The 51,010-nt window shown below is 41.9% G+C and carries 44 protein-coding genes and 1 rRNA gene; 21 read left to right on the top strand and 24 right to left on the bottom strand.

The features are described from left to right. Both rrf and E0H89_RS14305 read left to right on the top strand, forming a co-directional pair. Nucleotides 1-110, top strand: a 5S ribosomal RNA gene (gene rrf / locus E0H89_RS14315); the annotation flags it as partial. A 1,431-nt stretch (nucleotides 111-1,541) separates the two neighbouring features. After that, complete coding sequence (locus E0H89_RS14305; protein WP_131217934.1) at nucleotides 1,542-2,903, top strand: MFS transporter; 1,362 nt, start codon at nucleotides 1,542-1,544, stop codon at nucleotides 2,901-2,903. A gap of 297 nt (nucleotides 2,904-3,200) precedes the next feature. Here E0H89_RS14305 and E0H89_RS14300 read toward each other — a convergent pair whose 3' ends face one another. Continuing rightward, nucleotides 3,201-3,893 carry a TIGR04219 family outer membrane beta-barrel protein gene (locus E0H89_RS14300; protein WP_131217933.1) on the bottom strand — a complete coding sequence of 231 codons (693 nt, stop codon included), beginning with the start codon at nucleotides 3,891-3,893 and terminating at the stop codon, nucleotides 3,201-3,203. Between the two features lie 146 nt (nucleotides 3,894-4,039). Between E0H89_RS14300 and E0H89_RS14295 the strand changes: the two genes are divergently transcribed. From E0H89_RS14295 to zupT, 4 genes are all read left to right on the top strand, one after another. Next, nucleotides 4,040-5,485 carry an aldehyde dehydrogenase family protein gene (locus E0H89_RS14295; RefSeq protein ID WP_131217932.1) on the top strand — a complete coding sequence of 482 codons (1,446 nt, stop codon included), beginning with the start codon at nucleotides 4,040-4,042 and terminating at the stop codon, nucleotides 5,483-5,485. A 413-nt stretch (nucleotides 5,486-5,898) separates the two neighbouring features. After that, nucleotides 5,899-7,377 carry a sodium-dependent transporter gene (locus E0H89_RS14290; protein ID WP_131217931.1) on the top strand — a complete coding sequence of 493 codons (1,479 nt, stop codon included), beginning with the start codon at nucleotides 5,899-5,901 and terminating at the stop codon, nucleotides 7,375-7,377. 10 nt (nucleotides 7,378-7,387) lie between these two features. After that, nucleotides 7,388-7,531 carry a methionine/alanine import family NSS transporter small subunit gene (locus tag E0H89_RS14285; protein ID WP_131217930.1) on the top strand — a complete coding sequence of 48 codons (144 nt, stop codon included), beginning with the start codon at nucleotides 7,388-7,390 and terminating at the stop codon, nucleotides 7,529-7,531. A gap of 96 nt (nucleotides 7,532-7,627) precedes the next feature. Further along, nucleotides 7,628-8,437 (top strand): zinc transporter ZupT, encoded by an 810-nt coding sequence (zupT, locus tag E0H89_RS14280; protein ID WP_131217929.1) that lies wholly within the window; start codon nucleotides 7,628-7,630, stop codon nucleotides 8,435-8,437. Nucleotides 8,438-8,504: 67 nt separating this feature from the next. On the opposite strand, the gene rsmB is transcribed toward zupT, so the two are convergent. Together rsmB and fmt are read right to left on the bottom strand one after the other, a co-directional pair. Beyond that, the gene (gene rsmB, locus E0H89_RS14275) at nucleotides 8,505-9,812 is read right to left on the bottom strand and encodes a 16S rRNA (cytosine(967)-C(5))-methyltransferase RsmB (RefSeq protein ID WP_131217928.1); all 1,308 of its coding nucleotides are present in this window, start codon (nucleotides 9,810-9,812) and stop codon (nucleotides 8,505-8,507) included. Continuing rightward, a complete protein-coding gene (gene fmt, locus E0H89_RS14270) occupies nucleotides 9,812-10,771 on the bottom strand; it encodes a methionyl-tRNA formyltransferase (protein ID WP_131217927.1) in 960 nt (319 codons plus the stop codon). The genes rsmB and fmt overlap by 1 nt, the downstream gene beginning before the upstream one ends. 429 nt (nucleotides 10,772-11,200) lie before the next feature. Here fmt and ilvD (E0H89_RS14265) point away from each other — a divergent pair, with 429 nt between their 5' ends. The 4 genes from ilvD (E0H89_RS14265) (at nucleotide 11,201) to E0H89_RS14250 (ending at nucleotide 16,727) form a co-directional block, all read left to right on the top strand. After that, nucleotides 11,201-13,030, top strand: a complete 1,830-nt coding sequence (ilvD, locus tag E0H89_RS14265) for a dihydroxy-acid dehydratase (RefSeq protein ID WP_131217926.1) — start codon at nucleotides 11,201-11,203, stop codon at nucleotides 13,028-13,030. 363 nt (nucleotides 13,031-13,393) lie between these two features. Further along, the gene (ilvD, locus tag E0H89_RS14260) at nucleotides 13,394-15,079 is read left to right on the top strand and encodes a dihydroxy-acid dehydratase (RefSeq protein WP_131217925.1); all 1,686 of its coding nucleotides are present in this window, start codon (nucleotides 13,394-13,396) and stop codon (nucleotides 15,077-15,079) included. Nucleotides 15,080-15,148: 69 nt separating this feature from the next. Then, nucleotides 15,149-16,459, top strand: a complete 1,311-nt coding sequence (locus tag E0H89_RS14255) for a hypothetical protein (RefSeq protein ID WP_131217924.1) — start codon at nucleotides 15,149-15,151, stop codon at nucleotides 16,457-16,459. Beyond that, entirely contained in the window at nucleotides 16,440-16,727 is a 288-nt protein-coding gene (locus E0H89_RS14250) for a chorismate mutase (RefSeq protein ID WP_131217923.1), read from the top strand. Before E0H89_RS14255 ends, E0H89_RS14250 begins: the two co-directional genes overlap by 20 nt. Before the next feature lie 78 nt (nucleotides 16,728-16,805). On the opposite strand, the gene E0H89_RS14245 is transcribed toward E0H89_RS14250, so the two are convergent. After that, nucleotides 16,806-17,297: a hypothetical protein gene (locus E0H89_RS14245; protein WP_131217922.1), complete on the bottom strand. Its 492-nt coding sequence runs from the start codon at nucleotides 17,295-17,297 to the stop codon at nucleotides 16,806-16,808. Between the two features lie 500 nt (nucleotides 17,298-17,797). Between E0H89_RS14245 and E0H89_RS14240 the strand changes: the two genes are divergently transcribed. Next, nucleotides 17,798-18,535 carry a sulfite exporter TauE/SafE family protein gene (locus tag E0H89_RS14240; RefSeq protein WP_131217921.1) on the top strand — a complete coding sequence of 246 codons (738 nt, stop codon included), beginning with the start codon at nucleotides 17,798-17,800 and terminating at the stop codon, nucleotides 18,533-18,535. 35 nt (nucleotides 18,536-18,570) lie between these two features. On the opposite strand, the gene E0H89_RS14235 is transcribed toward E0H89_RS14240, so the two are convergent. The 4 genes from E0H89_RS14235 to E0H89_RS14220 all read right to left on the bottom strand — a co-directional run bounded on the left by E0H89_RS14235 (nucleotide 18,571) and on the right by E0H89_RS14220 (nucleotide 24,650). Next, nucleotides 18,571-19,473, bottom strand: coding sequence for a LysR family transcriptional regulator (locus E0H89_RS14235; RefSeq protein ID WP_131217920.1), 903 nt, complete (start codon nucleotides 19,471-19,473; stop codon nucleotides 18,571-18,573). 104 nt (nucleotides 19,474-19,577) lie between these two features. Continuing rightward, complete coding sequence (locus tag E0H89_RS14230) at nucleotides 19,578-20,879, bottom strand: solute carrier family 23 protein (RefSeq protein ID WP_131217919.1); 1,302 nt, start codon at nucleotides 20,877-20,879, stop codon at nucleotides 19,578-19,580. Nucleotides 20,880-21,180: 301 nt separating this feature from the next. Next, nucleotides 21,181-23,865, bottom strand: a complete 2,685-nt coding sequence (gene ppc / locus E0H89_RS14225; protein WP_131217918.1) for a phosphoenolpyruvate carboxylase — start codon at nucleotides 23,863-23,865, stop codon at nucleotides 21,181-21,183. 161 nt (nucleotides 23,866-24,026) lie between these two features. Then, nucleotides 24,027-24,650: a TetR/AcrR family transcriptional regulator gene (locus tag E0H89_RS14220; protein ID WP_131217917.1), complete on the bottom strand. Its 624-nt coding sequence runs from the start codon at nucleotides 24,648-24,650 to the stop codon at nucleotides 24,027-24,029. 145 nt (nucleotides 24,651-24,795) lie between these two features. On the opposite strand from E0H89_RS14220, the gene E0H89_RS14215 reads away from it, so the two are divergent. The 4 genes from E0H89_RS14215 to dnaJ all read left to right on the top strand — a co-directional run bounded on the left by E0H89_RS14215 (nucleotide 24,796) and on the right by dnaJ (nucleotide 30,781). Further along, nucleotides 24,796-25,902: an efflux RND transporter periplasmic adaptor subunit gene (locus E0H89_RS14215; protein ID WP_131217916.1), complete on the top strand. Its 1,107-nt coding sequence runs from the start codon at nucleotides 24,796-24,798 to the stop codon at nucleotides 25,900-25,902. Next, entirely contained in the window at nucleotides 25,899-29,057 is a 3,159-nt protein-coding gene (locus E0H89_RS14210; protein ID WP_131217915.1) for an efflux RND transporter permease subunit, read from the top strand. Before E0H89_RS14215 ends, E0H89_RS14210 begins: the two co-directional genes overlap by 4 nt. A gap of 133 nt (nucleotides 29,058-29,190) precedes the next feature. Next, a complete protein-coding gene (locus E0H89_RS14205) occupies nucleotides 29,191-29,568 on the top strand; it encodes a hypothetical protein (RefSeq protein WP_131217914.1) in 378 nt (125 codons plus the stop codon). Nucleotides 29,569-29,674: 106 nt separating this feature from the next. Beyond that, on the top strand, nucleotides 29,675-30,781 hold the full coding sequence (dnaJ, locus tag E0H89_RS14200; RefSeq protein ID WP_131217913.1) for a molecular chaperone DnaJ: 1,107 nt from the start codon (nucleotides 29,675-29,677) through the stop codon (nucleotides 30,779-30,781). A gap of 74 nt (nucleotides 30,782-30,855) precedes the next feature. Here the strand turns inward: dnaJ and E0H89_RS14195 are convergent, their stop codons facing one another. After that, complete coding sequence (locus E0H89_RS14195) at nucleotides 30,856-31,104, bottom strand: hypothetical protein (RefSeq protein ID WP_131217912.1); 249 nt, start codon at nucleotides 31,102-31,104, stop codon at nucleotides 30,856-30,858. A gap of 282 nt (nucleotides 31,105-31,386) precedes the next feature. Between E0H89_RS14195 and dapB the strand changes: the two genes are divergently transcribed. After that, nucleotides 31,387-32,208, top strand: a complete 822-nt coding sequence (dapB, locus tag E0H89_RS14190; protein ID WP_131217911.1) for a 4-hydroxy-tetrahydrodipicolinate reductase — start codon at nucleotides 31,387-31,389, stop codon at nucleotides 32,206-32,208. A 58-nt stretch (nucleotides 32,209-32,266) separates the two neighbouring features. Further along, nucleotides 32,267-32,911 carry an START domain-containing protein gene (locus tag E0H89_RS14185; RefSeq protein ID WP_131217910.1) on the top strand — a complete coding sequence of 215 codons (645 nt, stop codon included), beginning with the start codon at nucleotides 32,267-32,269 and terminating at the stop codon, nucleotides 32,909-32,911. A gap of 63 nt (nucleotides 32,912-32,974) precedes the next feature. On the opposite strand, the gene E0H89_RS14180 is transcribed toward E0H89_RS14185, so the two are convergent. Next, a complete protein-coding gene (locus E0H89_RS14180) occupies nucleotides 32,975-34,150 on the bottom strand; it encodes an MFS transporter (RefSeq protein WP_131217909.1) in 1,176 nt (391 codons plus the stop codon). Nucleotides 34,151-34,154: 4 nt separating this feature from the next. Then, nucleotides 34,155-34,964, bottom strand: a complete 810-nt coding sequence (dkgB, locus tag E0H89_RS14175) for a 2,5-didehydrogluconate reductase DkgB (RefSeq protein ID WP_131217908.1) — start codon at nucleotides 34,962-34,964, stop codon at nucleotides 34,155-34,157. A gap of 116 nt (nucleotides 34,965-35,080) precedes the next feature. Between dkgB and E0H89_RS14170 the strand changes: the two genes are divergently transcribed. After that, complete coding sequence (locus E0H89_RS14170; RefSeq protein WP_131217907.1) at nucleotides 35,081-35,971, top strand: LysR family transcriptional regulator; 891 nt, start codon at nucleotides 35,081-35,083, stop codon at nucleotides 35,969-35,971. Between the two features lie 84 nt (nucleotides 35,972-36,055). On the opposite strand, the gene ahr is transcribed toward E0H89_RS14170, so the two are convergent. The 13 genes from ahr to E0H89_RS14105 form a co-directional block, all read right to left on the bottom strand. Continuing rightward, entirely contained in the window at nucleotides 36,056-37,078 is a 1,023-nt protein-coding gene (gene ahr, locus E0H89_RS14165) for an NADPH-dependent aldehyde reductase Ahr (protein WP_131217906.1), read from the bottom strand. A 31-nt stretch (nucleotides 37,079-37,109) separates the two neighbouring features. After that, nucleotides 37,110-37,682 (bottom strand): DNA-3-methyladenine glycosylase I, encoded by a 573-nt coding sequence (locus E0H89_RS14160; RefSeq protein WP_131217905.1) that lies wholly within the window; start codon nucleotides 37,680-37,682, stop codon nucleotides 37,110-37,112. 21 nt (nucleotides 37,683-37,703) lie between these two features. Beyond that, nucleotides 37,704-37,949 carry a hypothetical protein gene (locus E0H89_RS14155; RefSeq protein WP_131217904.1) on the bottom strand — a complete coding sequence of 82 codons (246 nt, stop codon included), beginning with the start codon at nucleotides 37,947-37,949 and terminating at the stop codon, nucleotides 37,704-37,706. A 17-nt stretch (nucleotides 37,950-37,966) separates the two neighbouring features. Continuing rightward, a complete protein-coding gene (locus E0H89_RS14150; RefSeq protein ID WP_131217903.1) occupies nucleotides 37,967-38,509 on the bottom strand; it encodes a M23 family metallopeptidase in 543 nt (180 codons plus the stop codon). Between the two features lie 62 nt (nucleotides 38,510-38,571). Continuing rightward, the gene (mutY, locus tag E0H89_RS14145) at nucleotides 38,572-39,606 is read right to left on the bottom strand and encodes an A/G-specific adenine glycosylase (RefSeq protein WP_131217902.1); all 1,035 of its coding nucleotides are present in this window, start codon (nucleotides 39,604-39,606) and stop codon (nucleotides 38,572-38,574) included. Between the two features lie 118 nt (nucleotides 39,607-39,724). Then, complete coding sequence (locus E0H89_RS14140) at nucleotides 39,725-40,087, bottom strand: HIT family protein (RefSeq protein ID WP_131217901.1); 363 nt, start codon at nucleotides 40,085-40,087, stop codon at nucleotides 39,725-39,727. Between the two features lie 73 nt (nucleotides 40,088-40,160). Further along, nucleotides 40,161-40,901, bottom strand: a complete 741-nt coding sequence (locus tag E0H89_RS14135) for a dienelactone hydrolase family protein (RefSeq protein WP_131217900.1) — start codon at nucleotides 40,899-40,901, stop codon at nucleotides 40,161-40,163. A gap of 352 nt (nucleotides 40,902-41,253) precedes the next feature. Continuing rightward, entirely contained in the window at nucleotides 41,254-41,955 is a 702-nt protein-coding gene (gene bamJ, locus E0H89_RS14130) for a BamJ family beta-barrel-assembly machinery protein (protein ID WP_131217899.1), read from the bottom strand. Nucleotides 41,956-42,004: 49 nt separating this feature from the next. Further along, entirely contained in the window at nucleotides 42,005-42,709 is a 705-nt protein-coding gene (bamJ, locus tag E0H89_RS14125; RefSeq protein ID WP_131217898.1) for a BamJ family beta-barrel-assembly machinery protein, read from the bottom strand. A gap of 232 nt (nucleotides 42,710-42,941) precedes the next feature. Beyond that, nucleotides 42,942-44,384 carry a capsule assembly Wzi family protein gene (locus E0H89_RS14120; protein ID WP_131217897.1) on the bottom strand — a complete coding sequence of 481 codons (1,443 nt, stop codon included), beginning with the start codon at nucleotides 44,382-44,384 and terminating at the stop codon, nucleotides 42,942-42,944. A 142-nt stretch (nucleotides 44,385-44,526) separates the two neighbouring features. Beyond that, nucleotides 44,527-46,713 carry a polysaccharide biosynthesis tyrosine autokinase gene (locus tag E0H89_RS14115; protein WP_131217896.1) on the bottom strand — a complete coding sequence of 729 codons (2,187 nt, stop codon included), beginning with the start codon at nucleotides 46,711-46,713 and terminating at the stop codon, nucleotides 44,527-44,529. Between the two features lie 18 nt (nucleotides 46,714-46,731). After that, the gene (locus E0H89_RS14110; protein ID WP_131217895.1) at nucleotides 46,732-47,160 is read right to left on the bottom strand and encodes a low molecular weight protein-tyrosine-phosphatase; all 429 of its coding nucleotides are present in this window, start codon (nucleotides 47,158-47,160) and stop codon (nucleotides 46,732-46,734) included. Nucleotide 47,161: 1 nt separating this feature from the next. Next, complete coding sequence (locus E0H89_RS14105) at nucleotides 47,162-48,265, bottom strand: polysaccharide biosynthesis/export family protein (RefSeq protein ID WP_502698414.1); 1,104 nt, start codon at nucleotides 48,263-48,265, stop codon at nucleotides 47,162-47,164. A gap of 297 nt (nucleotides 48,266-48,562) precedes the next feature. Here E0H89_RS14105 and tviB point away from each other — a divergent pair, with 297 nt between their 5' ends. The 3 genes from tviB to E0H89_RS16565 form a co-directional block, all read left to right on the top strand. After that, nucleotides 48,563-49,843 (top strand): Vi polysaccharide biosynthesis UDP-N-acetylglucosamine C-6 dehydrogenase TviB, encoded by a 1,281-nt coding sequence (tviB, locus tag E0H89_RS14100; protein ID WP_131217894.1) that lies wholly within the window; start codon nucleotides 48,563-48,565, stop codon nucleotides 49,841-49,843. A gap of 10 nt (nucleotides 49,844-49,853) precedes the next feature. After that, entirely contained in the window at nucleotides 49,854-50,714 is an 861-nt protein-coding gene (locus E0H89_RS14095) for a polysaccharide pyruvyl transferase family protein (RefSeq protein WP_131217893.1), read from the top strand. Beyond that, nucleotides 50,714-51,010: polysaccharide biosynthesis protein (locus E0H89_RS16565; RefSeq protein WP_205755864.1), on the top strand; the 297-nt coding region annotated here is incomplete at its 3' end. The genes E0H89_RS14095 and E0H89_RS16565, both read left to right, overlap by 1 nt.

Genomic DNA, 51,010 nt, shown 5'->3' with positions numbered 1-51,010 from the left:
CGACAATAGCAAGAGTGAACCACCTGATCCCTTCCCGAACTCAGAAGTGAAACCTCTTTGCGCTGATGGTAGTGTGGGGTTACCCATGTGAGAGTAAGTCATCGCCAGCTCATTATTCCAAAAGCCCCGCTCAATAGCGGGGCTTTTTTTATGCCTCAAAAATAATAACGAATATATAGTTGTGTCATCATATTTATAATAAAAATAATTGCTTATGCTTACTATACTAGTCTTTATCGATTACTTAGTATCTAGCTTCACAATTTTTGTGGACTAGTCATTGTGACTATTTAAAGGATTTTCAGGAATATCGTGAGACAAATAGATTTCTTAGCTTTACAAACTACAGAGATATTTATGGATGATTATTTGGCTCCTTTTGCCTGGTAATACGAGATGCTGTTAAAATAGCGAATATGGATAAGAAATTTATCGAGTTTTTTAAAATTTGAAGCGTGTAAGTTCCATATAGCTCCCTATATTGAGCTACCTTTAATTAAAGAAAAAAGAAATATAATTGAGGCAATAATAGTAGGTTCTAATCCAAAAATTGTTAGATGCCTGGCTTCAGTTTAAAACTCTTATTAAATTACCAAATGAGGCGTATAAAAATTTCACAGTTTAAGATACCTTTTAATAATTGGTAATTTAATTTGTGAAAGTTAGAAAATTTCTATGAAACTGAAATCATTTTCCCTATTCCCTGAGGATGATAAATAACTTTATCCTCCTGAACTTGGGTATTGGGCATCACTGGATGATATTGAACAGGTGAGTGAAATCTTAAAGCAGGGCATTGATCCTCATTCTACCTATGATGAGAGCTATAGCGATTTACATCCCGCGGCTAAAAATGCTCATTTGTACGTAATTAAATTACTTATCAGTTAAGGTCCAATTACCATCATCCTAGTACATACACTGCCTTAAAACACGCAGAAATGACAGGTAATCAAGAGATTATGGTTTATATAAAAAGCTTAGAAAGCCTGCATTAATACACTAAAAATTGAAGCCCTACATTATTAGGGTTTTTTACATATAAGTTGCTTCAGTATAGCTTCTATTATAACTACTCCTCTCGCTGCTAAAATTTCCTACTCTTTTGAGTCTGATAAATATTCTGTTTTCTTATGAACTTAAACATGAAATTTATCTGTATGGTTCTCTAGTGCCATATAAGTATTCTTTAATTCCAGTCCACATTTAAGGATTTATTCCAAAGTATACCTACTTATCCTTTTAAGGTTTTTAGCCGACAAACTCTGACAATTTTTCAATCAAATCATCTTTAGTCGAGTGAAAAATATTAATTTGTTAACATATTGTTTTTATTATTAAAAATAAGTGTGAACTATAGTTCACAGTAAAATATGTAACAAAAATAATTATTTATAACTTATTTTATCCTGACATTTTATTCCAAAAAAGATTTTATATACTTTCAAGGTATAGGTTTATGCCTTTCAAGTTGTGGACAAAATTCCGCCAGAAACCCATTGTAGATTGAAATTTAAGTCTCACATTGGAGGTGAGTACTCATGACAGCGACAACAATTAATGTAAATGCTGTAGTGGATCAAGCTAAGTTTAAGTCGTTTCATTTGAAACTTGTGCTCTGGTGCCTATTTATTGTCTTATTTGATGGCTATGATTTAGCAATTAATGGAGTCGTTTTACCATTACTCATGCAAGAGTGGGGGATGAGTGCCGTGCAGGCAGGCATGTTGGCGAGTACTGCTTTGGCAGGCATGATGTTTGGTGCGATGGGCTTTGGCATGCTGGCGGATAAAATTGGCCGCAAAAAAGTGATTTTAATTTGCGTTTCATTGTTCAGTCTATTTACTTTTTTAGGCGGATTTGCCACTAATCCAACAGAATTTGGAATATTACGCTTTGTTGCAGGCTTAGGCATTGGCGGTGTATTGCCAAATTTAGTGGCCTTAACCTCAGAATATGCACCACAGCGTGTGCGCAGTACTTTAGTCACCACCATGTTTAGCGGTTATGCTGTAGGCGGGATTATGGCAGCACTATGCGGTTCATGGTTTACCGCAGATTATGGTTGGCAAATCATGTTCTATATTGCAGTTATTCCTTTATTGTTTGTTCCATTTTTTTGGAAATTCCTGCCGGAATCTTTAATATTTTTGGTTAAAGCAAACAAGCAAGATCAGGCACGTAATTTTTTACAAAAAGTTGAGCCAGCAGTACGAGTATCCGCCAATGCGCAATTAGTTTTAGCGTCGAATGATCAAAACGGAAGTACCTCAGTAAAAGAATTGTTCACAGAAAATCGTGCTGTAGGAACATTTCTGTTTTGGCTTGCATTCTTTATGTGCTTATTGATGCTTTATGCATTAGGCAGCTGGTTGCCAAAACTGATGATGGCAGCCGGTTATTCTTTAGGCAGCAGCTTAATGTTCTTACTGGCATTGAATATTGGAGCCGTGATTGGAACAATTAGTGGAGGAGTTTTAGCGGACCGTTTTGATTTTAAACCGGTACTGATCAGTATGTTAGTTGTAGGCGTACTTTCTTTAGTTGGACTCGGCTTCAATTCTCCGCAGCCTGTTATTTATTTACTGGTAAGTCTGGCTGGCGCATCTTCAATTGGCAGCAGCATTTTGCTGTACAGTTATGTAGCACAGTATTATCCGGTTGCAGTCCGTTCAACCGGTATTGGCTGGGCATCGGCAGTGGGTCGTACCGGAGCGATTGTGGGTCCAATCGTGATCGGCATGCTTTTGGGTATGGAACTACCACATAAATGGAATTTTATCGCTGTGGCTATTCCTGGAATAATCGGTGCCATGGCCATATTTTTTATCCGTCCAGCAAAAACGGCCGAAATTAAAGCTGAACCAACAGTGGCGGTATCTGCACAACCTATCCGTTCTTAAATCAGTCCATCTAAACTAGATAGAGTTTTATAAAACTTAAGCCTCCTTCGGGAGGCTTTTCTGTATGGATGAATTGAAGGCATGAAAAAAGCCCCATCATCCTGATAGGGCTTTTTCGTATTGGTTACTTAGGTATAACTCCTGTCGTACCTCACATCCTGATGCTCAAACTTATTATTGTTGTTTTTAGTTTTGGAAACGTCCTGTTTCCTGCTGAGTTAAATATAGGGTGAATCAAATGGCTTGAACAGCTGGCATTTTCTGCAGTTGATGTAAGCTAAAGCGTACAACAGTGTTTTAGAAATGTGCTTCTAGACCAATATAAGGTCCTTTGAATTTTAATTTGGCTTCCTGGTCTGAGCCTTCTTCAAGCTGGATATCCAAAATACGATAACCGGCTTTAGCGCCCACATCGACCAGCATACTCTCAACAAAGTTGTATTTTAATTCAGCTTGAACATCAGTAATTTTCTCATCATCCAATGCTGCAAAACTGGCTTCAGCTCGTGCACTGAGTCCGGTAAAGGGCAGTTTTATGCCTGCTTCTCCATAAATCATCGGTACTGTGCTACTGACTTCTTGAGTCTGGGTCACATTTTGGCGAATATCACCTTCTAGACGTTTGGCACCGAAGCCGACATCAGCCGAAACTATATTATCGAGTATTTCGTAATACAGAATAAAGTCTGAATAATCCAGATCAACCTGATGGTTTTTTACCCCTGTAAAACTTTGATCGCTTTCGGCTTGTAGATGGGTATGCTTAATTTTTGCATTCGGCAAAAAGGGTACAGGATGCTCTAGGGCCACGGAAAATGACATCGCATGATCATCTTCTAGTTGTGGGGATGGAGGGACAGATGCTGGATTGCTTAAATCAGCACTGTAATTCCAGTAATCTATACCGGCTTTAATGCCAATAAAATCGGCTTGTGCAGAGCTGTATGTGCCAAGTCCAAGGATGAAGCAAAATAATTTGAGTGATTGCATGGATATCCTAAAGATGTGATTTATTATTTTTAGAAAATAATGTTGTTACTTAAATATAAGGAACTACTGCCCAACTCAGCGCATCATATAGTGAATAAAAGAAAATTGCATTGCTGTTATTTCTAGACAACTAGAGGAAATTTTACATGGTCGATAAAGCTGTAAACGTGATGGACTATCCCCTGTATGTGGCAGGTAAAGCAGTTAAAACCGAGCAATGGCTTGACGTCAAAAATAAATATACACATGAGCTTTATGCACGGGTGGCTTTAGCGAATGAAAAGACCATCGAAAAAGCGATTCAATCTGTAGTAAAAGCAGAAAAAGACATGGCGGCTTTAGAGCCTTTTCAAAAACAAAAAATTTTACTGCATTGTGTAAAACGCTTTAATGAAATGCAAGCAGAGCTAACCGAAATTCTGATTGCAGAAGGCGGAAAACCACGTAAAGCAGCCGCCGCGGAAGTGGAACGTTTAATCAATACTTTTCAAATTGCAGCCGATGCGGTCACCCAACTGGATGATGGACGCATGATTCCTCTGGCGGTAACAGCGGCAGCATCGGGTTATCAAGGCATGATGAAATATGCACCAATTGGTGCAGTCTCATTAATTAGTCCGTTTAATTTTCCACTGAATCTAACCGCGCATAAAATTGCCCCTGCAATTGCAGCTGGTTGCCCATTTGTGCTTAAACCGGCCAGCTTAACCCCTATTTCTGCATTGAAGATTGCTGAAGTTCTTGCCGAGACAGATTTACCCACAGGTGCATTTTCAATTTTACCTTGTCCGCGTGAACATGCCGATGTACTGGTCACCGATGACCGTTTTAAACTGCTCAGTTTTACCGGTTCTGATGTGGTCGGTTGGGACATGAAGGCCCGTGCAGGGCGTAAGAAAGTAATCTTGGAGCTGGGCGGTAATGCCGCAGTCATGATTGATGAGGATACTGAAATTAGTGATGCTTTGGTGGATCGTTTGATTGGCGGTGCGTATAATCAAGCGGGGCAGGTGTGCATTAGTGTGCAACGTATTGTGGTACATGCAGATATATATGCTGAACTGAAGAAAAAACTGCTGGCCAAACTGAAAAAAATCAAAGCGGCTGATCCTGAGCTGGATAGCACGCTGGTTGGTCCGATGATTAAAGAATCAGAAGCCCTCCGTCTAAAAAAATGGGTCGATAAAGCCGTGAAAAAAGGCGCAAAATTGCTTACTGGCGGAGAGCTGAATGGAATGATGTTTGAACCCACTTTGTTGGAAAATGTCGATACTTCCCTAGAAATTTATAAAGATGAAGCATTTGGACCGGTGGCGATTATTGAAAAATATAAGACTTTCGAGCAAGGTATAGACCGAATCAATAGCAGTCGTTTTGGTTTGCAAGCAGGGGTGTATACCCAGAACCTGAATAAAATGCTGTATGCCTGGGATCATTTGCATGTCGGTGGCGTGATTATTAATGATGTTCCCTCTTTCCGGGTGGATAACATGCCCTATGGTGGAGTCAAAGATTCAGGTCTGGGGCGTGAAGGTGTGGCATATGCAATTCGTGAGATGCAGGAAGAGCGTATTTTAGCGATTAAAAAATAAGAAAATTGAGGTAATCAGGGGATAGAAATACCCTGATTACTTTTAGTAAAACCCAAATGAAACATCCTTCGTTTTGAGAAAAGGAACAGATTAAGTTACACATAGGGCCAGATCAGCTATATTTTGATCAATTAATAATTTATAGATTATAAAATTAAATAATTTCCGCAAAAACTACACAAAACCGTCAGAAAAATGGGTATTGTTCACTCATTGAAAGGCAAAAACCAGCAAAAGACTTTAAGCAAGATTTTGCGATGACGGCCTGTTTGCAACTTAGAACAGAATGCTCAAAAGGCGTAGAACTAACTTCAAACATAAAAAGATTAATTTTTTTGAATGGTACTTTTTTTGCTCGCGAGATAACCCAAAAACAAGCAGCAGCTAAAGATGCCTAAAGGTTTAGGTGTTTTATGACAGATTCTCGTGAAAACTGGACATCACGATCGGGCTTTATTATTGCAGCAGTTGGATCGGCTGTCGGTTTAGGTAATATTTGGCGCTTTCCCTACATTGCTTATGAAAATGGCGGTGGCGCATTCTTAATTCCTTATTTAATTGCCTTAATTACTGCCGGTTTACCGCTTTTATTTTTAGATTATGCAGTAGGGCATAAAAATAATAGTTCGCCTCCTAAAGCTTACCGAAAACTATTCCGTGGGGGTGAAACCCTCGGATGGTGGCAAGTGTGCGTGTGTATCATCATTGGTTTGTACTATGCCAGTGTTTTGACCTGGGCAGGCAGTTATGTCTACTTTTCTATCGGTCAAATGTGGGGCAGTGACCCAGAAGCTTTCTTCTTTAAAACCTATTTGCAGACTTCGGATGCAACCGGTTTCGACCCGCGTTTTGTCAGCCATATTTTTTGGCCATTGGCAGGAATTTGGGCGCTTACCTTAATTATTTTATATGGTGGGGTGAAAAAAGGTGTAGAGCTTTCCAACAAGATTTTCATGCCTTTATTGTTTGTTCTATTTACCCTTTTAGTGATTCAGGCACTTCGTTTACCGGGTGCGGTAGAGGGTCTAAATGCCTTCTTTACTCCAAACTGGTCTGCCATGATGGACTATAAGGTTTGGCTGGCGGCTTATGGTCATACCTTCTTCTCGCTTTCTGTAGGTTTCGGGATCATGGTGACTTATGCCTCTTATTTAAAACCGAAAACCAATTTAACCGGTTCGGGTTTAATTGTGGGCTTTGCCAATGCTTCAACTGAAATTTTAGCCGGTATTGGTATTTTTGCTGCACTTGGTTTCATGGCCTATACCGCAAATAGCAATGTGCAAGATGTAGTGAGTGGCGGGATTGGACTGGCATTTATTGCGTTTCCTAAAATCATTTCTAGCTTGGGTGCTGGCGCTGATTTATTCGGGATCTTATTCTTTACCTCACTATTTGTTGCCGGTATTTCATCGATGGTGAGTATTTTGGAAGTTCCAATTGCAGCCATGATGGACAAGCTGAAATGGAGCCGTAAAAAAGCCGTAACGATCGTGGGTGGCGGCAGTGCACTGGTTTCTATCGTTTTATTCTCCAGTGTAAATTCGATTAAACTGGTCGATATCATTGACCATTTCATTAATAACATTGGCATTATCGGCGGTGCGTTGATTTCGATTATCAGTATTGCCTGGTTCAAGCGTTCAGCTCTGGTTGAGATCCGAAATCACGTCAATGCCATTTCCACCGTGCAATTGGGCAAAGGTTGGGATTTCACTTTAACTGTGATTACCTCTTTGATTTTGCTGGTTACTTTAGGAATGACCATCTTTAACTTGTTATTAAAAGGTTATGGTGATTATAGTGTAAGTCTGCAGTGGTTATTTGGCTGGGGCAGCGTTATTTTCTGTGCAGCTATTGCCTTTATTCTGGCTCGCGTTAAAGACCGCTAGGAGAGAAAACATGAATACTTCCGCAATTGTGATGATGATTATCTCGATGGTGTTTTTATGGGGTGGATTGGCCTTATCGATTCTTCACTTGATGAAAAATCCTGAAGAGCTAGACGATGTGCTTGAAGAAGTGAAAGATCAACACACGCTCTAAGTCAAAAATAATTCAGTAAACCCTTATAAAATATGCAAATGAAAGTCATTATCATTTATGATGATGGCTTTCTTGTTTCTGAAGTGGAGCATGGCGATGCACACCATTTTGCCACATCAAGTATGGATCGCATTTGCAGTGACCTTTCTGGCAGGATTGGCCACCGTGATTGGTGGAGCACTGGTTTTATTTTTTAGGCAACCCAGCTATCGCCTGTTATCTTTTGGCCTGGCTTTTTCAGCAGGCGCTATGGTCTATGTTTCACTGACTGAAATTTTAAATAAATCGATTGCCTCATTTAGCCAAGCCTATAGTGCGGATTATGGCTTTGCTTTTGGCACCTTTGCTTTTTTATTCGGGGTGATTTTAGTGTTGTTGCTAGATCGTTTTATTCCGAATCCGCATGAAGCCATTGAACCGAAAAATGCCGCAGAGATCGAACAACGACAATTAAAGCGTACCGGTTTACTGACTTTATTTGCGATTACTGCGCATAACTTGCCAGAAGGTTTAGCGACGTTTTTTGCGACCTTGGAAAGTCCGACCCTAGGTGCATCCTTAGCGGTGGCGATTGCGATTCACAATATTCCTGAAGGTATTGCGATTGCTTTGCCGGTCTATATGGCGACTGGGCGTAGAGATTTAGCCTTAGGCGCCAGTTTTGTGTCTGCTTTAGCAGAGCCATTAGGTGCAGCATTAGGCTACTTTATTTTGGCACCCTTTATGAGCTTTACGGTTTATGGAATGGTGTTTGGAGTCATTGGCGGGGTGATGGTATTCCTCGCCCTCGATGAATTATTGCCGACGGCAAAACGTTATGCCAAAGGGCATGAAACAGTTTATGGTTTAGTCATTGGCATGGCATCATTAGCCATCAGTCTGGTGATTTTTAAATTTGTCAGTTGAAGAACATATGGTTAAAAAATCCAAATACAAAAAAGGTGGCTTAAAGCCACCTTTTTAATCGCATCAATTAAGCTATTTTCTGGATACGGCAATAGAAGAAACCATCGCCATGACCGACTTTTGGCAGTAACTGGCGACCGTGAATTTGTTCAATTCCCCAGTTCGCATCAATTTTTTGTTCTTGCGCATCGGCATGATGGGCGAAGAAATCCACCATTTGCTGTTCATTTTCAGCTTTTAAAATCGAGCAGGTGATGTAAAGCAAGGTGCCGCCGACTTTCAGTTGCTGCCACATATTTTCAAGAATCTGTTTTTGCAACTCTACGGTTTTGGCAATGTCACCCGACTGACGCAATAAACGAATGTCCGGATGGCGACGAATCACACCAATCGCTGAACAGGGCGCATCTAGTACAATACAATCTGCCAGTTCAGGCGCAGTCCATTTCCCTGCATCTGCGGTAATAATTTCAACGTGTTTGCCGTCGAGAATGAGACGCTCTAAATTTTCAGACACACGTTTGAGACGTTTTTCATCTTGGTCAAGTGCAATCAGTTTTTTCGGCTGATATTTCTCTAAAAGATGCGCCGTCTTACCACCAGGTGCTGCACAGGCATCAATTACAAATTTGCCATCAAGATTAGGCACTAAACTTGCGCAAAGCTGGGCATGTTCATCTTGTACCGAAAAACCGCCAGCTTCAAAACCTGGCAGGCTAGGCACATGAATACTTTCATCCAGTACAATACCGACATCCGAGAGTTCACAACGATGGGCATCGATGCCTTCGTCTTCCAGAATATCGAGATATTCTTCACGGCTGACCTGACGGGTATTGACACGCAAAGTCAGGGGTGCAACCTGTTTAAGCTCGTAGCTGAGTTCTGCAAATTGCTCGTCCCAGTCTTTCTTTAAACGCTTAGCCAACCAGCTTGGCAAATTCGATGCATTTTCCAGGACATCATAGAACTGCTCAGTTTCACGCGTTGCACGGCGTAAAATGGCATTCACCACGCCACTTAAACTTTCCATACCCAGTTGTTTGCTGGCTTCTACCGTTTCAGAAATCGCAGCATGTGCAGCTACACGGGTGCACAGCAATTGATATAAACCCACATATAAACAGGTTTCAACCACTGGATTTTCAAGCGGTACAGTAAGCAGGGGTAAAGTCACCTGTTTCAATGCATGCCATTGGCGTAGACAGCCAAGCACCAATTCGTGATATAACGCGCGGTCTTTGTCTGACACGATATTCATGTGTTGATTTAACACTGATGCCAGTGATTGACCATTTTGGACAGCCAATAACGTTTTAACAACCTGAGCACGTAAGTTTAAAGTCTTACCAGAGGCGTGGGGAGATTGTCTCATTATAAAATTTGTCCGATATTCAGTTTTTGAGTTTGTAAAATTTGTACGGCATTCAGCGGTTTGCCACCTGGCCATTGTAAAGCAGTTAGCGTGATTACAGTGTTATTTGCACAGGCAACATGGACGCCGTGTTTGTCAATCGCAATGATTTCACCCACTTGAGCATTTTTCGCGGTTGCAGTAGATAACTGGGAATTCCATACCCGCAGGTTATTTTTTTCATCGAGTACGATAAATGCCACGGGCCACGGGTTAAAAGCGCGAATATTACGGTCGATTTGTACTGCATCGATGGCCCAGTCAATCTGAGCTTCAGCTTTTGATAATTTGTGCGCATAGACGGTTAAAGCTTCATCTTGAACTTCACGCATTTCTAAATAGTGTTGTAATTTTTCTGTCGATTCTAAAACAGCGGCAATAGCAGTTGCCCCCTGAAGGGCGAGTTTATCATGCAGGCTGGCCGAGGTATCTGTGGATTCAATCGGGCAGATGGTTTTATACATCATGTCACCGGTGTCCAGACCCGCGGCCATTTTCATAATGGTCACGCCTGTTTCGCTATCACCCGTTGCAATAGCGCGTTGAATCGGTGCTGCACCGCGCCAGCGTGGCAATAAAGAGCCGTGAATATTTAAACAGCCATATTTAGGCGTGTCTAAAACCACTTGCGGCAGGATCAAGCCATAGGCTGCAACCACCATCACATCAGCATTTAAAGCTTTCAGTTCAGCCTGTGCTGCCAGACCTTCTTCAGTCGATGATTTGAAATGTAGCGGCTGATAAACCGGAATGCCGTGTTCTAAAGCCAATTGTTTGACTGCCGATGCGCTCAGCTTCTGCCCACGACCTGCTTTGCGGTCAGGTTGGGTATATACCGCAACAATTTCATGTTCTGTTTTCAAGAGCGCGTCTAAGGCAACCGCTGCAAATTCTGGTGTACCCGCAAAGATGATTTTCACAGATGAAATTCCAAATAAACTTAACGTATTATAAGGCAAAAGCAGAGCGAGACCTAAGATCGTGTGCATGAACTCACAAGCTACTGAAACTCAGATACTTATCTTATATTTTTAAAGGTGGATCTTTATTTAGGTGAAGTTAATAATAAAATAAAGTAATGCAAAATTAAAAAATTATTCATGAAAGTTTTGTATTTAATTCAGTGTTATGGCGTTATATTAGCTTTCAGTATCAGTTTATTTTATATGAATCGTCGAAACATCAATAGATTTCTCTCATAAAAGAGCATGCTTATAGGGCTTTGCTTCAATACAACCTGTAGTAAGATATGTCTATATTTCGACTGATTTAGCGTTATATATCAGTATCATTCAGCCAGAGTGAATCCTAGAATTCATTTCGAGCACAAACTTTGTTGGAAATACACAATGCCTGACTATCGTTCAAAAACATCGACACACGGAAGAAATATGGCTGGCGCACGTGGCTTATGGCGTGCAACCGGCATGAAAGATGAGGATTTTGGTAAACCGATTATTGCGGTGGTCAACTCTTTCACTCAGTTTGTACCGGGTCACGTCCATTTGAAAGACTTAGGTCAGCTTGTGGCACGTCAAATTGAAGCATCAGGCGGTGTAGCCAAAGAATTTAATACCATTGCGGTGGATGACGGGATCGCCATGGGGCATGACGGCATGCTGTATTCATTGCCTTCACGCGACCTGATTGCTGACTCGGTTGAATATATGGTCAATGCACACTGTGCCGATGCGATGGTCTGTATTTCCAACTGTGACAAAATTACCCCGGGCATGTTGATGACGGCAATGCGTCTCAATATTCCAGTGGTATTCGTGTCGGGTGGCCCAATGGAAGCGGGTAAAGTCAAAATTCGTGGTGATGAAAAAGCCATTGATTTGGTCGATGCCATGATCGTTGCAGCAGATGATAGTTTCACTGATGAAGAAGTGGCAGCTTATGAGCGTTCAGCCTGTCCAACCTGTGGTTCATGTTCTGGCATGTTCACCGCCAACTCAATGAACTGTTTAACCGAAGCTTTAGGTTTATCTCTTCCAGGTAATGGTTCGACTTTAGCCACGCATGCCAACCGTAAAAAATTATTCGAACGTGCAGGTCAGTTGATTGTAGAACTGGCAAAACGTCATTATGAACAAGATGATTACAGTATTTTACCGCGTTCAATTGCGACCAAAGCAGCGTTTGAAAATGCCATGACTTTAGATGTTTCAATGGGCGGTTCAACCAATACTGTACTGCATTTATTGGCCGCGGCACATGAAGCTGAAGTCGATTTCACCATGACTGACATTGATCGTCTTTCTCGTAAAGTTCCAGTGTTATGTAAAGTGGCACCGGCAAAACAAGATGTACATATGGAAGACGTACACCGTGCAGGCGGGATTATGTCAATCCTTGGTGAACTGGATCGTGCAGGCTTATTGGATACTTCAGTACCGACTGTACATGAAAAAACCTTAAAAGATGCCTTGGATAAATGGGACATCATGCGTACTGAAAATGCTGATGTATACGAGTTTTTCCGCTCAGCACCAGGCGGTGTACCGACTCAAACTGCTTTCTCGCAAAACCGTTATTACCAAACTTTAGACGGTAACCGTGAATCTGGGGTGATCCGAAATGCAGCCAATGCCTTCTCGCAAGATGGCGGTTTGGCTGTACTTTACGGCAACATTGCACTGGATGGCTGTATTGTAAAAACTGCTGGTGTAGATGAATCTATTTTGAAATTCAACGGCACAGCACGTGTCTTTGAAAGTCAGGATGCGGCGGTTGATGCGGTATTAGGCGGTGTAGTGAAAGCTGGCGATGTAGTGGTAATTCGCTATGAAGGTCCACGCGGTGGGCCGGGTATGCAGGAAATGTTATATCCAACCAGTTACTTAAAGTCGAAAGGTTTAGGTAAAGAATGTGCCCTATTAACAGATGGCCGTTTCTCGGGCGGTTCATCAGGTTTGTCCATTGGTCACGTGTCGCCAGAAGCTGCTGAAGGCGGTGCAATTGGTCTGGTTGAAGATGGCGATCGAATCGAAATTGATATTCCAAACCGTACCATTCATCTGGCCGTAGACGATGCAACCATGGCCGCGCGTCGTGAAGCGCAAGAAGCCAAAGGCTGGCAGCCTGCGGAACCGCGTCCGCGTAAAGTGTCTAAGGCACTCAAAGCTTATGCAATGCATACCACCAGTGCCTCGAAAGGTGCGGTACGTGAAATCTAAGTTGTAGTTTTTACAGATTAAAAAGCACTCCAGATGGGGTGCTTTTTTTATGCAACATCATTTGGACATTTACCGTTATTCGTTTCGTGGAATGCGACAGGAGGTCGCATGTTTACCCGTATGACAGGGATGTCATATCGGGGAAACAAAGGGGTTTTGTTTACTTTTGCCCAGCCAAAAATAAAGGAAAGCCTACCTATTAATCATATCGTTCTAGACATAAAGTGTAGCTGTATGGAAAAAATCATAGAGCTTGATCCTCAATCATATGCTTTTACATATCGAATGCGTTCTATACAATGATCTTAAAATAAATTGCTACAGACCGAAGCTTAAAATCGGTCATCGCCAAGGAATAAAATAATGAGTAAAGACAATATCCGCGAGCATTCCGCACCAGTTTACGAAGGAATTGAAAATGCACCGGCACGTTCCATGATGCGTGCCACAGGGTTTAAAGATGCAGACTTTACCCGTCCATTTATTGGGATTGCTTCGACCTGGGCCAATGTCACGCCATGTAATATGCATATTGATGGTTTGGCACGTGAAGTGGAAAAAGGCGTCAATGCTGCTAATGGTAAAGGAATTATCTTCAATACCATTACCATTTCTGATGGGATATCCAATGGTACCGAAGGCATGAAATACTCCTTGGTGTCGCGTGAAATTATTGCAGATTCGATTGAAGCGGTGGTGGGTTGTCAGGCTTATGATGGCGTGATTGCCATTGGGGGCTGCGACAAAAATATGCCGGGTTGTATTATGGGACTGGCACGTTTAAATCGTCCGGGCCTGTTTATTTATGGCGGAACGATTAAACCAGGAGCCGGCCATACTGACATGATCTCGGTATTTGAAGCGGTAGGCCAGCACGCCAAAGGCGAGATTAACGAAATTCAGGTTAAACAAATTGAAGAAGTGGCACTGCCAGGTCCAGGTTCTTGTGGCGGCATGTACACCGCAAACTCGATGGCTTCTGCCATTGAAGCACTCGGTATGAGCTTGCCCGGTTCATCGGCTCAGGAAGCGGTTTCAGAAGAGAAGTTGCTCGATTGTAACCGTGCCGGCGAAGCGGTAATGAACTTGCTGCGTTTAGACATTAAACCCCGTGATATTATGACCAAAGCGGCATTTGAAAACTCGATTAAAGTGCTGATTGCACTGGGTGGTTCAACCAATGGTGTGCTGCATCTGCTTGCGATGGCCCATACCGCAGGTGTTGAACTGTCACTAGATGATTTTGTGCGTATTGGTCAGGACATTTCTGTGGTGGCAGATGTGCGTCCATCTGGTAAATATTTGATGTCTGAGCTGATTGCGATTGGTGGAATCCAGCCGTTAATGAAACGTATGTTAAATGCAGGCATGCTGGATGGTTCCTGCTTAACCGTCACCGGTAAAACATTGGCTGAAAATCTGGCAGATGTTGAAGACTATCCTGAAGGGCAGCAAATTATTCTGCCATTTGATGCACCGATCAAGAAAGACTCGCATCTGGTGGTCTTAAAAGGCAACTTGTCACCGACTGGAGCTGTGGCGAAAATTACCGGCAAAGAAGGGCTGTATTTCGAAGGTCCGGCACGCGTGTTTGAAGGTGAAATCGGTGCGATGCGCGGTATTCTGGATGGTGAAGTGCAAGAAGGTGAAGTAGTCGTCATCCGGGGCGAAGGACCGAAAGGTGGTCCGGGAATGCCAGAAATGTTGAAACCGACTTCTGCAATTATTGGTAAAGGGCTGGGTAAATCCGTTGCACTGCTCACGGATGGCCGTTTTTCTGGGGGAAGTCATGGTTTTGTGATTGGTCATGTGACCCCTGAAGCCTATGAAGGCGGTCCGATCGGCTTGGTTAAAAATGGCGATAAAATTTCCATTAATGCTGAAACCCGAGAAATGACTTTACATATTTCCGATGAAGAAATGGCAGTACGTAAAGCCGCTTGGGTGAAGCCAAAACCCAATTACACTTATGGGGCTTTGGCGAAGTTTGCCAAATTGACCACGGGGGCTGAAAAAGGGGCAGTAACGGATCTAAATTTAGATGTATAATTGATCATTCCCTAACAAATTGTTATAAACCCTTGTAGCACTACAAGGGTTTTTTTCGAGGTTTATCTCATGTCACTGTTGCGCCGTTGGTTTGATCCACTTCGATCGCGTTGGTTTTACCAAAAGCCGACTCGTAAAGTGGTGTTATCTACGGAACAGGGTTTAAGTATCCATTTACGTCTGGATGATGTGTACAGTTATTTGGCTGTACAGCAGTTACCTGAACTTGAAGAAATTTTGACTGATGAACTGAAACCTTTAAAAGTGATTATTTCCAGTCGAACGGCGGAACCCCCCAATCGTATGTCTGCAATTGAGTGGCAAAATTACTGCTTAAACGATGCCAAAATTCTATCTAAACAGCACCGCTTTAGTTTCCATGAAACTCCAGAACAACCGCCCCTCAATGCCATAAAACAAGCAGAAACCATCCTTCGCAATACCCCATTACGCGGTCAAGATTTTCTCTATTTACTCGAAGATGTATTCCACATGCTGTGGCAAAAACAGTATGGAAAATTACGTACCTTACATGCCATGGCCAGCCGACATCATAGTGCTCAAGCGTTTCCAGAACGTATTTTTAATGATGATGAAGTCCTCGCCAGTTATTTTGAATTTGGTCAGCGCAAATACCATGCGGTCGATGATTTACTTCGGCTGATGCGTCGTTTAAAACAACAAAAACTGCTGACCGGAAATCCAATCTTCCTAATTAATCATATTGATTGGCGCGAACATTTGATTAGTGATGCAGAGGAACTGAATGAAATTCAGGCACTAGATCCAGAACTGGATTTGTATATTGCACTTGAAGACCCGATCTCGTGGTTATTATTGGCTTATATTAAAGAAGAACTGGCGAATTATTATAATATTCAGCTCAATGTCTATCCGCTTTCTTATCGTGGACGCGATCTATTTGACTGGAGTTTGGCGACTCGTCTTTCAAAACGTACAGACGTGAAATTTACTCCATTTTGCCGTCCCACACAATCTGCCACTGTTGAGATGGCGCAACTGTTTTACAGTGTGCCTGAAGAGCAGCGTGTTGATGCGATGTATAGCATTTTGCAGGCGGTATGGACCAAAGGCAAAGACCTGTCATTTAAATCACATTTCGATCAGATGCAGCGTGATTTAGAAATCAATGAATTAACCCAAGAAGATATTACTGCCAAATTAAAAGAAAATGACATACTCTGTGAAATGAAATCACAGCCTGATTTTCCTGTGCTTGAACTCCGCATTGACGGTCAAAGTTATGTGTTTAATAGCCTGTACCGTGTCTGGATGATTGAAAGCATTTTTTCTAATGTTTTAGAAGACCAATATAAAAGTGAAAATGATGATAGAAAAGATGAAGAAAGAAAAATGTGAGTCTTTAGAACAAGTCCGTGAAAAGATTGATGCCATTGATACCGCATTGATTGAAATGATTGCGACGCGTCAATTTTATGTCGATCAAGCGGTACGCTTTAAACGTACGGTGCAGGATGTACAGTCACCGGAACGGGTCGAGCAAGTGATTAGCAAAGTGCGTACCCAGGCGATTGAATTGGGAACCGATCCGGATTTGGTTGAACACCTGTATAGAGAAATGATTCAACGCTTTATTCAACGAGAGCTGAAAGAGATTAGACCCTAATTCGATTTCGGCTCATGCCCAGCATGCCATAAAAAAGACACCTATTAAGGTGTCTATTCGAATGGTACGATTAATCTATTACACAAGTCGGTAATAGGTATAAGTCACTTTATCATTTTTATAAACCGCATGGCTGTTTTGGCGGAAATCAGAAATCCATTGGCGGCCGGTATAGGCGGCAATATGACCATACACATGTTTTTGGGTTCGATCGATAATATAGATATCGCCTTCCCGCGGTTGATCAAATGAAGGTTTGATCTGCTTGTAGCCAATGGTCTGGAGCGTACGGCCCCAATCTGCAGCTGCCACAGGATGGTTTAAAATTCTGGCACCTGCTGACTGTAGTGCAATACGAATGCTTCGGGCACATTTTGCAGTACTAGTGGCTGAGGAAATACTATGTAACTTCTGTGTGAATTTACGTACATCAAGATAGGGGATACCTTTATTCTTCTGTGGATTCTTGGCTCTTAAACCCGCTTGATTATCTTGATATTTCTGGGAGATTACTGCAGTGTTCTGGTTTGCAGCATTAATCATATTGCTATGATGTGCATCATAAATCATTCTTAAATCTCTACCTTATCTTCAATCGCTTTTAGAAAAAAATAGACAGTATTTTTCAGAACTGAAATACCAATATTTTTTCCTTAAACTCATTTAAACGATATGTTATTACATTGCGTACATTTATCAGAAGCGCGTACTTTAAAGAATTTTCGATCAAAAATCCACCCGTTGTAGAAGTCAACAAAGTAGATAAGGTGCTATAGAAGCCCTAAATTGGAGATATATAAGTAGGAAAAAAACAAGGGATAATCTATAAATCAGATATTTAAGTACAGCTTAAAAATAAATAATGAGTTGTTAAAATTTTTATGTAATTACGTAATTTATTGATTGATATTTAATCTAATATTAACATTTTGTCATATTTAAGATGAAAAATTCGACTAAATCGACGGTTAAATTGCCTCAATTTTTTATTGAGGCTACCTTCAAAAAACAATGATTTTCAATTTTTACTATTCCTCTAGCATAGTGCTACGATTTGAAGAGTACGCAGCATGCTTGGTTTTGTCATTGCAGTATTTGCCATTGCCGGCATGATTAAAGGCACCATTGGTCTGGGTTTACCTGCGGTTTCCATGGGCTTGCTGACCATTTTTATCACTCCGTTTCAAGCTGCAACTTTGCTTATTGTGCCTTCTATGGTGACCAACTTTTGGCAACTGTTTGCAGAAGGTCATGTGCTCAAATTGGTTCGCCGTTTTTGGCCCTTATTGCTGGGTATTATTGTCGGTTCGATCTGGAGCATTTTCCCCACCCTCGGACATAGCGAATTTCAAAGTGAAGCTTTACTCGGTGGAATGCTGGCATTGTATGGAGTGTATGGTCTATTTTCGAAAAATATGCCGAATTTTGCACCCCATGAAAAATGGTTATCTCCCATTATCGGCTATCTGGGGGGGGCGTTGACGGTGGCAACTGGCGTGGTGGTGATTCCAGTTGTTCCTTACTTGCAGTCACTGCATTTAAAACGTGATGAGCTGGTGCAGGCCCTAGGTTTGGCATTTACCATTTCTACCATTTGTCTGGCTGTATTTCTGCATCAGAATCCAGTCGAAAACATTGTTATCGACTATAAAATGTCATTGATTGCATTATTACCTGCTTTAGTTGGAATGTGGCTGGGCACAAAAATCCGCTATCGTATTCCGGAACAAAAATTCCGTAAAGTGTTCTTCTGTGGTCTGGTGATTTTTGGGGGCTATATGGTGCTGCATCAGTTTGGAATTATCTGAAAACAGGTTTGCAGTGCTCTATGTTATTGTGGAAATTAAATCAATAATTTGGATTTTTGTGAGAGTAAAAACTGACTAAAATGTTGATAGAACACTGGTAAATCATCAAAATTTTTTGCTGCCAAGAGTAGTTTGCGATTGGCCCAGTCTCCAGTCAGTTCAATGTGATGAAATGCATAAACCGTCTTTAAACGACTGGCAGCGCGTTTCGGCATAATTGCAATCCCGACTCCATTGGCAACCACTTGTGCAATTGCTGCAAAATTGGGTAAACGTAAACGGTACTGAATTGCGCATCCGAGTAATTTAGCCTGTGTTTCAATGGATTGTTGCAGGGAATGATATTGCATTAAACCGACAAAGGGATAATGCAGCACATCGACTAATTGCAGTGCCGATTGATCTTTTAGTTCATGATTCAGAGGGCAAATCAGGACTAAAGGATCATCGATAAATTCCAGCGTTTGTAAATGACCAGAATTAAAAAAACTCGAAATTAAGCCCAATTGTGCCGCGCCTTTTTCCAGTGCCTGAATAATATCATTGGTTTCTGCTTCTTTTAAATCGATCTGTATATTGGGATTTTCGACCAGATATTGCGGAAGAAGCAGGGGAAGATATTCACTTTGTGCAGAAGAATTACACCATAAGGTCATTTGCGAATTTAAGCCTTCAGCAAAAGCGGCCATGGCCTGTTCAAGGTGTCTGCTTTGTTGCATCAGTAACTGTGCCTGCTCTACAAACGTCTGCCCAGCAATGGTCAATTTGACTCCAGATGCATGACGGGTAAATAAATGCACTGCGAACTGTTGTTCAAGTTTTTTAATCCGCTCACTGGCGGCTTGTAAGGAAATTGAAGAGCGCTCAGCACCTTTGGTTAAACTGCCAGTATCTACAATATTTAAAAACAGCTGTAGATCAAAAAAGTCCAGTCGCATGTGCTGTGTCATTGAAATGAAAGTCAGCTCATCATACTAAAATTTTGTTGGCTTCAGATATAAAAAAAGCAGCCTTGCGGCTGCCTGAAAATATGTATTTATATTTATGATTTATCGCCTAAGCTAAAGAACCAGTTGAGTATCAAGGCTGCAAATGTAGCCGTACCAATACCACCTAAGTTAAAATTACCAAATTGCAGTGCAAAGTCACCGGTTCCTAAAATAATGGTTACTGCAGCCACCATCAGGTTTTTGTTTTTAGAGAAATCGACCTTATTTTCAATCCAGATTTTTGCCCCGGCAATGGTGATTAAACCGAATACCACAATCGAGGCACCAGTTAAAATTGCAGTCGGAATGGTATGAATAATCGCACCAAACTTAGGAGATAAACCTAAGAACACTGCAAATACACCGGCAAATACAAAAATGATAGTGGAATAGACCCGGGTTACCGCCATTACCCCAATGTTTTCGCCATAGGTCGTCATGCCCGGGCCACCGACACCACCGGATAATGTGGTGGCAATACCATCAGCCACAAAAGCTTTACCAATGTGCGGATCCAGGTTTTCACCGGTCATAGCACCCACAGCTTTAATATGCCCCAGGTTTTCTGCCACTAAAATTAATGCAATCGGGGCAATAATCAGCATGGCATTAATATCAAATACAGGCGAATGGAAGGTTGGGAGACCAAACCATGCAGCTTGCTGAATTGGTGTAAAGTTAATGGGTGTACCGTAGCCCATCACATTGGAAACAATATAATAAGTCAGATAAGCAAGCAGCAACCCAATCAGTAACAACAGACGTTGCAATAGACCTTTGGTGAATACGGCAATCGAGCCCATACACAGCACGGTTACCAGTGACATCCACATGTTAAAGTCATTGCCTGCCACACCTTTCACCGTAACGGGTGCAAGATTTAAACCTATAATCATCACCACAGCACCGGTGACGACTGGAGGCATCAGTTTTTCAATCCAATTGGTGCCGGTCGCCATGACAATAAAGCCAAAAATGGCATAGAGCACACCACAGGCCATGATGCCGCCAGCAGCCACGGCTAAATTGGCATTTGGTGCACCTGTACCAGACGCGGCATAACCTGTTGCAGCAATCACCACACCAATAAAGGCAAAACTTGAACCTAAATAACTCGGTACATGACCACCTGTAATCAAGAAAAACAGGATGGTACAAATACCCGACATTAAAATCGCCAGATTCGGATCAAAACCCATCAAAAAAGGTGCAAGAACCGTTGCCCCAAACATGGCAAAAGCATGTTGTACACCTAAGACCACACTTTGAGCAGGAGGGAGATACTCATTGGTACCGACTGGACGTGCATCGATTTGACCTGAATAAGGACGCCATTTGGGAAACCAGTTGGACATAAAATGAGCGCTCAAAAGATAAATTGTGCACATCATACTCTTGTTTTTTAGAAGATTTAATCTCTTTAACAATATTTTTGTTCAAATTAATGTACTGACTTTTCTTGTTTTTTTACCGGATGGTAAAAGTTTTATTATTGAAAAATCAAAGTTAAATCAGCGCATTAATAGAGTAATAGAGCCAGTCTATTATCCATAACCGATACTTATTTTACTTATAAACAATATGATATTTTCTGCTAATAGGTGAGCAATAAAAAAGCACATCTTGAAGATGTGCTTTGCTGTGCAGAGGAAATACTTAACCTGTATTACGTAAACCTGCGGCAATTCCAGCAATACTGACCATCAATGCGTGATCGACTGGGGTATGTTCGGCCTGACATTCCGCTAAATAGCGACGACGACGTTTCATCAGCTCGGCCTGTAATAAATGCAGTGGAAGTAAATAGGGTTTACGTACTTTCATGGACTGATCCAGTACCTCGTTACTGCTGAGCAGTTGCGATTCACCTTTTAGAGCCAATAGCGTTTGTACCGCATCTTTTAAGCGTTGGCGCAGTTGTTCACCCAAGATTTTTAAATCTTCATCATCGGTTAAATGTGATTCGTAATATAAAGCCACATGGCTGTCTGCTTTAGACAACACCATTTCCAGCATATCGATCAGGGTCTGGAAATAAGGCCATTGTTGCAACATTTCATCGAGCAAGGGTTTTTGACCTTGATCAATTACTTGATTAATCGCAGCCCCTGTACCCAGCCAAGCCGGAAGCATCAAACGAATTTGGGTCCATGCAAATACCCACGGAATGGCACGTAAGGATTCTATGCCACCACTGACTTTACGTTTCGCTGGGCGTGAACCGAGTGGCAACATCTGCAATTCAAGTTCTGGGGTAACGGTACGTAGGTATTTCACAAAATGTGGGTTTTCACGCACTGTTTCACGATACACCTGTACCGATAAATCAGTCATGGTATGCATCAACTGACGCCATTCATCTTTAGGCACCGGTGGGGGCAACAAGGTTGCTTCCAAAGTAGCTGCGGTATAAATCTCTAAATTTTGAAGTGCGATACCTTCTAAGCCAAACTTAAAGCGAATCATTTCACCTTGTTCAGTGACACGAATGGCACCAGAAATAGAACCCGGTGGTTGTGAAAATAAAGCTTGCTGAGTAGGTGCACCACCACGGCTGATGGAACCGCCACGACCATGGAACAGAGTCAATTGAACAGCATGCTTTTGCGCAACGGCTGTGAGTTCTTCTTGGGCACGGTATTGCGCCCAGTTGGCAGACATAAAACCGGCATCTTTGGCAGAATCCGAATAGCCAATCATCACTTCATGCTTGCCCTGAATATGCTGTTTGTACCAGTGCATATTAAACAGGGTATTCATGGTGTCGGCTGCACCATCCAGATCTTTTAGCGTTTCAAATAACGGCACCACACGTAAGGGCTGCTTAATGCCTGCCTCTTTCTGCAGTAGTAACACCGCGAGTACATCGCTTGGATATTCAGCCATCGAGATAATATAAGCGCCTAAACTTTCGCTCGGTTGTTGGGCTAAAGTGCGCATGGTGGCAAAGACTTCCTGCACATCCGGATGTTCAATCAGGCTTTGTTCAGGTTCATTCAAATGTTTCGGCAACAACGGACGTTTGCTTTGTAATTCTTGCAACAAAAAGTTTTGGCGTGCCTGTTCGGTCCAGGTTTCAAAATTGCCCAAGCCTAAATATTCAGTAATGGCGGAAATGGCCTGACGGTGACGACCGGATTCCTGACGAATATCCAGTTTGAGCAATTCAATACCAAAACAGTTGACCCGATGAATAAAGTCGAGCAGTTTGCCATTGGCAATTTCAGGCAAGTTACAGGAAATTAATGAACGGTAACAGAGCAATAATGGCTGTAATAATTCATCTTTGCTTTTAATCACCAGACTGTCATCGGCATCTTGACCATGTAATTTTTCAGCCAGCCAATGACGGGTGGCTTTTAAGCGTTCACGGGTATCTCGTAGATATTCACGGTACGGTTCTGCATGTGGATGTCCGAGCGCCTGTATCAGTTCATCGCTTGCGTTTTGAATCGATAATTCCCAGCGCAGATCTTCAATATCACGCAGGTATAAATCGGCGGCTTTCCAGCGTGAAAGCCAGAGCACTTCTTGAGTAATATTATGCGTGACATTCGGATTACCGTCGCGATCGCCGCCCATCCATGAGGCAAAACGAACTGGGGCAATAGTCAAAGGCAAACGCTGACCGCAGTGATTTTCGACCATTTCATCCAGTTCACGAACGAACTTCGGCACGGCATTCCACAGGGTCTGTTCAATGGTGGTAAAGCCCCATTTCGCTTCATCGACTGGAGTAGGACGGTGCTGACGAATTTCATCAGTTTGCCATGCAGAACAAATCAGTTGTTTGAGTTCTTCTAGGACTGTTTTACGTTCACGCGGAGTCAGTTTTTGCTGATCTGCCTTAAATAGACAGTCGTTAATATCGTCATATTTTTGAATCAGGGTACGGCGGCTGATTTCTGTTGGATGCGCGGTGAGCACCAGTTCAATGTTCAGTTCGCAAATTTGCTGAAATAGGGTACCGGATGAAATTTCATGGTCTTTGAATTTTTGGAACAGATGATCCAGTGGATTCGGTGAAGGCGCATGTTCATCAAATTCACTTTTACGACGACTACGCACGACATTGTATTGTTCGGCAATATTGGCAAAGTTCAGAAAGTGGGTAAATGCACGTGTCAGAGGAAGAATTTGTTCATCTTCCAGACTTAAAAAAAGTTGTTCGAGTTGTTTTTCTGCTTCAACCTGACCATCACGTGCACCTTTAGATAGCGCACGAATTTGTTCAACCTGATTAAACAAATCTTGACCTGCATGTTCCTTGAGGGTCTCTCCCAGTAAATTCCCAAGTAAGCGTACATCCTCACGCAGTGGAGCATCAATTTGTTGAACCATTTTTTTCATTCTCCCTAGGCTTCTGTTCTGAATATACCCCGATTCGATGACATTCCAAGTAGGGGCAGACAAAAGTATGTAATCTATTGCTGATAAAACTCGCAATTAATCTACCATTTGAGCTTTTAGGAAAATGAAAGACGATTTTTTAAATAATCGTTTTAAGTGCGTTTTTGATATTTCAGCATAAACAATTCAATGCTGCTTAAAATAATCTGCTGTTTTTCTGCGACAGTGGGGATGGCACGAATGCCGAGTAATACTTCGTGATGACGCACACCCAGCAATAAAGACACAATCAGCCAGGTCAGGGTTTTTAATTCTTCTGCTTGAATAAAACCCAGATCAATCGCCTGCTGAAAAAAGTTTTCCCAAACGGCATTCATGCGCAGATGCGAAGCATTATAAAATTTCTGTGCCAGTGGATTTTGTTCAGCCGCCAGTTCCAGTAACAACAGTTCCAGTTTAATGGCTTCAGGCAAATTAATAATATTCAGGGCCAAGTCGCAGGCATGGATAAATTCTTTATTAAAATCACTGTCTGCCTGCAAATTTAGTGGCCGAGCACTGATCAGTTCCTCACAGGTCGCTGCAATGGCACAGACAAATAAATTGGCTTTATCCTGAAAGTGATTATAAACCGTCAGTTTGGTCACGCCTGCTTCTTGGGCAATTTGATTCATGCTGGAACCATGATACCCACACTTCAAAAATAACTTTTTTGCTGCAGTTAAAATTTGCTGACGTTTTTCCAAATCCTTCGGGCGACCCACATTTATTTGCACAATTTTTTCCAAAAAAATCAAAAAGGTCATTGCTTTGACCGGTGAGTTTTAATTAATGTACCAGTGAGTATATTAATTAAAAAATAATCAATTTAAGATACTCCTTATTTTGCCCTAAAAAACATTTTTAAATAAGAGCGAATTCATGAGCATAATTAAGACCGCAGTTGCCAGCATGATCATCGTTTGCAGTGTGACCTTGTGGGGATGCAGCACGGATACAGCCGAAACAGAACAGGTTCCCTTTGTGATGGTGACTCAACCGAATAGCACGCATAATGAGCAGAAAAGTTATGCCGGTGATGTGCAAGCACGCCAGCAAACCGCTTTGGCATTTCGGGTGGGGGGACAGATTACCGAACGTTATGTCGATGTTGGTGATCAGGTTAAAGTAGGTCAAGTGCTGGCAAAACTGGATGTTAAAGATGCACAGCTACAACTCAATGCGGCCAATGCTCAACTGGAAAGTGCACAATCTGCGGCAAAAACTGCTGAAGATGAACTGAAACGCTTTAAGCAGTTGCTTCCCATGAATGCGGTGAGTCGCTCGCAATATGAGGCGGTGGATAACCAGTATAAAGCGGCGCTCTCGAACTTAAAGCAGGCGCAATCCAATTATGACGTCAGCCGTAACCAAACCGGTTATAACCACTTGCTGGCCAATAAAAATGGCGTGATCACTGCACGTAATATTGAAGTGGGGCAGGTGGTTGCTGCAGGTCAGGCAGCCTATCAAATGGCGATTGCCGGTGATCGTGAAGTGGTGATCGGGGTTCCTGAACAGGCCATTTCCGAGATTAAAGTGGGTCAAAGCGCATGGGCAACCTTGTGGTCTAAACCGGGAGATAAATTTGCAGCCTATGTGCGTGAAATTTCACCCGCAGCCGATCAATCCCGAACCTTTAGCGTGAAAGTGGCGTTACGTGAAGGCAATGCTGCCATTCAACTCGGTCAAAGCGCCCGGGTGTTTTTTAACAAGACTGAGCACAATGTATTGAGTGTGCCTTTATCCAGTGTCTCTGCCAACGACAAGCAGGCATATGTCTGGGTCGTGAAACCTGATCAGACCATTCGTAAAGTGTCGGTCACTTTGGGCGCCTATGGCCGTGATAGTGTGCCGGTATTGTCGGGTTTAACTGCCCATGATTATGTGGTGATTGGCGGGGTGCATTTGCTGCGTGAAAAACAAAAAATTCAGCCGATTGACCGTGACAATCGTGCCGTGAAAATTCAGGCAGGGACTGCATTATGAAGCAAGACCTGAATTCTCAATCACCTTATAACCTGTCGGAATGGGCACTGAAAAATAAAGGCTTAATCCTTTATTTTATGCTGCTCTTGGGCATAGTCGGAATCGTTTCCTATTCCAAACTGGCACAAAGTGAAGATCCACCCTTTACCTTTAAGGTGATGGTGATTCAAACCTATTGGCCCGGCGCAACCGCTGAAGAAGTTTCATTACAGGTCACTGACCGTATTGAAAAAGAACTGATGAGCACCGGCAACTATGAACGCATCATGGCATTTTCACGTCCGGGCGAATCGATGGTGACTTTTGTTGCCAAGGACTCTTTACCCTCAAGTCAAATTCCAGATGTGTGGTATCAGGTCCGAAAAAAAGTCGGTGATATCAAACAGCAATTACCCAGTGGCGTACAGGGTCCATTCTTTAACGACGAGTTTGGCGATACCTTCGGCAATATTTATGTCCTCACCGGCAAAGACTTTGACTATGGGGTATTGAAAGAATATGCCGACCGCTTGCAGCTCCAGCTGCAACGGGTGAAAGATGTCGGCAAGGTCAATCTGGTCGGTTTGCAAGACCAAAAAATCTGGATTGAACTATCCAATACCAAAGCTGCTCAGCTCGGTATTCCAGTCACGGCGATTCAACAAGTGTTGCAGCAGCAAAATACCGTGGCCAGCGCCGGCTTCTTTGAAACCGGTACTGACCGTATTCAAATGCGGGTCAGCGGTCAGCTGCAAAGTGTCGATGAACTCAAGCAAATGCCACTGTTGGTGGCTGGTAAGACCATTCAATTGGGCGATGTCGCTGAAGTCTATCGCGGCTTTAGTGAGCCGGCTCAACCGCGTATGCGCTTTATGGGTGAAAACGGCATTGGTATTGCGGTCTCGATGCGTAAAGGCGGCGATATTCTGGCTTTAGGTAAAAATCTGGAAACGGAATTTGCGCAATTGCAAAAGTCTTTGCCTTTAGGCATGCAGCTGCAAAAGGTTTCTGATCAGCCGGTTGCGGTAAAACGCAGCGTCAATGAATTCATGAAGGTGTTGGCTGAAGCGGTAATTATTGTTTTACTGGTCAGCTTTTTCTCACTGGGTTTCCGTACCGGATTGGTGGTGGCATTTTCCATTCCACTGGTCTTGGCAATGACCTTTGCCGGCATGAATTTATTCGATGTCGGGCTGCATAAAATTTCATTGGGTGCGCTGATTTTAGCCCTCGGTTTATTGGTTGACGATGCCATTATTGCGGTCGAGATGATGGCGATTAAAATGGAGCAGGGCTATAGCCGGCTTGAGGCCGCAGGCTTTACCTGGAAGACTACCGCTTTTCCCATGCTGACCGGGACCTTGATTACCGCCGCAGGTTTCTTGCCCATTGCAACCGCAGCATCCAGTACCGGTGAATACACGCGTTCGATTTTCCAGGTGGTGACCATTGCGCTAATTGTGTCATGGTTTGCCGCAGTGCTTTTTGTCCCTTACTTGGGTGATAAACTTCTCCCCGATTTTTCAAATTTGCCCCAAAAAGCGCCTTGGTATCAGCGGCTTTGGGCACGTTTGCGCAAGCAGCCTGAACCGCAACCGGTGCAGCATCATGCCGGTGAACATCATGATCCGTACCAAACCAAGTTTTATCAAAAATTTAGAGCTTGGGTAGATACTTGCCTGACCTACCGTAAAACGGTGATTGCCGCAACGGTGGGCATTTTTGTCTTGTCAGTCCTGATGTTTAAACTGGTACCGCAGCAGTTTTTCCCGCCATCAAATCGTGCCGAAATTTTGGTGGATTTAAAACTGGAAGAAGGGGCATCGCTCACTTCAACTGAAAATGCGGTGAAAAAAGTCGAAAAGTTCTTATCGACCAAAGCGGGTATTGATAACTATGTGGCCTATGTCGGCACAGGTTCAACCCGTTTTTATTTACCTTTAGACCAACAGTTGCCACAAGCCAGTTTTGCCCAGTTTGTCGTCTTGGCTTCATCACTAGATGACCGGGATGAGATTCGTCAATCTTTAGATCAGGAAATTCGTAAATTGTTGCCGGATGTGCGTACCCGCGTATCGTTATTGGAAAATGGCCCGCCCGTCGGTTATCCACTGCAATATCGTGTTTCAGGTGAAGACTTGCATCTGGTCCGTCAGTGGGCGCACCAGGTTGCCGCTGTTGTGGGGGATAATCCCAATACCAGCAATGTGCATCTGGATTGGGGCGAACCAAGCAAAGTCATTCATTTAAATATCGATCAGGATCGCGCTCGTCAAATGGGCGTATCGAGCTTGGATTTAGCCAATTTTTTAAACAGTTCCGTCAGTGGTGCAACCATTAATCAATATCGTGAAAAACGTGAATTGATTGAAATTCGTCTGCGTGGTGATCAGGCTGAACGGGTTGATGTCGAGGCGTTGTCCAGTCTGGCCGTACCCACCGCCAATGGGGGTTCCGTACCGCTGGCGCAAATTGCAAAAATTGAATATGACTTTGAAGATGGCCTGATCTGGCATCGTAACCGTTTGCCGACCATTACCGTGCGGGCCGATATCCGCAGTAAATTACAGCCCGCCACGGTGGTGGGCGAACTGGCTGAAAAAATGGATCAACTACGGGCTGAATTGCCAAGTGGTTATCTGGTTGAAGTGGGTGGAACCGTAGAAGAGTCCGCGCGCGGACAAAACTCGGTCAATGCCGGCATGCCATTTTTCCTGGCTGTAGTCATGACCTTGTTGATGATTCAGCTCAAGAGTATGTCACGTGCACTCATTGTTTTATTAACCGCACCTTTGGGCTTAATCGGGGTGGTGTTATTCCTGTTATTGTTTAATAAACCTTTTGGTTTTGTGGCGATGTTAGGCACGATTGCACTTTCCGGCATGATCATGCGAAATTCTTTAATCTTGATTGATCAGATTGAACAGGATATTCAGGAAGGACATGATCCCTGGTCAGCCATTATGGATGCGACCATGCGCCGTTGTCGTCCGATTGTATTGACGGCATTGGCCGCGGTACTGGCGATGATTCCTTTGTCGCGCAGTATTTTCTTTGGTCCGATGGCGGTTGCCATTATGGGCGGATTGATTGTAGCGACCTTGCTGACACTGTTCTTTTTACCTGCATTGTATGCACAATGCTTTAAAGTTAAAAAAAATAGGCAAACTACATAATTATTTGATAATAATGAGGTGCGAAATATTGAAAATTTCAATATAGTAGCGCCTAATATTTGTATACATTTCTATAAAGCAATTTCCTGCATATTAAAAAACTAAGCGTGCAGTAAATGGGGTTAAAAAGCACATGAAGCAAGACAATTTAAGCCGACTTCGCCGTTCCATTGCGATCTCTTATGTCTTCATGTTTTTAGCTCTATTTACTGTGATTAGTGGCATATTTGCTTACTGGTTTGCGCGTAAAGTCACACAACTGGACAGTGCAGAAGTATGGCTTGAAGCACAAGCGCTTTGGGTGATGCGAAATATTGTGATTTATTCGGTTTTGGTCTGCTTTGCCGCACTATGGTTTATTCCACTTATTTTCTTTTATTGGGATAGTGCATTGTGGGTGACAGGTTGTACCGTTGCCGGTGTGGTATTTGCGACTATCGCCTTTTTATTTTTATTAAATGCTTGGCTGAAAGGGATCTCTCGATTTTTCAAAAATAAAGCCGTTTTCTAAGCGGGCTAATTTTTTTCCGGCATTCCCCTTGTAAAATCTGAATTGGCCCCCAATTTCAGTCCACAGTTAAGTATTAAATCAAATTCCGTGAGGAGCATCGCCAGACATGGCTAAACGTGATTATTATGAGGTTTTGGGCGTCGCTAAAACCGCTAGTGATGATGAAATTAAAAAAGCCTACCGTAAGTTGGCGATGAAATATCATCCGGACCGCAATCCAGACAACCCTGAAGCTGAAGATAAATTTAAAGAAGCTGCTGAAGCCTATGAAATTTTATCCGATGGTGAAAAACGCAGCATGTATGACCGTATGGGGCACAATGCCTTTGAAGGTGGTATGGGCGGCGGCTTTGGTGGCGGTTTCAATGCAGAAGATATCTTTAGCCAGTTTGGCGATATCTTTGGTGGCGCTTTTGGTGGCGGTGGTCGTCAACAACAACGCGCACGTCGTGGATCCGACCTTCGCTACGTGATGGAATTAACGCTTGAAGAAGCAGTCAAGGGCGTGAAAAAAACCATTACCTTTACCGCACCTGCACCTTGTGATGCCTGTGATGGTAAAGGCTCAAAAAATCCGAAAGATGTTGAAACCTGTAAAACCTGTCATGGTGCAGGTCAAGTGCGCATGCAGCAGGGTTTCTTCTCTGTTCAGCAAACCTGTAGCACCTGTCGTGGTCAAGGCACCATCATCAAGAACCCATGTAATAAATGTCATGGTTCGGGTGTGTCGGATCGTCAACAAACCCTTGAAGTCACTATTCCTGCAGGCGTAGACAATGGCGACCGCGTACGCTTAACCGGTAAAGGTGAAGCCATCCGTGATGGTCAGTCAGGCGACTTATACGTAGAAGTTGTGGTTCGCGAACACGAAATTTTTCAGCGTGATGGTGCAGATCTGTATATGGATGTGCCAGTCAGCATTGCTGATGCAGCTTTGGGTAAAGAAATTCAGATTCCAACCCTGGATGGCCGTGTAAGTTTGAAAATTCCTGAAGGAACTCAAACTGGCAAAATGTTCCGCTTACGTGGAAAAGGGGTTAAACCGGTACGTACCAGTATGCAAGGTGACTTACTCTGCCGCGTAGTGGTAGAAACACCGGTGAATCTAACGGCTCGTCAACGTGAGTTGTTAAAAGAATTGCAAGAAACGATGGATGGTGAGGACAGTAAATCATCTCCAAAGAAAAAATCTTTCTTCGGGCTGTTTGATTAATTTCAGACCCAGGTTGAAAAAAAATGGGGGGGATATTGAATATTCCCCCCATTTTTTTATGCCCGCTTAATCAGTTATTTGATAATGGGTTGATCAATTGCAGCGATATCTACCATTTGTGCTGCAAGTTCATCGATTGGTTCTTGTTTAGCGGCTGCCTGACCATTTGCCGCTTGAGCAGTTGTAGCGCTATGGGTACGAATATTTATTTTGACTTGCGATAAGCTTTCTAAAGTATCTCCTGCTTGAATTGCAGGTTCTGCCCACGCTGTGCTGACAATGGTGGCCATAAAAACGGTTAATGCGATTTTTTTCGAATGCATGCTGATCTCCTTATAATTCATCTTTTGATCATTCGTGCCGCGTAGTTTGCGCAGTGATGTTTACAGATAGATGAAAATCAGCAGCAAAATCATTTATTTTTAACACTGGACTTTCCACACAGGAACCGGCTTGGACTGAGCCATTTTATTGTGCTTTGCTAGTAGCATTCGCCACGACCGGTTTCTCTTTTTTTCAATAAAATATTTCAGACTGAAACTTAGTGTTAGTAAAGAGTTTTGCTATAGTAAGACCCACTTAGAATTCAACATCAGGAATATGTTATGTCAGCAGCTCCACGCATTGGTGTATTGGGTGCAGGCGGTCGTATGGGACGCATCCTTGTTCAAGCTGTTAAAGAAGCAGGTTATCAGCTTGCCGCAGCGGTTGAGCGTCCTGAAAGCAGCTTGATTGGTGCAGATGCAGGCGAGGTTGCCGGTATTGGTGCAGTGGGAGTGAAGATTGTTGGCAATCTGCAAGACGTATTAAAAGACTGCGACGTGGTGGTGGATTTCACTGCACCGCTTGCAACTGCCCAGCATTTAAAATTGTGCCGTGAAGCGGGCGTGGCCATTGTGATTGGTACGACCGGCATGAACGATGAACAAAAAGCCTTTCTTGATGAAAGCGCGACTCAAACCCCGGTGGTCTATGCCGCGAACTATTCTGTCGGTGTCAATGTTTCGATCAAACTGTTGGAACTTGCGTCAAAAGTATTTGGTGACACGGTCGATATTGAAGTAATCGAAGCACATCACCGCCATAAAGTAGATGCGCCATCGGGTACAGCCCTGATGATGGGTGAGGCAATTGCAGGTGCTTTAGGGCGTGACTTAAAAAAAGATGCGGTATATTGCCGTGAAGGTCATACCGGTCCGCGTGAGCGTAAAAGCATTGGCTTCCAGACGATTCGTGGTGGCGATATTGTGGGTGAGCATACCGCCATGTTTATTGCCGATGGTGAACGTGTGGAAATTACCCATAAAGCGACTAATCGTATGAACTTTGCTTCAGGTGCAATCCGTGCTGCAGCTTGGGTGGTGGGCCGTGAGGCGCGTAAATATGACATGAAAGATGTACTTGGATTTAACGATATTCAGGTGTAAAAAATCGTCAAAATCATTTATAACACTATAGCAAAATTAAAATAAGAAGCTCAACGGAATGAAAAAAGTGATATTGATGGCTTGTGCTGTGGCAATGTTGGCTACAGTACAGGCTAAACCTGTGGATAATGCCAAGCTCAGTATTAATAAAAACAATATTAAAGTTTGGACCTTTCAAAATAGTCAAAACCCGGTGTTTATATACCAAGCTGAAACGACTTACGATAGCCCTTTAGAAAAAGCGGTTAATCTGATTTTAGATATTGACCATGCAGTGCAATGGGTGCCATATATGGGGAGTATCAAAGTCCTTTCGCGGGATGACAAAAAAGGCGAATTTTTATTGTATATGGTGCTGGATTTTCCTTTTCCGCTCAAAAATCGTGATTTAGTGGTACAAGGCAAAATCATGAAAGATGCCCAAGGTATCATCACGATTAAAAATAAAGCAGTCGATAAAGGCTATGCCAAAAATCCCGATTATGTACGTCTCACTCATTATGAAGGGGACTGGACCTTTCAAAAACTCGCCAATAATAAAACTAAAGTTTCCACTTATGGTTATGCCAATCCTGAAGGCGCCATTCCTTTAAGCTTTGTGAATATGTTTGTACAGCAGCAACCCTATCAGATGCTGCAAAAAATGAAAACGGAACTCGGCAAACCATCCAGTATTGCTGCCTTGCCCGAAGCTTTGCGTTAATCCATAACTCTAAAAAGTCCGCAGGATGCGGACTTTTTTCTTGGATAGAGATTGAGAGGAATTTTATGCGCAGGGCTGATAATCCACTGCTTTATTAGATGCAAGTTTCATCTGAATTAACACCAACAGCAACGCCAGTACACTCAATCCCGCACCGGCAAATGAAACTGATGTATAGCTGAGACCTATATTCAGCACACTGGCTCCCGCAATAGCGCCTAAAGCATTACCCAGATTAAAGGCACCAATATTTACTGCAGAAGCTAAACCAGGAGCCTCATGTGCGACCGACATCACTCGCATTTGTAGCGCAGGAACTACGGCAAAAGCAGCAATCCCCCAAATAATCAACGCAACTGCTGCCCCTAAAGTTGTAGTTGCCAAAACAGGGAACAGTAACATCATCACAATTAACAGCAGTAAAAATCCAATCAGGGTTTTATCTAAAGACAGATCGGCAAATTTACCGCCCAAATGATTACCAATCGAAAAACCCACTCCAATCAGTACCAGCATTAAAGTGATCATTTCAGGTGAAGCTTGGGTAAAGCTTTTTAAGCTGGGCGCAATATAGGTATATAAGGTGAACATCGCACCAGCACTCATTACCGTGGTCAGTAAAGCCAGAACCACAGGCATGCGGGTCAGAACTTTCAGCTCCTGTTTGATATTCGGTCGATGACTGCTTTCACCTTCAGGCAAGGCTTTCCACAGAGCAAACATGGTCACGAGACCAAGGGCAGAGATACCCAGGAAAGACATGCGCCAACCCATGTTTTGTCCAATCCAAGTGGCGAGGGGTACACCGCCAATATTGGCAATGGTTAGTCCCATAAACATCATCGCCACCGCACTGGCCTGTTTATTTTTTGGCACAATGCTGGCAGCCACGCCCGAACCGATTCCAAAAAATGCGCCGTGATTTAAACTGGTCATGATCCGCGCGCCCATAAGCCCTAAATAGCTTGGCGCCAGCATTGCCAAAATATTTCCAATAGTAAAAATCGCCATCAGTAAAATTAAGGATTTACGTTTTGAATAGCGACTCAGCCACAAAGTCATCAGCGGGGCACCCAGCATCACCCCAAATGCATAGGCACTAATCAGCATGCCGGCACGTGGAATTGAAATATCCAGGTCTTGTGCAATTTCAGGTAGAAATCCCATCGGTGAAAATTCGGTGGTGCCGATGGCAAAGGCACCTACAGCCAGAGCCAGTAAAGGAAAGTTAATTTTCATTAGCTCATTTTAATCCCAAAGCGGGGGCAAGTTGTTCAGGACTGATTTCACGTGCATGACGGTCGAGTTGGGCAATGACTGACATTTCATCCTTCGTCAGTTGAACCTCTTGTGCAGCTAAATTGGCGATTAAATGTTCGCGTTTGGTAGAAGATGGAATCACGGCAAAGCCTTGTTGTAAGGCCCATGCTAAAGCAATTTGTGCAGTTGAAGCCTGATGCTGTGCAGCAATATCTAGGAGGACGGGGTCATTCAATACCTTGCCATAAGCCAAAGTCATATAGGATGTGACATCGATATTCTGAGATTGTAAAAAATCTACCAGCCGATGATTTTGTAAATAGGGGCTGAGTTCAATCTGATTGGTCGCAATATGTTCTAGCTCAATGCTGTTAATTGCTTGTTGAGTCAGTTCAATATTGAAGTTGGAAATCCCGATATACTCGGTCAAGCCTTGCTGTTTGGCTTCAAGTAGCGCTTGCATCACTTCAGGAATAGATACGCCTAACTTAGGTGCAGGCCAATGAATTAAAGTGAGATTGACAGCATCTGTCCGCAGCTTTTGCAAACTGTCTTTTAGACTGGGAATCAGTTTTTCCGGCGCATAATGGTCTGTCCAGATTTTAGTGGTGATAAACAGCTCATTTCGATTGACCTGACTTTCGGCAATCGCTTGTCCTACTTCTGCTTCATTGGCATAAATTTGCGCAGTATCGACTGCGCGATAACCGACTTCAAGTGCAGTCTTGACAGAATCAATCACGGTCTGTCCAGATAAGCGAAAAGTTCCGAGACCAAATTTTGGCACAATCATGGTTTACTCAATATTTAAATTTTTAAGATGGATATTATTTTGATGCTTTTATTGTTGCTAAAAAACAGGTTAATTTGCAAAATATTATTGATTAAAAATCAATAAATGAGTGGCAGATGAAATCGACCATTGAGGAACTCTATGCCTTTGTCACTATCGTCGACAGCGGTTCAATTGTCATGGCAGCAGAACGTCTGGGACAAACCACATCGGGTGTCAGTCGTGCCTTGCAACGGCTGGAAAACAAGCTGAACGTGACCTTGTTGGAACGTACCACACGTAAGCTGAAACTGACCCAGGAAGGACAACTGTTTCTGGCAAAAGCCCGCAAAATTTTAAATGACTTGGCAGAAGCCGAAGATGCTTTACTGAAGTCGGACAGTGATATTTCCGGACTGATTCGGGTCGATTCTGCCACACCATTTATCTTGCATGTGATTGTGCCTTTAATTCAGGAGTTTATGCAGCAATATCCGAATATTGAAATTGAACTGAGTAATCATGATCAGGTGATTGATTTGCTCGAACATAAAACTGATGTTGCGATCCGTTTTGGGGAACTGCACGATTCCAGCTTACATGCCAAACTTTTGTGCCGCAGTCGTTTATATATTGTCGCGAGTCCATCATATTTAGAACAATATGGCATACCACAATCCTCAGAGGATTTAGCCTCACATATTTTATTGGGTTTTAGCCATCCGACCCATTTAAATACCTGGCCGATTCAATTCAATGGTGAAGCGTTTACGGCGCATCCAAAAATTAAAGCTTCGAATGGTGAAACGGTGAGGCAACTGGCTTTGCAGGGGGTAGGACTTACCTGTTTATCCCGATTTTTGATACAGGAAGATTTACAGGCAGGTCGCCTGACAGCCTTATTTGAAAATCAAATTGACCTACATTATCAAAAAATCCATGCAGTTTATTATCGACAAGAGCATCTACCAAAACGCGTACGTTTATTTATTGAGTTTCTTGCCCACAAGCTTGCACGGTATTTATAAGCGATTTTAAGGGCAACGTTTCCAAGAAAATCAGCCCAATCGTAGCGGTTGGGCTGATTTGAATTTTGCAGGATAAAAGAGAAATTAGAAATCTGCTTTTAACACAATCCGGTAACGGGCTTTACCAGAATGCAGATGCTCAATCGCCTCATTAAGTTGCGACATTGGAAAGACTTCAATTTGCGGTGCAATATTTTTACGCGCTGCAAACTTGAGCAGTTGACGCAGTGCAGCAGGGGAGCCTGTTGGTGAGCCGGTGACCGATTTCGCGCCGCCAATCAGCATGCCGGCTGGAATTTGCATTGGCTCCAAAACCAGACCCAACATATGGATGGTGCCATGCGGTGCCAGACTGCTTAAGTACGCTGGCCAGTCCAAAGTGACATTCACGGTGCAGAGTAACAAATCAAATTTTCCGCGCTGAGCTTTTAACGCAGCAGAATCGCGGCTATTTACCACATGGTCTGCACCCATGGTTTTGAGTTCTTCAGTCTTGTCTAAGCTGGAGGTAAATGCCGTAATTTCACAGCCCCAGGCTTTTAGCAGTTTAATCGCCATATGACCTAAACCGCCAATCCCGATCACCCCAACATGATGAATGGCCTGAATTTGATGTTTAAGAAGTGGATCAAATACCGTAATCCCGCCACAAAGAAGTGGACCCGCACTTTCAGGGTCTAAATCTTCAGGCAACGGGATAATCCATTGCCAGCCGGCACGGACTTTGTCAGCAAAACCACCAGCATGTCCAACAATAGTCGCTGTTTGTCCACCGGTACATAGTACTTGTTGTCCAGATACACAAGGATCGCAATGCTGGCAACTTTCCGCTGTCCAGCCAATCCCGACGCGTTGTCCCACTTTCAGGCCCTTGGCTTCTGAACCTAGCTGAGTAATCGTGCCAATAATTTCATGACCTGCAACCACCGGATAAACCGAAGAGCGCCATTCATTATTAATTACAGAAACATCAGAATGGCATAAACCGCAATATTCAACTTTGACTTCAACCTGATGCGCTTGTAATTCTCCGGTATCAAATTGATAGGGTTCAAGTTCTGCACCCGCTTGCATGGCGGCATAGGCATGGATGATATTGTCACTCATGAGAGAATCCTTTTATTATCTTGTCGGTGTTTTAAAATGATTTAAAAGAGCAATGATTTTCATGATCATCGACCATACCGACTGCCTGCATAAAAGCATAACAGGTGGTGGGGCCAACAAATTTAAAGCCCTTCTTTTTTAAGGCTTTGGAAAGGGCAATACTGATTTCGGTCTGGGCGGGTGCCTGACGATAATCTGGAACATCATTGTGTAAAGTTTGATCTGCAACAAAACGCCATAACCATTCACTGACATTCAGCTGTTGTGGTTTTAATTCTTGGGTTAAATGTTGCCAGGCAATCGCATTGTCACGAATGGCTTTGAGCTTGCCGATATGCCGTATCAGGCTAGCATCTTCACATTTCAGCTGAAGTTGTTCATCTGTAAAGGAGGCAATGGTTTCAATTGAAAATTGAAAGAAATGCTGTCGATAGCTGTCGCGCTTTTTCAGCACGGTAATCCAGGACAAACCGGCTTGTTGTCCTTCCAGACACAGCATTTCAAATAAATGCGCTTCATCATGACTGGCTTTGCCCCATTCATGATCATGATAAGCGATATAAAGAGGATCATTCGAGCACCAACCACAGCGTTGAATCGACATTTCTGATGCTCCTGAAGCGGCTTAAAGCTTGAATTCAGCCCATTGATCGTGTTGGTTATCCCAGTAATACAGTTCTGCCTGGGGCAAATCGGTAAATTGAATCCACATGTCTTGTCCCGTTTTTTCGGCAAAACCGGTACTAATCAAAAGCGCTTCTTCCGTGATTTCCATCACCCAGCCCTGATGGCTTTGTCCAGCCAAAACAATTTTTTGTTGATTGCCGGATTCAGCAAATTCGACCAAACGATTGATCAGCACTTCTGACATGAATAGTTCCTAAAAAATTAACGTAAATAAGGATAGGGATTCACCACACCACGGCCTTTACCCTCCAGATAAATTCCATAGTGTAAATGCGGTGCGGTATGACGGGCATTGCCGCTATTGCCGACATAACCAATCAGATCACCTTTTTTGACATAATCGCCAACATTTAGGCCGCGTTTATGCTCATCCAGATGGGCATAATAATGCCAGGTTCCGCCAGGCCCCATAATCCAAACCACTTTACCACCCAAATTGTTATTGCGTAAGTCGGCAATTAAACCTTCTGTGGCACTCAGCACTTTTGTTCCACGTGGAGCCATGATGTCAATACCTTCATGCGTGCGTCCGTTGCTGCGCGAAGCTGCCCAAGTATCACGTAACTGTTTGGCTTTTATATTTTGCACTGGAATAGGCAGGGAGGATTTCAATTGCATACTTTTCAGCTTTTGAACCTGAGCAGGCGGAAGCGGAGTAGAGGAAGGCTTTTTAGGGCTTGAGGTACATGCAGCAATCCATAGCACACTAAAACCCAGTAATAATGCATAAATAAAACGAAGCACAGTTCATCCCTTTTTCATTCTAATCTATGTGAAAATTCTTTGAATGATAGTGCCTGACTATGTCATAAATTGATGACAGAGATCAATTTTTTCATCGCAGTGGGAAGCCCCATTTCTGTTGCAATTTGTGTAGTTAACCATGTGCCATTCAGTTCAATCGAAAGATGTTCTTGCTGCTCCGCGTCCACCTCAAAACAGATGGCTTCAAGTTGCCAGGTAAAATGAGTAAAGCTATGCGTGATCTCAGCGCGTTGAATGACTTTTTTGAGTCCCAAAGTCTGGCACAGAGTTTCAAATTCTACTGAATTTTCAATAACTGGTAAGCACCATAGACCACCCCATAAACCGCTATTTGGGCGTTGTTGCCATAACCATTGATCATTCGACTGAATCACTAGAACCTGTGCAGATTTGACCGACACGGCTTTTTTCGGCTTTTTAAAGGGCAGTTCAGTTTCTAAACCTTGCTGATGGGCTTTGCAGTGCGGCTGCATCGGGCAATATAAACACAGCGGTTTTTTCGGGGTACATACGGTTGCACCCAAGTCCATAATGGCTTGGGTATAGTCATGATTACGCTCAACAGGGCACAGTTGTTCTGCCAGTTGCCACATCGCGCGTTCATGAACCGGTTTAGACAGATCATCTTCAATGGCAAAAAAACGCGCCAATACCCGCTTTACATTGCCGTCCATAATGACGCCGTATTGACGTAAACCCAGCGACATAAGTGCACCGGCAGTCGAAGGACCAATTCCGGGAAGCTCGATCCATTGTTCTAAGGTAGCGGGAAAATGACCTTGATGAGCCACTATTCCAGCAGCTTTATGCAAATTTCGTGCGCGCGCGTAGTAACCCAGCCCAGCCCAATAAGGCGCAACATCATCCCAACTGGCGAGGCCTAAATCCTTTACCGTGGGAAAGCGTGCAATAAAGCGATCAAAATATTGCAGCACGGTTTTGACTTGGGTCTGCTGTAACATAATTTCAGATACCCAAACCTTATAGGGATCATCGGCAACTTGCCACGGCAAGTCATGACGACCATAGACATCGAACCAGGAAAGAAGGGCATCGGAAAAAGAAAACTGTGACATGCGAACCGCGTATTTGGAATAGATGAATAGTATAGCGAAAACTGTGCAGCATTGCGGTTAGGACAAGACATAAAAAATGATGCCGAAGCATCATTTTTAAATTACTTGAAACTGTTGTTTACTCGCTGCTCATACCCCAGCGTTCGTCCAGCTTCAAAGTTTGACCTTCATAGCGCGGAATAATATGAATGTGTAAGTGCTCAGATGCTTCACCAAATACAGTGCCGTCATTGAAACCAATATGGAAGCCTGATGGATGATGACGCAGCTGAAGTTCATTACGGGCAAGCTCAAGCAAAGACATCAAGCTTTTACGCTCTTTGTCGGTGACATCAAAAAAAGAGCTGACATGGCGTAGCGGAATAATGACAGAGTGACCTTTGGATAATGCATTTGGCTCAGGTAGAATCACCCCAAAGTCATTTTTATCAATGATGTCATATTCATCAAAGTTGCAATATGGGCAGTTGTTTTCAGTCATTGTTATATCCTCTTTAAAAATATCCGTGTCATTGGACGGGTAAATATAATCCCTGTCATATTTATCCTAAATTTTATGTACCCAGTCGAGTTTTTAGTAATTCGTACATGGCAGATAGCCCTTTTTGTTCAGCTTCAGCGTTATAGCCCAGATCAACCCCATTCTGTTTAGCACGTTCGTCTGCAAGCGGATTACTAAAACCATGTTTGGCATCTTCAAAAATAATCACTTCATGCTCAACTTGAGCCGCATGCATTTCTTCCTTAAAGCGTGCCACATCGTCCAGGCTGACCATGCTGTCGAGTTCTCCGTGGAGCACTAAAATTTCAGCTTTAACCTGTCCGGGCTGTGCAGGCGCTTTCGGTGTCAATGTGCCATGAAATGTCACCACGGCTTGTAAAGGTGCGCCAGAACGTGCCAGATCAAGCACTACTTTACCGCCATAACAGAAGCCTATAGCAGCCAGTTTATCTGCATTTACTTCGTCTTGCGCTGCTAATGTTGCTAAACCTGCAGACGCACGAGTCACAATTGTTTCAGGATCTTCAAAGGTTTGCATCATCCATTGACTGGCTTCTGGTACGGCAGTGGTGACTTTTTTATCGCCATACATATCAATAGCAAATGCAGCATAACCATGTTCAGCGAGTTCACGGGCACGCTGTTCGGTGTACTCATTACGTCCCCACCATTCAGGTGCTACAATCACGCCCGCGACGGGTGTTCCTGATTCAGGTGCTGCAAAGTATCCAATCAAAGGTGTTCCATCTGCAACAGTGTAATGAATTTCGCGAGTTTTAATTGTTAGAGCCATGGATTCAATCCTTGTAATGAGTAAAGAAAATATTATTGATTAAAATATGAAAATAAATGTCTTTAGTGATTGTACAAGATGGATTTATTTTGACTGCATATTATTATCTATAAATTGAAACATGCTATTAAATAAGACTACTTTTAGCTATAAAAAATTGATAAATATATGTTTTATTGTATTTTTAAGCCGCGCAATATATTCCGCTTTAAAAAGAAGACACACTCCTAGATTTAAAGCCAATATTGAAGAAATTAGAATGATTGAATCATAAAAGATAGCGGGTAGGGAATGAGTGCGGTCTGCGCTCAATTGATCTACCCGCAACTTTTCAATACAGAATAAATATGGGTTATTTAGATGACTTAGGCAGCACTTCAAGAAGTTCTACATCAAAAATTAAAGTGCTATTAGGTTCAATCGCATCACCAGAGCCAATTTGACCATAGCCCAGTTGGGCTGGAATGAAGAAGCGATACTGAGCACCTTCTTTCATTAATTGTAAGCCTTCTGTCCAACCTTGAATAACTTGACTGACCTGAAATTCAGCGGGTTGATTCCGCGCAATTGAGCTGTCAAACACTGTACCGTCTATTAAACGACCTTCATAATTGACTTTAACCACTGAATTGGCTTGAGGGGATTTTCCTGTGCCTTGTTTTAATATTTGATACTGCAAACCAGATTTTGTGGTTTGCACACCATCTTTTTTAGCATTGGCTTTTAAAAATTCTGTCCCGATTTTGGCATTGCTATCGGCTTTTTGTTTAAGTTCAATTAGTTGTTTGGCATCACTGAGCTTTTTATGTTGGGTTAGAACACGTGCCATTTCTTCATCGGTAAGAGAAGATTTACCGCCTTGAGCTGCGGTTTTTAAACCGAGCATGAAAGCATCCAGATCCAAATCTTTAACAGATTCAGCATTGCTACGCCCCATAAGATAGCCAAAGCTGTAGCCGACCTGTTCATTTAAACTACTGCTATTGGTCACGGGTTTTGCAAAGCTAGCCGTGCTAAAAAGACAGAAACAAAGCAATGTTATAGGTGTTTTCATTCTCTTATCCCAAGATAAATAAGGAGAGCAAAAGCTCTCCTTGAATTTTTTATTTTACTTTGATCAGTTCAACATCAAAAATCAGGGTGCTGTCTGCAGGAATCATTCCCGGAACGCCTTGTTCACCGTAGCCCAATTGAGAAGGGATATAAAGGGTCGCTTTACCACCTTCTTTCATCAATTGAAGACCTTCAGTCCAACCCGGAATAACTTGATTTAATGGGAACTCAATCGGTTCACCACGTTCAATCGAACTATCAAATACTTTACCGTCAACCAGCTGGCCTTTGTAATGTACGGTCACCATAGAATTGGCAGCAGGTTGCTTGCCTGTACCTTCCTTAATAATTTTATACTGTAAGCCAGAAGCGGTTGTTTTTACACCTGGTTTTTTTGCATTTTCAGTTAAGAAAGAGTCGCTAGCAGTTTGAACTTGCTGTGCTTGCTGAACTTGCTTCTGTTGAATTTCCTTCTGGAATTGCTCATAGGCTTGTTGCAGTTCTTGTTCTGTATAAGCGGGTTTATTTCGAGCGTGGCCTTCACGTACACCTGTAACGAAACTATTGATATTTAATTCAGGTGGTGTTTGATGTGCAACTTCATAGCCAAGTGCATAACTGATTTTCTCGACAGCAGATGCATTCTTTGATGCTTTTGATGTCGCAGTAGCCGGATTTTGAGTTGCATAATAAACAGGTACAAGTGCAGCACCGCCTAGAAGAACAGCGACAGCGATGGGTAAGGCCTTACTCATGTATTATTCCAGTATGGTGTTATCGTTAATGTTCATTCCATCTTAGCAGAAAATTTAGAGAAATCTTGTAGAATAGGTAGATTTTTAAGAAGCAAATGCACGAGCTGTGTTTAAAATAAAGTATAAAAAACCAGCAGTCGCTGGTTTTTTATTTTTAAGTTTTAATCATTTTTCTGGGAGCTAGAAAGATGATAATTATTGTCATATCCAGCATTTGTACGTTAGATATGACTTAATAGGAAAATAAGCTTTTTTCTAACGGAAATTCAATTCCAACTGAAACTCCTCCATCATTGCCACGTACATCAGAATCACTCACCCAACCATTGAGTTTAAAGGGGATATCCGGTCGTAAATAATGCGTCCACGTCAGATCTAATGCTTTTAATTCATCTTGCTGTGGAAAGGCCTGATTGGTGGTACGATCGGAATCATTCAGTTTGGCAAATAATAAGCGTGCATTGAATCGATTTAATGGGTCAAAACGAATATCACTACCCACAGATATCATTTGTCCATCACCCCCTATCGCATGTGCCAATGGATAACCGTGTTGGTAGAAACCACCTTTATAGGTACTATGGTTATAGGAAACCCCTAATGCTTTCCCATTGGTACGAGTATCTGTCCATTCGGTATAGAGCTGGAAGGGCATATTATTATAGCTTGAAGAATAATCTACCCCGGCCAAATACATTTTTTTGGAAGGTAGGCCGCCTGCTTCGTCCTCACCCACATACTGTCCATAAACACCCATGGGAACTTGTACTAAAGGCTGTAGATTTAAGCGCGCATCAAAACCTGCGATTTGATTCGATGGATCTGGTTCGCCTGTGCCACCATTGTCTTTATTGCCAACCATAGCATCCCAAAGTGAGCTTAAACTTTCAGGTCGTCCTTCACCACCCCATTGAATGGCTCGGGATGCGCCCAGTTCTAAATAGGGTAAGGGTTGTGCAGTGACACGTAAGCCAATCAGTTTGGCATCAGGTATAGCATCGTAGTCATCCAGTTGTCCGGCAAAAGCTTGATATTGCCAAGGCCCAATCCAGGACAACCATCTACTTGCGAAGGCATTTTGTTCGGCACGCTGTATTGTCACGCCATAGACAGGACGGCTGGCATCACCACGAATTAAACTGCCATCATGTGCAGGTCCCCAATAGGTGGGAATCTGCCCAGCAATCAGCCATTGATTCCATAATTTTCCAGCAATATATGACCCTTCAATATTGATATCTTTATCATGCTCAATCTGTGGATCTTTTTCCGCATTGACGCGAATTCTGGCATCCCAGTTCTGGCTACCTGCATTGAGTTCTACACTTGCCTGATATTGCGCTTTTTGCTGATCGCCAAACGCTTGAGGAAGATACTTTTGATCAGTTTCTGCAAATAATGAAGCCTTGAGCAGCTGGTTATTAGCATTCAAGTGTGCCAATACACTCTCAATCACTTTTTGTTGGGTACTATTGTTGATTTTGGCTTGAGCAATGGCACGTTGAATTTCATCACCGCTCATTGGCCAAGTCGAGGTGCTGATTTGAATAACACCTTGTTGATTCAGCCAGTTTAAATCAGTACGTAAGTTTTGATCATTTAAAACGATGCCTTGTGCAAAGGCGAGGGAAGAACTTAATGCCAAAGTGGCGAGCAGTATTTTGGGTATGGACATTTATGTGATTCTCAGGAGTTTTAGATTATAACCACGATAAGATTTATAGTTGATTTTTTCAACAATGATCATTTGGAACAAATTTAATAAAAGATAATTCCCCCCTGCTTGGGCAGAGGGTGAAATCCGAGTTTACAGTGAATCAGTCATTATCTTTTGATGCTTTATAAGCGTAGGCATAGTTATAACCATAACCATAACCGCCAGTAGCACGTTGAATATCATTCAGAATGAAACCATTGACCTTAACGCCGACTTGTTCAAAGCGGTTAATGGTTAATTCAAGTTCTTTCATCTGTGATTTTGCATAACGTGCAATCACTAAATTCACGCCGGCATATTGTGAGATGATAATTCCATCCGTCACCGCAAGCACAGGAGGGGTATCAATAATAATATGATCATACAGAGGTGAAACTTGATCTAAAAGTTCTGATAGCTTTGCCGAACTTAAAAGCTCGGAAGGGTTTACCGGACTCTTACCACGCGTGATGACATCTAAATTGTCAACTTCAGTAGGTTTAATAATACTTTCTAAGGTTTGCTGAGTATTTAAATATTCAGCCAAACCAGGTTGAGTGTCAGAATTGAAATATTTATGTAAATAACCACGACGCATATCTCCGTCGATGATCAATACGCGTTTATTACTTTGCGCCAAAATGGTTGCTAGGTTTGTAGAAATAAAGGATTTTCCTACTTCTGGTGCAGGGCCGGAAATCATAATGATATTATTTTTAGCCTGACTCATGGCAAAGTGAATTGCAGTACGCATGCTGCGTAAGCTTTCAATTGCAATATCGTCGCCATTTTTAATAGCTAAAATAGGAATATGTTTTTTCTTTTTCAGCAGTTTAATGCGGCTCTCTTGAATAGATGAGCGCGGAACAGTCGCATAAACCGGTAAATCCAGTTCATTTTCGATTTGACTTGCATCTTTAATGCCAGAGCGCAGCATATTGCGCAGTAGCGCTAACAAGGTTCCCAGGAAACCACCCAGGAAGATGGCTAAAATCACAATCTGTAATTTTTTCGGCGCAATCGGTTTAATTGGCTCAACGGCTGTATCTACAATACGTACATTGCCAATTTCACCTGCTTTGGCAATACGCAGTTGCTGATAAGAATTGAGTAATGCCGTATATAGTTGCTGTTTGACCTCAACCTCGCGATACAACTGTAAATAACGACGTTGTAAATCAGGCAGTTGTTTTAAGGTGCCATTTAACTCGCCTATTTTTTTATTAATTGCTCCCAACTGTGCATTCATTTGCTGCATCACTGGGTGTTCGTTGGTATATTTTGCCGCCATTTCAGCTTGTTGCTGTTCCAGTTGCGATTTTTGGGTCTCTAAGGTAATGCTTTGGGTTAAATACAATTCAGATTCTTTGGTGACATCAACCGTATTATATTGTTGACGGAATTTATTGAATTCACGTTCTGCAACATCAAGCTGTTGTTTTAAATCAGGTAATTGTTCGTCAAGAAATTTAAGCGTTTGTGCTGTTTCTGCAGAGCGACGTTCAATATTTTGCTGGCTATAAGCCACCAGAATAGCATTCAGAACTTTTGTGATATGTTGTTTATCTTGACCTTGATAATTCAGTCCTAAAATACCGGTCAATTTGCCTTTTTCAGCCACAGAGTAACTATTGGTAATTGAGCCCATAGCTGCAGGCAAAGACATTTTTTGAATATTATAAGTGTCTTTGAATTGATCTTGAGTATAAATAGCAACTTTCCACGTGCCATGTTCTGCAGTGTGTAAACTTTCTTGATTGATCGGTGCACTAAAAACAATTTGTTTGGTCTGTGCATCGGTTAAAGTAAATTTGTTTGCCTTAAAATTGAGTAGCAAATTCTTGTCTAAATAATAAGCTGGAACTTCAAATTTTCGAATATCAAAAGATTTAGAATCGTCTTGGAATAAAACTGATTTGACTTGATATTGAGTTTGATAATCATGGGGGTTGAGTAAACGGTCAAAGAAACTGTTTTCGGTACCGGAAATTTTTAAATCCAGGTTTAAGTGTTTAATGACAGAACCCAGTACTAAACGTGATTTAAGCAGTTCAATTTCAGCTTGAGCGGGTTGTTTTTGCTCAATCATGCTGGATAGATCGCCCAATAACGCAGCTGAAGTGCCTTTACTTTCTTCGACTTGTACTAAGGCATCGACCGCATAAGTGTCGGGTGTAGTTCTTAAATATAACAACGCACAGATCAAACTTAAAATTACACACAGCGCAATGAGTTTCCATTGTGCAATGAGTGAGAAAAACAGCTCTTTTAAATCAATTGTATCTTCAGTATTGGTATTTTGGCTCATAATTTTGCTATCAAAAAGTTAAATATGTTGTGTCCAGTCGCTAATACAATCTTGTATTAACTGACAGGTTTCATTGAAGACCAATTGCTCATGCTGGTAAGGATCAGGCACATTTCTGCCTCGCCAATGTCCTAATCGGAAAGTTTTTCCTTTCGCAAAAGGCCAGGTCTGTTCTAAATGCTTTTGTTGATTTTGACTCATGACCAAAATTAAATCGGCTTTTTTAATTAGCTCGGCATTCAACTTTTGGGCAATATGAGGACTCATATCGATACCTAAACGCTGCATACAGAGATTGGCTTTTTGATCCGCAGCATGACCGGTTAAACCGGAAATACCCGCCGAGACTATATGAAGCTGCGGAAACTGCTGTTTTAACAAGTATTCAGCCATTGGACTACGACAGATATTGCCCACGCAAACCACAAGAATATTTTGAATATTCATGTTAATTGCCTAAGTTATTGGCTGTATTAACAATACTAGAAAAAGGAATAACCTGATTCACCACACGCTGCCAACGCGCCAAGCCTGAAGCATCGACATAGACAATATCATTGCTGCGCATTTTGAACTTGTTGGCTAAACCAAAATCGGCAATGCTGGTTAAATCCAAGTGATAAACCTCTGTAGATGTATCACCAGCATTGCTACGAACCACATAAATTTTACTTCGACTGGCAGAGAGCGGGTTTAAACCTAAACTTTCACCTAAAACATCACTCAAACTCATGCCTTGGTCACGCATAGGCAAGGACTGATTTTTACCCGATTCACCCATCACATAAATTTTCTGGTTTTCACGTGAATTGATATACAGGGTATCATTCGGTTGTATTAATAAGTTATGCAAAGAAAGTCCGGCTTTTTCCAGCTCAATCGTATTGAGTTGATAAGTACGGCTTTGTCTGACCAAAGTAATAGAGGCATTGTCACCCTGTTGAGAGTTCACACCACCCGCCATGCCTAAAGCCGTATACACACTAATTGGCTGGTCGCTCAGTGCAAATTGTCCGCCTTTGGTGACATTACCTTGTACAGAAAAGCGCTGTCCTTGATAAGACAATACCCGCGCAATCACGTCAGGCGTTTTTAAATAACGAGAAAGCTGGCTACGCAAATCCTGATTGACCTGAGTTAAAGACTTTCCTGCAGCCTTATAGCGCCCAATCATGGGAAACTGGATATAGCCATTTTGGTCAATTTGATAGCCATTGGCCTGAGCAGACTGTTCACTACTTACTGAACTTGTGGGAGGGGTTATATCTGGATAAGCCCACAAATAAATGGAAAGAATATCTCCGGGACTTAATTTATAATTTTTATGGGAAGCATTAAATAAATGAGCATAATCTTGACGAAGATTAATTTTGGCAGGCTGTACCGCAAATAAAGATTCTTGAGTGAGTTTAATCACATTCACCTGAGTGCCTAAATCCGTTTGGTAAACTCCTTCACTTGGTAAGTCATAAGTTTGTAAACCAGAAGTAATTGCACAACCCGTCATGGCACAACTTAAAACCAATAAAGCAGTATATTGAATTTTTCTCACTCTAAATCCTGTTTTAAAAATTATTAAAAACTTCAACTTAAGTTATTCTACCTTTCTAATTACGAAAAAAATATAACAAATTGTAAGCTGTTTACTATTTATAAATAGAGGAAAGATGTTAAATAAAAGCAGATAAATCCATTATGAATTCAATAATAGCCCACTATTTAAAAAATATTTACTCAGGTTTTTAATTGATTTTTATATAAATTAGCAACAGAAAATACTTGATTTTCTGATATAGTTCTTAGCGTTTTTATTCACCTCTTAGATTATATAAATAAGCAAGGCTCAAAAATGCTCACTTTGTCAGAACTCAAGATTGCTGTAATTGGTCTAGGATATGTCGGCTTACCTTTAGCGGTTGAATTTGGAAAAAAAGTACCAGTCGTGGGTTTTGATATTCATCAAAAGCGGATTGATGAATTAAAAAGTGGTCAAGATCATACCTTAGAAGTATCACAAGAAGAGTTAGTACAATCGGCTCATTTAACTTATTCAGCAAATTTAGAAGAATTAAAAGACTGCAATTTTTTTATTGTGACTGTGCCTACGCCTATAGATGAGTTTAAACAACCTGACTTAACACCTTTGGTTAAAGCATCTACCAGTATTGGTCAAGTGCTTAAAGAAGGCGATGTGGTGGTGTATGAGTCTACTGTTTACCCAGGTGCAACTGAAGAAGTGTGTATACCAGTACTTGAAAAAGTATCAGGACTAAAATTTAATCATGATTTTTATGCAGGGTATAGTCCAGAGCGAATTAATCCAGGTGATAAATTACACCGTGTAACCAATATTCTAAAAATAACCAGTGGCAGTACCCCAGAAGTCGCTGAATTTGTAGATCAAGTCTATAACTTGGTGATTGAAGCAGGTACGCATAAAGCACCCAATATAAAAGTCGCTGAAGCAGCGAAAGTGATTGAAAACACGCAGCGTGATGTGAATATTGCTTTAATTAATGAGCTTGCACTTATTTTTAATAAGTTGGGTATTGATACTGAAGCAGTATTACAAGCCGCAGGAACCAAGTGGAATTTTTTACCGTTTCGCCCTGGTTTGGTGGGAGGGCACTGTATAGGAGTCGATCCATACTATTTAACCCATAAAGCACAATCATTGGGTATACATCCTGAAATTATTCTTGCTGCACGCCGTTTAAATGATCGTATGGGAGAATATGTTGCAACCCAATTGATTAAAGAAATGGTGAAAAAACGTATACAAGTAGTCGGATCAAAAATTTTAGTGATGGGGCTTAGTTTTAAAGAAAACTGTCCTGATATTCGTAATACTAAAATTGTAGATATGGTTAAAGCCTTAAAAGAATATGATTTGGATTTAGATATTTATGATCCATGGGTGAACCCTGAAGAAGTTGAGTTAGAGTATGGGTTTGCGCCAATTAGTTATTTGGAAAATGGGGTGTATGACGCAATTATTCTTGCTGTGGCACATGACCAATTTAAACAAATGTCCGCACAAGATTTCTATGATTTAGCAAAAAGTGATAAGTATGTACTTTATGATTTAAAGTATATTTTAGATAAAAGAAATGTAAATATTAGATTGTAGGGCGATTAAAATGTCTAAATTAATTAATGTTTTTGAAGAACTTTCTAATTTTTCAAATGGTATAATTTATTATTATCCAAATAATGGTAATGCAGGTGATGCATTACTTAATATGGGTTTTTATGCATTAGCTAAAAAATATAATGTTCATTTTGTGGAAATTAATAAGAGTGAAATAAATAAAGTCAGAGAGGAAGATGTACTTTTAATAGCTGGGGGAGGAGCTCTTGTTCCTGAATGGGGATCTACAACTGACCTGGTAGCAAATCTAAATAAAAAAATAAAACTTATCATTTTTCCACAGTCTATAAGAGATATTGATAGTGTCATATCTAATTTACCCGAGAATACTACTATTTTTTGTCGTGAAAAATACTCTTATCAATACTGTTTAGAAAAATCAAATGCTAAAAACATATTTTTAGAAAATGATATAGCTTTTTACTGTGATTTGAATGAGATACTAGATTCAGAAGTTGGAATGCAATTTTTTTCAAAAAAGAATATTGCTAGACATGTGATCTTGAGTGGCCATAAAATTTGTTCATATTTTAAACATGATGTTGTCTTTGCAATGCGAGTTGATAAGGAAAAGAACGACAAGCTGGATGTACCGAGAAAATTAATTAATGATTTCTCAATCGTGGCAAGTTTTGGTTCTGGAAATTATAAGCAATCTTTGTATAGCGCACGTAAATTTTTAAATTTAATTAATTTATATGAGGAAATCCATACGGATAGGCTACATGTAGCTATTGGTGCATCACTGTTAGGAAAAAAAGTTAAAATTTATAATAATGGATATTATAAATGTAAGGGCGTATATGAAAAAAGTATGAAAGAAATGGAAAATGTGAGCTTTATTGAGTAATGCGTAAGGCTTTTTTCTTATTTATCTTTAAAGCAGTAGGTGCTTTATCATCCCTGATTTTAGGGATGATAATATCGAGACTCTATGGAGTTGACGTTTTCGGGGATTATGGGGTTTTGCTCTCATATGTAGCTATATTTTCTTTATTTGCAACATGGGGTTTAAATATCTATATTATTGAATATAGAGTAATGAAAATAAGTGGAGATTTATTAAAATTTTGGCTTATTTTTTCGTTATTTTTTTCAATAATTGCATCACTTCTATTTTATATTAAATTTAATAATTTTTATCTA

The sequence above is a fragment of the Acinetobacter sp. ANC 3781 genome, assembly GCF_004331285.1.
In the GTDB taxonomy this organism is placed as follows: Bacteria; Pseudomonadota; Gammaproteobacteria; order Pseudomonadales; family Moraxellaceae; genus Acinetobacter.
The sequence above is the reverse complement of the archived record's forward strand: the minus strand, read 5'-3'. Positions and strand labels throughout refer to the sequence as shown.

Coding starts and splice junctions, on each gene's coding strand:
- ppc (WP_131217918.1), bottom strand. CDS start 23,865: ATGGTTCAACAAATTGATGCTCCACTGCGTGAGGATGTACGCTTACTT.
- E0H89_RS14110 (WP_131217895.1), bottom strand. CDS start 47,160: ATGAATATTCAAAATATTCTTGTGGTTTGCGTGGGCAATATCTGTCGT.
- zupT (WP_131217929.1), top strand. CDS start 7,628: ATGCACACCATTTTGCCACATCAAGTATGGATCGCATTTGCAGTGACC.
- E0H89_RS14095 (WP_131217893.1), top strand. CDS start 49,854: ATGTCTAAATTAATTAATGTTTTTGAAGAACTTTCTAATTTTTCAAAT.
- dnaJ (WP_131217913.1), top strand. CDS start 29,675: ATGGCTAAACGTGATTATTATGAGGTTTTGGGCGTCGCTAAAACCGCT.
- bamJ (WP_131217898.1), bottom strand. CDS start 42,709: ATGAGTAAGGCCTTACCCATCGCTGTCGCTGTTCTTCTAGGCGGTGCT.
- E0H89_RS14290 (WP_131217931.1), top strand. CDS start 5,899: ATGACAGATTCTCGTGAAAACTGGACATCACGATCGGGCTTTATTATT.
- ahr (WP_131217906.1), bottom strand. CDS start 37,078: ATGAGTGACAATATCATCCATGCCTATGCCGCCATGCAAGCGGGTGCA.
- dapB (WP_131217911.1), top strand. CDS start 31,387: ATGTCAGCAGCTCCACGCATTGGTGTATTGGGTGCAGGCGGTCGTATG.
- tviB (WP_131217894.1), top strand. CDS start 48,563: ATGCTCACTTTGTCAGAACTCAAGATTGCTGTAATTGGTCTAGGATAT.
- dkgB (WP_131217908.1), bottom strand. CDS start 34,964: ATGATTGTGCCAAAATTTGGTCTCGGAACTTTTCGCTTATCTGGACAG.
- bamJ (WP_131217899.1), bottom strand. CDS start 41,955: ATGAAAACACCTATAACATTGCTTTGTTTCTGTCTTTTTAGCACGGCT.
- E0H89_RS14300 (WP_131217933.1), bottom strand. CDS start 3,893: ATGCAATCACTCAAATTATTTTGCTTCATCCTTGGACTTGGCACATAC.
- E0H89_RS14215 (WP_131217916.1), top strand. CDS start 24,796: ATGAGCATAATTAAGACCGCAGTTGCCAGCATGATCATCGTTTGCAGT.
- E0H89_RS14205 (WP_131217914.1), top strand. CDS start 29,191: ATGAAGCAAGACAATTTAAGCCGACTTCGCCGTTCCATTGCGATCTCT.
- E0H89_RS14115 (WP_131217896.1), bottom strand. CDS start 46,713: ATGAGCCAAAATACCAATACTGAAGATACAATTGATTTAAAAGAGCTG.
- E0H89_RS14185 (WP_131217910.1), top strand. CDS start 32,267: ATGAAAAAAGTGATATTGATGGCTTGTGCTGTGGCAATGTTGGCTACA.
- ilvD (WP_131217925.1), top strand. CDS start 13,394: ATGAGTAAAGACAATATCCGCGAGCATTCCGCACCAGTTTACGAAGGA.
- E0H89_RS14140 (WP_131217901.1), bottom strand. CDS start 40,087: ATGACTGAAAACAACTGCCCATATTGCAACTTTGATGAATATGACATC.
- E0H89_RS14240 (WP_131217921.1), top strand. CDS start 17,798: ATGCTTGGTTTTGTCATTGCAGTATTTGCCATTGCCGGCATGATTAAA.
- rsmB (WP_131217928.1), bottom strand. CDS start 9,812: ATGAGACAATCTCCCCACGCCTCTGGTAAGACTTTAAACTTACGTGCT.
- mutY (WP_131217902.1), bottom strand. CDS start 39,606: ATGTCACAGTTTTCTTTTTCCGATGCCCTTCTTTCCTGGTTCGATGTC.
- E0H89_RS14160 (WP_131217905.1), bottom strand. CDS start 37,682: ATGTCGATTCAACGCTGTGGTTGGTGCTCGAATGATCCTCTTTATATC.
- E0H89_RS14305 (WP_131217934.1), top strand. CDS start 1,542: ATGACAGCGACAACAATTAATGTAAATGCTGTAGTGGATCAAGCTAAG.
- E0H89_RS14245 (WP_131217922.1), bottom strand. CDS start 17,297: ATGATTTATGATGCACATCATAGCAATATGATTAATGCTGCAAACCAG.
- E0H89_RS14250 (WP_131217923.1), top strand. CDS start 16,440: ATGAAGAAAGAAAAATGTGAGTCTTTAGAACAAGTCCGTGAAAAGATT.
- E0H89_RS14285 (WP_131217930.1), top strand. CDS start 7,388: ATGAATACTTCCGCAATTGTGATGATGATTATCTCGATGGTGTTTTTA.
- E0H89_RS14135 (WP_131217900.1), bottom strand. CDS start 40,901: ATGGCTCTAACAATTAAAACTCGCGAAATTCATTACACTGTTGCAGAT.
- E0H89_RS14155 (WP_131217904.1), bottom strand. CDS start 37,949: ATGTCAGAAGTGCTGATCAATCGTTTGGTCGAATTTGCTGAATCCGGC.
- E0H89_RS14210 (WP_131217915.1), top strand. CDS start 25,899: ATGAAGCAAGACCTGAATTCTCAATCACCTTATAACCTGTCGGAATGG.
- E0H89_RS14235 (WP_131217920.1), bottom strand. CDS start 19,473: ATGCGACTGGACTTTTTTGATCTACAGCTGTTTTTAAATATTGTAGAT.
- E0H89_RS14255 (WP_131217924.1), top strand. CDS start 15,149: ATGTCACTGTTGCGCCGTTGGTTTGATCCACTTCGATCGCGTTGGTTT.
- E0H89_RS14295 (WP_131217932.1), top strand. CDS start 4,040: ATGGTCGATAAAGCTGTAAACGTGATGGACTATCCCCTGTATGTGGCA.
- E0H89_RS14120 (WP_131217897.1), bottom strand. CDS start 44,384: ATGTCCATACCCAAAATACTGCTCGCCACTTTGGCATTAAGTTCTTCC.
- ilvD (WP_131217926.1), top strand. CDS start 11,201: ATGCCTGACTATCGTTCAAAAACATCGACACACGGAAGAAATATGGCT.
- E0H89_RS14230 (WP_131217919.1), bottom strand. CDS start 20,879: ATGTCCAACTGGTTTCCCAAATGGCGTCCTTATTCAGGTCAAATCGAT.
- E0H89_RS14195 (WP_131217912.1), bottom strand. CDS start 31,104: ATGCATTCGAAAAAAATCGCATTAACCGTTTTTATGGCCACCATTGTC.
- E0H89_RS14180 (WP_131217909.1), bottom strand. CDS start 34,150: ATGAAAATTAACTTTCCTTTACTGGCTCTGGCTGTAGGTGCCTTTGCC.
- E0H89_RS14170 (WP_131217907.1), top strand. CDS start 35,081: ATGAAATCGACCATTGAGGAACTCTATGCCTTTGTCACTATCGTCGAC.